Raw genomic sequence first — 55,014 nt, 5'->3', positions numbered from 1 at the left:
ATCATCTCGCTGGCGCCGGAGGTGCTCTGATGGCCGCTAAACTGAAAAAAGGTGACGAAGTCATCGTGCTTGCTGGCAAGGACAAGGGCAAGAAGGGCACTATCCAGTCCGTCGACCCCAAAGCCGGCAAAGCCGTTGTGGAAGGCATCAACGTTGCCATCCGCGCCACCCGTCAAAGCCAGACCAGCCAGGGCGGTCGCATCCCCAAGGCGATGCCGATCCAGCTCTCGAACCTGTCGCTCGTTGACGCAAACGGCAAGCCGACCCGCGTTGGCTTCAAGATCGAAGGCGACAAGAAAGTGCGCTTTGCCAAAACCACGGGGGACGTGATCGATGCTTGATTCTGAAAACTACACCCCGCGTCTGCGTACGGTCTTCAACGACACCATCAAGGCGGCGATGAAGGAAGAGTTCGGTTACTCGAACGACATGATGATCCCGCGCCTGGACAAGATCGTCCTGAACATCGGCGCTGGCGCCGAAGCTGTTCGCGACACCAAAAAGGTGAAATCGGCTCAGGAAGATCTGACCGCGATCGCCGGTCAGCAGGCCGTCGTCACCAAGGCAAAGAAATCGATCGCCGGTTTCCGCGTCCGTGAAGATATGCCGCTTGGCACCAAGGTGACCCTCCGTGGTGACCGGATGTACGAATTCCTCGATCGCCTGATCACCGTTGCAATGCCCCGTATCCGCGACTTCCGCGGCGTTTCGGGCAAGAGCTTCGATGGTCGCGGCAACTATGCCATGGGCATCAAGGAACATATCGTCTTCCCCGAAATCAACTTCGACAAGGTCGACGAAGTCTGGGGCATGGACGTCATCATCACCACCACGGCAAAGACCGACGCCGAAGCAAAGGCGCTGTTGAAGCATTTCAACATGCCCTTCAATTCGTAAGCGCGGGAAGGATTAGACATGGCTAAGAAAGCAATGATCGAACGCGAAAAGAAGCGCGAACGCCTGGTGGAGAAATATGCCGCCAAGCGCGCCGAGCTGAAAGCGATCGTGAACGACGAAAGCAAACCGATGGAAGAGCGTTTCCGCGCGTCCCTCAAGCTGGCGAAACTGCCGCGCAACAGCTCTGCTGTGCGTCTGCACAACCGCTGCCAGCTCACCGGCCGTCCGCACGCCTACTATCGCAAACTGAAAATCAGCCGTATCGCGCTTCGCGACCTCGGTTCGTCGGGGCAGATCCCCGGCCTCGTGAAATCGAGCTGGTAAGGGAGGGCATAAGATGAACGATCCTATCGCAGATATGCTCACCCGTATCCGGAACTCGCAGCTTCGCGGCAAGTCGACGGTTATGACACCGGCGTCCAAACTGCGCGCCTGGGTTCTGGACGTGCTGAAAGACGAAGGCTACATCCGCGGCTACGAAGAGACGACCGGCAAAGACGGTCATCCGGCGCTGGAAATCAGCCTCAAGTATTACGAAGGCATCCCTGTCATTCGCGAGCTCAAGCGGGTTTCGACCCCCGGCCGCCGCGTTTACATGGGCGTCAAGGACATCCCGCAGGTTCGTCAGGGCCTTGGTGTGTCGATTGTCTCCACACCCAAAGGTGTGATGTCGGATGCAGCCGCACGCGAAGCCAATGTTGGCGGCGAAGTGCTCTGCACCGTATTCTAAGGAGGTCTGAATGTCTCGTATTGGTAAAAAACCGGTCGAGCTCCCCAGCGGCGTAACTGCTTCTGTTTCGGGCCAGACCGTCGAAGTGAAAGGCCCCAAGGGCGCCCGGACCTTCAAGGCAACCGACGATATCGCGATTTCGGTCGAAGATAACGTCATCACCGTGACTCCGCGCGGCAAATCCAAGCGCGCGCGTCAGCAGTGGGGCATGTCCCGCACGATGATCGCCAACCTGGTGACCGGCGTCACCAACGGCTTCAAGCGCGAGCTTGAAATCAACGGTGTTGGTTATCGTGCCCAGATGCAGGGAAATACCCTCAAGCTGAACCTCGGCCTGTCGCATGACGTGGACTTCACGGCGCCCGATGGCGTGACCGTGACCGCGCCCAAGCAGACCGAGATCGTGGTCGAAGGTATCGATGAGCAGCTCGTTGGTCAGGTCGCAGCGAATATCCGCGCCTGGCGTGCTCCCGAGCCCTACAAGGGCAAAGGGATCAAGTACAAGGACGAGTATATCTTCCGCAAGGAAGGCAAGAAGAAGTAAGGACCAGTCAGATGGCAAACAGCAAAAGACAACTGTTTCTGAAGCGCCGCCTGCGCGTCCGGAACAAGCTTCGCAAAGTGAACGCAGGACGTCTTCGTCTTTCTGTTCACCGTTCGAGCAAGAACATCAGCGTCCAGCTGATCGACGATGTGAAAGGTGTCACGCTCGCGTCGGCATCCACGTTGGAAAAAGATCTGGGCGTTGTGGGCAAGAACAACGTGGAAGCGGCCGCCAAGGTCGGTTCTGCAATCGCCGAGCGCGCCAAAAAGGCGGGCGTGGAAGAAGCCTATTTCGACCGTGGCGGTTTCCTCTTTCATGGCAAGGTGAAGGCTCTGGCCGACGCTGCGCGTGAAGGCGGGCTGAAGATCTAAGTGCAGACGGTCCTTCGGGGCCGTCTCGATGATCCGGGAGAGGGGCGCATGGCGCCCCAATCTCACCAGGATTGAATGCATATGGCGCGCAGGCAGCGGGCCGAATGAAAGGAAGCCTTATGGCAAGAGATGACAACCGTGGCGGTAACCGCCGCAACCAGCGTGAGGAAGCCCCTGAATTCGCGGACCGCCTCGTCGCGATCAACCGCGTGTCCAAGACCGTCAAGGGTGGTAAGCGCTTTGGCTTCGCCGCACTCGTCGTTGTAGGCGATCAGAAAGGCCGTGTCGGCTTTGGCAAAGGCAAGGCGAAAGAGGTCCCCGAGGCCATTCGCAAGGCAACCGAGCAGGCCAAGCGCCAGATGATCCGCGTGCAGCTGCGCGAAGGCCGCACCCTGCACCACGACATGGAAGGCCGTCATGGCGCCGGTAAGGTCGTCATGCGCACCGCACCGGAAGGTACCGGTATCATCGCCGGTGGTCCGATGCGTGCCGTGTTCGAGATGCTGGGCGTCAAGGACGTTGTGTCCAAGTCGATCGGTTCGCAGAACCCCTATAACATGATCCGCGCCACCATGGACGGTCTGCAGAAAGAAGCGAGCCCGCGCTCGGTTGCGCAGCGTCGTGGGAAGAAAGTGTCCGACATCCTGCCCAAGCGTGATGACGCGCCGCAGGCGTCGGCACAGGTCGCTGAGGAGGCTTGAGAAACATGGCTAAGACCATCGTCGTAAAACAGATCGGTTCGCCGATCCGCCGTCCCGCCAAGCAGCGCCAGACGCTGATCGGGCTGGGCCTGAACAAGATGCACAAGACCCGCGAACTCGAAGACACCCCTGCCGTGCGCGGCATGGTGAACTCGATCCCGCACATGGTCGAAATCATCGAAGAGCGCGACTAAGCCTTTTCGCTCCGTGTAAGTATCTAAACGCCCCCGGAAATCTCCGGGGGCGTTTTTCGTTGTCAGGTGGGGGCCGCGGGGCAGGGGGCATGAACCATGCTGCAGGTGCATAACGGGCCTTCGCTTCTGTCAGTTGTTAGCGCAACCAAATCTCCTTATCTCACGGTCAAGACAAGGAACCAAAGCTGACAAGAGCCGCGGAAAACCGTCCCGGCTAGAGACAAGGACAAGGACAAAGACACATGGCACACGCACTGACCGCCAACACGATCACCTTTCCCATCATCGCCCGCCTGCGCGGCACCATCGAAAACTTCCGTGCTGACCGCGCGCTGCGTCGCGAGTATGACGCCACCTGCGCCCAGCTCATGGCGATGAGCGATCGCGATCTGAAAGATATAAACATACGCCGCGGCGATATCGCCGACATCGTGCGCAAGCACGTCTACGGCGCCTGATCCATCCAAATTGCCCGGCTTCCAACTCCTCCCTCCCTGGAATGCCGGTGCTTCGGGAATGTCCTCGCTCCTAATCTCCTCCCTCAAGGGGGCAGGGGCATCTCCCTCCCAAAATCAGACAGTATCGCTGACCCATTCATGCAGGACGCGCATAGCGGCCAGACCGAAACGGAAATTGTTAGCGCGCCCACCGCAGCCTATGCTGCATCGCAGAATTTATCGACGGCCCGGTGCGACAGGTAAGACGCCGGTGCCCAGACAGACAGGAACAAGATCATGACCACCATTACCCGCACCGCCATCGCCGCCCCGTCCTTTGCTGACCGTTTCCGGGCGCTCGTCGACACGTTCAAAGTCGCTCAGGCGCGTCGCGCCATTTACAAGCGGACGCTGAACGAGCTGCACAGCCTCAGCGCGCGCGATCTTGGCGATCTGGGGATCTCGCGCAACAACCTGCGCGCCATCGCCTACCAGGCTGCCTATGAGGGCGAGACCCGCCTGAACGGCCGCGCCTGATCCCTCCGCCCGCAAGGGCGGTACTCTTCCTTGTTAACCAGTGAGACCTCCTGTCCCCGGCAGGGGGGCTTGTTTTTGGAGGTGTCCGCATACCGTGTTGGTCGGCTATGCGGAACGAAGTGGGCTTTGAAACTTACGCAGTAAGCTTCCTTTGAAGTCGACGCAGCATATTTCTAACAATGAACTTGTGAGCTATTCCCACGGGTATCATGTACGCCGTGCCAAACAAGTTATGCACGGTCACCGAGGACGTGATGGAGATCTCGTTCCCTTGTGCCGACACGCAGGTCATCACATCAAGATGCCGATCTCGTTCCGTTAGAACCAACGTCTTGTCGTCGCTGTGTTCGACCAAGAAGAAGTCCAGATAGTCTCCTGCGCGGACAGTATCTTTTGAAGTGCCGGAGAACCCGCCAATGGACTTCACGCCAAACCTTCTCGAAACAATATCGCGTAGTTTTGAATGCCAGTTTCAATAGAGGCTGCGGGTCTTCCATGATCAGATTCCACGCCTGCAAAGGCGAGATTTCGCGCAACAAGCTCACGGTTTGGCTGTCAAAATAGTCAAGTGTGTCCAAAGGAGCCAGAATGAGGATGTTATTGTTTGCCACGCTAATCATCAGACCAGCTTAGCCGCGTTGCAGCATTTTGCAACATGGACTACAAGCTGACGTTCGCCGCTCGAAACACAGAGTCCACCCGTGTCCAGGCTCGCGAAGGTCGGCTATGCGGACGAATCGGGCTTTCGCTGCAAAGGCTCGATGTGTGCCGCGATTGCGAGGGGTCTTGCCAGAAGGGCGGGGAGCTGACGTTCGCTGCGGAGACAATCCGATTGATCGGCAATGATGTAAGCCGCCATTCAGAACTGACCGCGCTAGGTGGTTCAGTAACACTGCATGACGGCATCATGCCCCATTCTTGAAATATGGCATGGTGCGCGTCAGTCGGCTTCGACCTCATAGGTGCGAGTGCAGCAGGAGTTCGATTTGGATCGACACCCCGGTCGCTTCGGAGCTCTGAAACCTAGTATAGATGCTGTTGCAGCGATCAACCAGTTCGCCAGCCCGCGCCCGGGTACTCGTACTTGACGACAGCGACCTGTTTCGGCAAGGCTATTTCCCTGCATGCGTCTATCAACGTGGATTGTCTTGGGGGACCTCAAGCACCGTGTCGGCATGCATTTGTATCACTCAGTCTTGCACGAGGCCTGCGCAATCTGAAATATAGTTGTCAAGTCCCTTCCCGGGCATGTAGGGAAGGAGAGACGAGGGAGACGAAATGGCACGTGGCGAACTGATGAAAAAGCTCCTAACGAGCTACGGTCGGGATGACAAATTCCGCACCGTAGTCGAGCAGATCATCGGTGAAGAGGAGCGCAAAGGCAATCGAGTGCTCGCGGGCTCCTTGCGCAAGTCTCTCGAACGCCTCGGTGAAGGTGCGAGCCAAAAGGCTCCTACGAATAAACTCCTGCCCTTCCCCGACGAAGCCCGCGATTTCATCCAACGAGTGGAGCCACAGCGCACACCTTCTGAGCTTCACCTGTCGCTGGAAAATACTGAACTTTTCGCCGGTATCATCCGCGAATTCCGGCAGGCCGACCGGCTTCGCCGCCATGGGCTCGAAGTGCGCTCTAAGCTTCTTTTCTGCGGCCCGCCTGGCACGGGCAAGACCATGTGCGCAGAGGTGTTCGCCGGTGAGTTGGGACTACCCTTCTTTCATGTGCGTCTCGACAGCCTCGTGTCGTCATACCTAGGTGAGACCGCCACCAACATCCGCAAGACCTTCGAATTCGCACGGCGCCAACCGTGTGTCCTCTTTTTCGATGAGTTTGACGCACTGGCGCGCTCGCGGGAAGAGGCGTCCGAGACCGGCGAGTTGCGCCGTGTGGTTAACAGTCTTCTGATGTTCATTGAGCAGATCGAACCCGGTGGATTTCTCATCGCGGCGACGAACCTTGCGGGCCAGCTTGATCAAGCGATTTGGCGAAGGTTCGATGAGGTAGTCTGGTTCGACCTACCCGACGCGCGGATGATCGAAGCATATCTGCGCCATGCGTTCCGCAACGTGGCAACATCCATCGAACCGGCTTCCTATGTCGACCGCCTGGCGGGTAGTTCCTACGCGGAGCTGGCTCGAATTACCCAACAAGCGATTAAGCTGTCGATACTTGATGGCAACACGGGCCTGACAGACGGCCACTTGCGCTCGGCCCTTCGCAATTCCGAGCGCCGACGCGCAAGGAATTGCCTAGGCAGTGCGAGCGCCACTTCCGTGTAGGGATGCGGAGATGGCCCAGCTCGACCACCTGCAACTGATCCGTGCCCGTGTGCCGATCGCACGCCGTAAAACTGGCGGCGGTAGCGCCCCGCCCGGACGGGGGGACGGTCATGGCGGCACCCTCCAAACGGAGACCAGAACTGCGGTGGCGGAGCAACAAGCTGCAAAGCCAGCCGCTTTCGTCGACCCTTCTCTACTACTTCGCGTACGCGTTGATGGGCACATCGCCGAAAGCGATTGGGAAAGGCTTGGCCTCGCGGTGGTCTCCAGCGATGCGGATCGCACAGTGCTGCTATTCTCTTCGACAGGCGACCTAACTGAGTTCATCAACCGCCTTAGCAAGTTCGACGAACCGCCAGCCAACCCGGATCAGAAAAATCCGAACTACGCTGGCCTCGTAGGGCGAATTGATAGTGTTGGAGGGCTCTCCCCGCGGGATCGCCTCGGGCCGAAGATAAAGGCGGACGGGTTTACCGAAGCGGAAGACCTTCAAGATGATGCTCAGCACATAGTCGACATCGAACTCTGGGAGTTCGGGACGCGGGCGCAGCGCGAAGCGAAGGTAGCGGAGATTGAGCGCTTCCTGATCGCCCAAGGCGGGGCCGTTCACGACAACTATATCGGACCTTCCATCACCGTAATGCGCGTGGAAGCGACCGGGCGCGGGCTCAGACCTCTTCTCGGCGTGCCCGAGATCGCTTTACTTGACCTCCCCCCGCAGCCGGATCTTGAAGCCCCGCCACTGGTGGCTATGGATGCGGGCGCAGTGCCCCCTGTCCTCGAACCGCCGGAGGGTACGCCAGTTATCGGCGTCCTCGATAGTGGCGTGAATGACCATCCCCTTCTGAATGGGCTTGTCGTTGGTCGTCACGTCGGCGAGGGCATTACGGGCGTTGCTGACGTTTGGGGGCACGGCACATCTGTAGCAGGAGCTGCGCTCTTCGGCGACCTACGCGACGCGATTCCGTCGGGTTCCTTGGAGCCTGTTGGACGGCTGGCTGTGGCTAAGGTAGTGGGCGACGACGGCCGATTCCCGGAACGCCGCACGGTGCCACGGGTAATGGATACTGCAATTCGCACGTTACATGCGGACCTGGGCTGTAGGCTGTTCGTACTATCTCTTGGCGATGCCAATGCGAACCTTGCCCAGGGTCGCGTTGGCCCTTGGGCCGCCACACTCGACGCGCTCGCTCGCGAACTCGACGTATTAATTGTCGTCTCGGCTGGTAATCGGGGGCGGCCAAGACCCTTCATGGCGGCCACATCCGAGGAATTAGTAACAGTATATCCGACCTACCTGCTCGAGCCTGAAAACCGGTTGGCCGAACCTGCGGGTGCCGCAAACGTCATTACGGTAGGCTCTGTGGCGGGAGGGACAGGCCTCGACCATCGGCATACACACGATGTAAATGTACGACCTATTACGCACGAATGGGGCGAACCATCGCCCTTCACACGCGTCGGTCCTGGGGCAGGCGGCGTTCGAAAGCCTGACCTCGTCGATCTCGGCGGCACAGCGGTCTTCGATGTGCCCTCGGTCAGCTTGGCAGGCGCACCGCGCCTGCCCGCAGCCGGGGTGATCACTCTAAATCATCGCTACACGGAACAGTTCCTCACCGCCGCCGCGGGCACATCCTTCGCGGCGCCGCTGTTGATCCACAAAGCCGCGCGCCTGTTGCGTCGCATGCCCGATGCGTCTGCCAACCTCTTGCGAGCGCTCCTCGTGGGCGCGGCGCGCTCGCCCGATGCCTTTGACCGACGGTTGGCCGCGATGACCTCTGTCGAACGCGTCAGGATCGGAGGCAATGGGGTTGTTGATCCCAGCCGCGCTGCCTACTCGGATGATCACCGTGTTGTTCTCTACGCCGAGGACGCCTTGGAGATGGATCAATTTGCGGTATACCGCCTACCCATCCCACCTGAGTTTGCAACCGGCGGTGACCGTACGATCCGGGTCTCCCTTGCATACGACCCGCCAGTCCGCCGTACCCGTAATGACTATCTCGGTACCAAGATGGATTTCCGCCTACTGCGCGGCATCGATGAGGCACAGCTCTTTGAGCATTTCCGCGATAGAGACAAGGCTTCGGAGGGGGCTGCGCCAGCTGTGCCAGGGAGGTTTCAGTGTAAGCTACAACCCGGGTCGGACGAGCGCGCAAACAATACGCTTCAGACGGCATCCATAACCTTCAAACGTGATACGGATGAGTATGGAGAGATATACTATCTCGTCGTGCGGTGCCTGTCACACTGGGCGGTGGACCAAGTTTTTGACCAGCGGTTCGCTGTTGTCGTGGAACTTGAGCATCAACCGGAGGTCAGAATTTACAACCGTGTTCGTGAGCGTGTTCAGGTGCGAGTCTAAGGTTCGACGCCCTTGCTATTCGAAGGTGGGATGGTTTCATCGATTTCGCAGAATGCACTCGGACCTCACGCCATAGCGCAGCCAAGGTTAATCGCACCGTTTTCGCTGACCTTCGACGGGCGCACCGTGCCACTCGAGGTGTAGATTACCGGATTCTAAAAGCCGCACCGCAGCGTTGTGCGCGACACGGCGAAGGTCCGGTGTGGGCCGAGCATACATCAGTAGGCTCCACTGAAGCTGGTCTGAAGGACATCATCCTCCTTAAGCACTTGATCAACCAAATAGAGTGCTGCCCGGATTAGATCTGCATTGCGGTCGCCGTCAGGATCGCCGCTCTTTCCTCCATGAAAGAGGTTGTTCCGCACACCGTTTAGCGCGGCGATCAGCTCTTGCACGGATACAACTTCGCTACGATCCAGCCAGATCAAGTTACCTACTTCATCGACAATTTGCTTCTTCGGCGGGGCGTGTATCAGCACCTGAACTTCGTCAACAATTTTGATCCTCTGCCAGAAATCGGCACCTAGTTGATCGTTAGCGAAACGAACCCAATCCACCTCTGCTACTGTCCTTCGACCTGGAACAAAGAATCCTACGTCTTTGAGGGCGAATTCTAGACGCATCATAACCTTAAACAGGCGAGTGGCCTCCTCAGAGACATCATCTATTTTGGAGTAGTCCACCTCAGAAACAGTCATTCCATACAGCCTCGCAAGAAATCTGCCCCGGATCGAATTTGAAGCGGGTTCAGGATTTTGAAAACTAACTGGATCACGAATGACAGCTTTGCGAAAGCTGCAATGTGGCAATAGCAACTGTAGTGAACGTCTGCTTGGGGCCGGAATTAACTGCCCATTCCCGCTGCGCCTGCGAGATGCTGCATTTGCGGCATACTGCAATATGGGCTCAAACCCGACCTTTGTCGCACAGCAGCAAAGCGTCCAACTATCCTTAGGCTCGCGAAGGTCGGCTCAGCGGACTTTCCCGATATTTGTACCGCCAGAAAGTATCGAAGCAAACGGCCCAGAGCCGACCTTGGCCGCGCCATCAAGATGCTGCGTCGCGGCCCGCCATAGGGGACATTTGCTGCAGCTGCGCAATTGCGGCACAGCACAAGGTCAGCTATGCGGACGAAGCGGACATTGAAGAAGGTGGCGCGCACGCTTATTGCCCTCTTGGTTTAAAATGCTAGCGGCGGGATTGACGTGCCAAGAATATACCTGATCGGAGCATCATGCTCGGGCGTCTCGACGCTTGGCGCGACACTGTCCGCGCAGATGGGCGTTCCACTGCTGGACGTAGACGACTTCTATTGGATGCCAACAGACCCACCATTCACGACAAAGCGCCTGCCAGAAGACCGGGTCCGTTTGCTCCAACAGCGACAATCCCAGACGGACGGCTGGGTTCTGTCAGGCTCCTTTATGGGTTGGGGGGATATCCTGATTGAACATGTCGAGATAATCGCCTTCCTATATACACCTACCGCGATACGGCTGCAGCGTCTGGATAGCCGAGAGGCACAGAGGCACGGTGATCGTATCCTGCCGGGCGGCGACATGTATGAAGGCCACCTGGCATTCCGTGACTGGGCATCTCGCTATGATGACTCCTCGTTCACAGGACGCAATCTCGCGCAGCATGAACGCTGGCTCAAAGCACAAACTGCTCCGGTTCTGAGGCTTGACGGCACACAGCCTGCTGAAGTGTTAGCTGAGAAAGTCACGGCCGCGCTGGAACGGCTCTGAAAGGCCACAAAGGGGTCGCCCCCCTATCTTCGCGAAGGTGGTCTAGCAGGGAAAAGACCTGCCAGACCCGTTTTCAGGTCTCTATACGGAGTGCCGCATTCGGGAACGGGAAGCCGAAGTCATCGACCGCGCGCCGGAACACCTCCTGAAATCCGAGTCTCTTGTAAAAGCGGACGGCCTGTTCGTTTTCGGTATAGACCTCAAGGGACAGTTCGCCCTTCCGGGCCAGGGCATCGGCGATAAGCGTGCGCCCGATCCCGTGACCCTGCCAGCCCGGCGCGATGAAGATCCCGCCGATGAAACAGTCCAGAAGGCTGATGAAGCCAACAGCTTCTCGGTCAAGGCAAGCCACGGAAGTCTCCGCCTTCGGCAGATACGCCTCCTCGGTCAGCTTGCGCTGTTCAGTCAGCCTTTTCTTACCGATGAAGGAGTGCGCCTCCAGCGAGGCTTCGATCCAGATGGTCGACAGTATTTTCAGATCCGTTGCCGCGTCAAAGGGCCGGATCACCACGTTTGCGTTTTTCATGAGAACTCCACAGAAATAATGCAAAAAGGGTCGGCATCCATAATGCCGAGCGATGCCGCTACGTGCGGGTCAATCGAAGCCTCTAAGCATAAATCTCCGTCTGTGGCGGGCCTAACATAAGCCGCTCCGCCACCAGTTTCAATGACGGCGGAGGGCTCGGAGCGGACCTTCGCTGTGGCATGTCTCAATGGCCGGCTTGCGGACAGAGCGGGCTTTCGCAGCGCCCGTGTCAATGTCGGCTTTTGGTGGCTTGTCCAGAACAGATTGATTGTGACGCCTGATGATATTGCAACCGGCAAGGCACGTATCCTTTAAGCGTTATTGGCCGACATACGGCAATACTACCCTTCCCAAAAGGCTTGCTTTTTCCACTTTTCACTGCAGCTTCTTGGAAGGCTAGCAAATCTCGGAGACGCATATGTGCCTGTCATGCATCCAACCCGACCCAGAGACAGGCGCGTTGATCGACATGTGCCTGTGTGGCGCACCACTCACCAAAGCTGCATTTGAACGTATCTCGGCGGATCTTGACCGCCGCCAGATGCTGGGCGGATCGGCGGCCGTGCTCGGTCTGTTCGCGGGCTTTGGCCTGAGCCCAAGGCGCGCAAGCGTGCAAGAAGCCGGACGCCCGATCCTGCTGACTAATCTCCGCTATTTCGATGGTACGACGCTGCAGATGCAACGCGGCCGTGATATTCTGATCGAAGGCCCGCGGATCTCGGCGCTTGTGCCGATGGGTGATGGGCCGGAGGATGCCAATCGGATTGATTGCGGAGGCCGCGCGGTGATCCCCGGCCTGATCGATGCACATTGGCATTCCACGCTGGCCGCCGTCACGCAAACCCAGGCGCTGGCCGCCGATATCGGCTTTATTCACTTGATGGCGGGACGCGAGGCCGGTGCAACTCTGATGCGCGGCTTCACCACTGTGCGTGACACGGGCGGGCCGGCGTTTGGCTTGCAACTCGCCGTCAACAAGGGGGTACTGCCTGGCCCTCGCATTTTCCCCTCGGGAGCGATGATTTCGCAAACCTCAGGTCATGGTGACTTTCGCCTCTTGAACGAGGTGCCCCGCACAGGCGAGGATCTGAGCCATTCCGAACTTGCGGGCGTCGCGGCCATAGCCGACGGCCGGGATGACGTGCTGCGCCGCACCCGTGAGCAGCTGATGAGGGGTGCCAGCCAGATCAAGATCATGGCAGGTGGCGGTGTCTCGTCGCTATATGACCCGCTGGATACCGTGCAGTATCTAGAGGAAGAGATGCGCGCCGCAGTCGAGGCGGCGACCGATTGGGGCACCTATGTCTGCGCCCATGTTTACACGCCTGGTGGCATTCAGCGTGCCCTGAGGGCCGGTGTGAAATCCATCGAGCACGGCCAGCTTGCCGACAGTGAAACCATAGCCATGATGCGCGACGAGGGTGCCTGGTGGTCGATCCAGCCGTTCCTCGCCGACGAAGACGCGAATCCCAAGAGCGATTTGCGCCAGCAAGCCAAACAGATGGAAGTTGCCGAAGGGACGGTCAGGGCCTTCGAAGAGGGGCGCGACATGGGCGTGCAGATGGCGTTCGGCACCGATATCCTGATGAACCCGCGCGGCACGATTGGCCAGGGCCGGCAGCTTGCGAAACTGACACGCTTCATGCAGCCTCTCGACGCGCTCCGCATGGCAACAGGCGCGGCGGGTGAGTTGCTTGCCCTGTCTGGAGAGCGCACACCTTACCAAGGCCGTCTCGGTGTGATCGCCGAAGGAGCGCTCGCGGATCTTCTAGTCGTTGAAGGCGATCCCGAGAAGAGTCTGGACTGGTTGGGCGATCCGGACACAAACCTCTCCCTTATCGTGAAGAATGGCACAGTCGTGAAGGATTATCTTGGATGACGGATGTCTCTCTTGGCTGGGCCCAGTTGCATCAAATTGAGATAAGCTTTTGTTGATCTAGAAGCTCCCGCACAACCATCAGGTATATTTGGAAAGTCTATACCATTGCTGCAAAGCTGACATACGTGCGCGCCGCAGCATCTGCTAACAGGGCTCCTTATGGACCTTCGCTGCGCCGCAGGGCCAAGCGCCTGGGCGCCCGCTTCCGGCCCTGAGCGGTCGCTCGGCACATAGCCCGAATGCTGCGGCGCAGCTTCACCAGATCGGCCATTCGTCAATCACGCAGCATTTTTGAAGGGTGGAGATCGGTTGAGCGGACACTGCAGACGTTGCGACGCTGCTAGGGTTTGCAAGCGCGGCGAACAGCAGCTTTGACGGGTTGCGCTGGAGCATTCTGATCCAGGGCTGAAGGTCGGCGCTGGGTCGGTAGCGAAGCGCGAGCCCATGCTTCGACTGCCACGTTACACGAGAACGGCGTGGTCAGTTCGGGCTCGAAGCCGACCTGTGGCGGCGCAGCACGCGGCGCACATGATGCGCCGCAACGACCGTCGCTACCGGGCCTGTGCCGGCATCGCGCCTAGGGCCCGGGCTGTCAAAGCGACGGTTTGCAAGCCTGCGGGGGGGTTGGCTGCTCGGTGAAGGTCAACCGTGCGACGGCTAGTGCCGCCCGGACCATGTGCCCGGGCAGTTTTAAGCAGCTGCGATCACTCAAGAGGGCTCTGCACCCATGCGTTCCGTGCAGCGGATGACCCAGTCCCGGATCTTCGGATCTTCCGGCATGAGATCGGGGAACCAAACGAAGGGCGAACTGCACAACATGTCGGCTGCGCTGAAACGCTCTCCCAGCAGCCACGTACCGCGTGCCAGCCCGTCTTTCAACCTGTCGTGCATCGTGTCGAGATCGCGCAGCGATGCCGTCACCGCGGGATGGTTGAGCCCGGCCCAGTGCAGGACGATCAGCGGTTCCATGATTCCCTGATAGTAGAACAGCCAAGAGAGGTACGCGCCCCGGCCGGTCTCGCCGGGGCGCGGTCCCAGCTTCGCCTCGGGATAGGCATCCGTCAGGTAGGCGATGATGGCACCGCGTTCGCGCACGGTGTCCTCGCCGTCGACCAGATAGGGCACCTTCTTTTCGGGATGCGGGTTGTCGGGATCCGGCGCGCCCGTCCCGTCGGGGGGGGGATCGTGACCTCGCGGATCGTGACGTCGGCGTTCAGCATGCGGACCAGCGTCGTGACTGTATCGGACCGGGATCGGGGGGAATGGTAGAGAATGGGCATCGATAACTCCTTTCGATATTCGCCGGATCGGCCTACACCTCGCTTACTGACAGAAGGAGGCAGCAGGGTATGGCCCGCCAAGACCGATTGATGCGCTTGATGGATGTTCTGCGTCGCCTGCCTGCGCCGGTGACGGCAGAGCGTCTTGCCACCGAGACCGAGATCTCGCGCCGCCAGCTCTATCGCGACATCGCGACCCTGCGCGCCGGCGGCGTGCTGATCGACGGCGCCGCTGGCTATGGCTACACGCTGACGGAAGACCCTGCCCTGCCGCCGCAAAGCTTCTCCCGCATCGAGATCGAGGCCCTGGCGCTGGGAATCGGCAGCCTCGACGCCTTGGGCGACGCAGATCTGGCCTGCGCCGGGCGCGACGCGATGGCCCGTATCATCGCCACGCTTCCCGACGGCCAGGCCCGTCAGGCCATGCATACGATCCTGCGATCCTGGCGCCCGCCCGACACCCGCCCGATTGTGGAGGTCGACATGGAGCTGGTCAGACGCGCCTGCTGGGAAGAGACGAGCCTCTGGATTTCCTACCGCGATCTGAGCGAGCGCCGGACCGAACGGGAAATCTGGCCGCTTGGCCTATCCTACGGGCCGAACGCGCTGACCCTTCTGGGCTTGTGCCAGTTGAGACAGGACTATCGCCTGTTCCACGTGTCCCGAATCGGGAAGGTGCGCCCGGGCGGAACAAGTTTCCGCCCGCGCCGTGTCGAGCTGCTGCGAGAGTACATTGCCAGCCGGTTTGCGGGCGCGGAGAGGTGAGCGGTGGCGACTGACGTGCTGGAGGAAAAACTGGAGGACCGCGCGGTCTTGAGCCGAGATTCCCACGAAGCAATCACGCGGCGTCGGCTTCGTGCCGTTTCTTTTTACCAATATAGCCTGTCGTTCTCGGCCCGAAGCCGACCTTCGCAACAGGCGGATGGTATGATCGGTCCATGGCCCAATGCTGATGCTTCGACGGCCATGGCCCTCCGACGGCTTTCTTCGGGACAGGCAGCCCCACGCACCATCACACGGACTTATCGTCCAATAGAAGCTGACGGGCGATCAGCTTCGCCTCATGCAAGTGCTCGGTCACGGCCGCGAGCGCAGCGTCGGGATCGCGACCGATAATCGCCGTATAGATCGCCTGCATATGCGCAGGCCCCGGCAGTTCCCGATTGTCACTGGTCAGGGTCAGGATACGCAGACGAGAGATACGACTATTCAGCCTCTGCACAATTTCCCATGCGATGTTATGCTGAGCGCCCTCGAAGATCAGCGCATAGAATTGCGTTGCGGCCTTGAATAGCGCGCCCGGGGCCTGATCTTGCCCGGCGCTCTGCAGATCGGCCAAGGCCGCATTCAGCCGCCGTTCCAGATCCGGCGTAATGTTGCGTGCGCAAGCCATGGCGGCATCCGTTTCAAGCTTCAGACGGATATCATAAATTTGCTGCGCATCCTCCCAACTCATCTCCGCAACCATCGGCCCACGGTTCGGGACATGGGTCACCAGGCCCTCGGCATCGAGGTAGCGCAATGTCTCGCGCACCACCGTCCGAGAGACACCAAGTTTCTCGCACAGCACCCTTTCGACCAGGCGGTCACCCGGCTTGAAGACCCCACCAATGATGGCGTCCCGGAGCCTCTCCAAGACAACATCCCGCAGCGTGGTCGGCTGCTGCTCAATTCTGCTTAGCCCAATATCTGACATGCGCACTGCATATCAGTCTCTGCTGCGCCCAACAAGATTGTTTGTATGATTGTATTACGGTATTCCATCTTACAGACAGACGATTCGTCATGAACTGGAGACCTGAGTGCCTGCTGAAATCCGAAAGACCCTGCTGCATGTCGAAACGACACGGATCGAAGGCGGAAAGGCCGCGCCCGTGCCCCTGAAGATGATCGCCGCCGTGGCGGTGATCCGTAATCCATGGGCAGGTCAGGGTTTTGTCGAAAATCTGCGGCCTGCCATTCTCGATGCTGCGCCCGACCTTGGCGCATTGCTGACGGAAATGGTGCTTCAGGCCGCCGGGGGCGGCGACAAGGTGGAAGGCTATGGCAAGGCGGCCATCGTCGGCGTCAACGGCGAGGTCGAGCACGCCTCTGGCCTGATCCATACCCTGCGCTTCGGCAACCACTACCGCGAAGCGGTCGGAGCCAAGTCCTACCTGGCCTTCACCAACACCCGCGGCCCGGCCAATGCATCTTTGCAGATCCCGCTGATGGACAAGAACGACGGTGGCCGGCGCAGCCACTACCTGACCATCCAGCTTTCGGTGGCAGATGCTCCCGGCCCCGACGAGATTGTCGTCGCCCTCGGCGCCTCCATCGGGGGCCGCCCGCATCACCGTATCGGCGACCGCTACCAGGACCTAAAGGAACTCGGGCATGACCTTGAAAACCCTGCCTCTGTCTGAGGACGGCACCCGGCTGTCCTACCGCGAGGCGGGAGAGGGCGCGCCGCTGGTCCTGATACATGGCGTCGGCATGCAGTCCGCAGCCTGGGCACCGCAGCTTCCCGCCCTGTCGCGGCGCTGCCGAGTACTGGCGCTTGACATGCCCGGCCATGGCGGCAGCAGCCCGCTGCCCGTCGATGCCGAACTGCCCGACTTCGTGGCCTGGCTGGACCGCGCGCTCGGCGCGCTGGATCTCGGCCTGGTCAGCCTGGCCGGCCATTCGATGGGTGCTCTGATCGCCGGCGGCTATGCCGTCACCCACTCCAAAAAGATCGCCCGCGTGGCCTTGCTGAACGGCGTCTTCCGGCGCAGCCCGGAGGCCCGTGCCGCCGTCGAGGCCCGTGCCGCCGAACTGCATTCAGGTGATGTCGACATCGCAGCACCACTGCTGCGCTGGTTCGGTGAGGACCGCGGCCACCTTACCGCCCGCGAAAGCGTCGCGGGCTGGCTGGCCGAGGTCTCGCCCCGGGGTTATGCCACCGCCTATGGTGCCTTCTCGCGCGGCGACGACATCTATGCCGACCGCTTCGCCGCGATCCGCTGCCCGCTGCTGGCCCTGACCGGTGACCAAGACCCGAACTCAACCCCCGCCATGGCGCGCGCCATGGCCGATGCCGCCCCAGAGGGACGCGCGCTGGTCATCGAGGGGCACCGCCACATGGTGAATCTGACCGCCCCGGATCGCGTCAGCCAAGCACTGATCGACTGGATGGAAACCCCCAGCTCCGTCGAGGTCATCTCATGAGCACACTGCCTGCCTTCCAGCTCTATATCGACGGCAGCTTCCGCGATGCCGCCGCCAATTTCGACAGCCTCGACCCTGCGACCGGACAGCCCTGGGCGCGGATGCCCGAGGCCCGCGCCGCCGAGGTCAACGAGGCCGTCGCAGCCGCCCGCCGCGCCTTTCATGGTGCCGAATGGGCCAAACTGACTGCCGGCCAGCGCGGCACGCTGCTGCTGCGCCTCGCAGATCTGATCGAACAGAACGCCGCCCGCTTGGCCGAGTTAGAAACCCGTGACACCGGCAAGATCATCCGCGAGACTCGCGCCCAGATCGCCTATGTCGCCGAGTATTACCGCTACTACGCTGGCCTTGCCGACAAGATCGAGGGTGCGCATCTTCCCATCGACAAGCCTGACATGGAGGTCTGGCTGCGCCGCGAGCCGCTTGGCGTCGTGGCTGCTGTTGTGCCGTGGAACTCTCAGCTGTTCCTGTCGGCAGTGAAGATCGGGCCCGCCCTAGCTGCAGGATGCACCATGGTGTTGAAGGCCTCGGAAGATGGCCCAGCACCGATGCTGGAATTCGCCCGGATCTTCGATCAGGCAGGCTTCCCGGCGGGCGTGCTGAACGTGATCACCGGCTTCGGCCCCGATTGCGGCGCCATTCTTACCAGTCACCCCGACATTGACCACGTCGCCTTCACCGGCGGACCCGAGGCGGGGCGCCAAATCTTGCGCAACTCGGCCCAGAACCTGGCCTCGACTTCGCTTGAGCTGGGGGGCAAATCGCCCTTCATCGTCTTCGACGATGCCGATCTGGACAGCGCCGTGAACGCTCAAATCTCAGGCATCTTCGCCGCCAGCGGTCAAAGTTGCGTCGCGGGCTCCCGGCTGCTGGTGCAGAACTCGATCCTTGCCGAGTTCCTGGACCGGCTGCGCCAGAAGGCGGAGAAGATTGTCATCGGCGGCCCGCAGGACATGGCGACCGAGGTCGGACCGCTCTGCACCGCACGCCAGCGCGACAACGCCGCCGCGCTCTGCGACCGCTCGGTCGCGGCCGGGGCGACACTGGTCACGGGCGGCAAGCCGATCGACGGCACCGGCTACTACTTCCCGCCCACCGTCCTGGATTGCACCGAGGCCCCCGAAGCCCCCTGCCTGACCGAGGAATTCTTCGCTCCTGTCCTGTCCGCACAGGGTTTCGACACCGAGCCCGACGCGCTTCACCTGGCCAATGACACGGACTACGGCTTGGCTTCGGGCGTCTTCACGCGGGACCTGACGCGGGCGCACCGTATGATCCGCGGCATCCGCGCCGGCGTGGTCTGGGTGAACACCTACCGCGCTGTCAGCCCCATGGTCCCCTTTGGCGGGCACGGCCTGTCGGGACACGGCCGCGAGGGCGGGCTGGCTGCCGCGCTCGACTACACCAAGATCAAGGCCGTCTGGCTGCGCACCAGCGACGACCCCATCCCCGACCCCTTCGTGATGCGTTGAGCTTACCGAAGAAGTCTGACCGCCTAGAAAAGGAGATTACTAACCGGAAACACCTCCTTCCGAAACGAACAGAGTTCACCAGAAGAATAAGAACCAGCTTCAAACCAACAGGAATATGACAATGACCCGAACTCCCCGTACCCTTGCCCTCGCCGTGCTGACCACGATGGGCCTTGCCGCCGCCGCTGGCGCACAGGAATGCGAATCAACCATCGACGCCTCCCTGCTGACCGAGGAAGGCAAGCTGACAATGGCGGTCAGCCCGACCCTCCCGCCGATGGCCTACGCTGAATCCGACGGCACGCTGAAAGGGTTGCGCGTCGAACTGGGCGTCGAAGTCGCCAAGCGTCTCTGCCTTGAGCCCGACTTCATCTCGACTGAATACGCGACCATGGTGCCCGGCCTCCAGGGCGGCCGCTGGGACGTGATCGATGCCGGCCTCTTCGTCACCCCGGCCCGCCTTGAGATCATGTACATGATCCCCTACGAGAATCTCGCCATCTCGATCTCGACCGCAACGGGCGACAACTCGATCAAGACCGTCGAGGACCTGGCCGGCAAGCGCGTCAGCACCGACATCGGCGGCTACGCGGAAGCCAAGATGCGTGAACTGAACAAGGACTTCGCCGAGAAGGGCCTAGAGCAGATCGACATCGCACTCTTCGACAATTACGCGACGGTCTACCAGGCACTACGCGCCGGTCAGGTCGAAGCGGCTGTCTCGATCGACCCGGTTGCCAAGCTCTACAGCGAAAGCGGCGAATTCGCCCATGCGCTGGCAGGCCTCTACGCCACGCCCGGTTCGCTGGCCTTCGGCAGCACCGACATCGCCGCTCCCGTGACCAAGGTCATGCAGGAGATGAACGCCGACGGCTGGCTGCCCGAGCTGATGGCCCGCTACGGCGTCGGCCAGGCCGGTGACGGCAGCATTGAGCTGAAGGGCCCAGGCCTCTGATCGGCCGCGTCTGACACATGTGAATCGGCGCCGCTACCTCTGCGGCGGCGCCTGCCCTCTCCGGCGCAGCAAGCGCATCAGCTCACGAGGAGACGATCGTGAAAGGTTGGAATTGGGACGGGTTCTTCGAGTACCTGACCAACACATACATTCTTGAAGGCGCAGCCGTGACGCTGGGTCTGACCATTGCAGCAATGACGCTTGGCGTCGTCGCCGGCTGTGTCGTGGCGCTGATGCGGATGAGCCCGTTCCGGATTCTCAGCAACATCGCCTACTTCTACACATGGCTGATCCGCGGCACGCCTCTGCTGGTGCAGCTGATCATCATATATACTGGCCTGCCCCAGATAGGCATCAAGTTCAGCGTGCTCGAAGCCACCTTGATCGGCCTGGTGATGAACGAGGCCGCTTACCTCTCCGAAATCATCCGTTCAGGCATCAGCTCGGTTCCCAAGGGCCAGAGCAACGCCGCCCGCGCCGTCGGCATGACCGATGTGCAGATGATGCGCTACATCATAGCCCCGCAGGCCGCCCGGATCATCATCCCGCCACTCGGCAACTCGGTGAACGGCTGCCTTAAGACCACCTCCATCGCCTCCATCATCTCAATGGAAGAGCTGCTGCGCCGCACCCAGGTCCTGATCCAGGAGAAATTCATGGTTCTGGAACTCTTCGTTGTCGCCGCCCTCTACTACTTGCTGATGACCACCGCCTGGGACCTGATCCAGCGCCGGATCGAACGGCACTTCGGTCGTGGTTACGACATCAAGGCCGATGCGGCCGAACAACGCTGAGGAGAGACCATGAAACCGATGATCATTCTCGAAGATGTCGACAAATGGTACGGCAAGAACTTCCAGGTCCTCAAGTCCTGCTCGCTGATCGTCTCGCCCGGTGAGGTGGTGGTGATCTGCGGCCCCTCGGGCTCGGGCAAGTCGACACTGATCAAATGCGTCAACGGGCTAGAGCCGGTCCAGGGCGGTCGCATCTCCGTCAAGGACATGGAGGTGACCGGACCAAGGACCAAGCTGCCCAAGCTGCGCTCTCATGTGGGGATGGTTTTCCAGCACTTTGACCTGTTCCCGCACATGACGGTGACGGAGAACATCTGCATCGGCCAGACCCGTGTTCTGGGCCGCACCCAGACCGAGGCCGAAGCCAAGACCGCAGCCCTGCTGGAGCGCGTCGGCATGTCCGACCATGCCCGCAAGTACCCGATCCAGCTGTCAGGCGGCCAGCAGCAGCGTATCGCCATCGCCCGCGCCCTTGCCATGGATCCGATCGCCATGCTCTTCGACGAGCCCACTTCGGCCCTTGATCCCGAGATGATCACCGAGGTTCTGGACGTTATGGTCGAGCTGGCCAATGAAGGCATGACCATGATGGTCGTGACCCACGAGATGGGCTTTGCCCGTAAGGTCGCCGACCGCGTTGTCTTCATGGACGGCGGCGAGGTGGTCGAGGACACCCCCAAGGACGAGTTTTTTGCCTCCCCCAAGAGCCAGCGCGCCGTCGAATTCCTCTCTAAGATCCTGGACCACTGACATGATGCGTATCCTGACAACCGGCGATATCCGAATGGCTCCCGGCATCAGCGCCGAGGCCGGCCCCATCCTCGCCGACCTCGGCACCAAGCGCCCGCTGGTGGTAGTCGACCCCGTCGTTCACCAATTGGGTCTTGCGGACAAGATGCTGTCCGCGCTCGGCGACTCGGGCATGACGCCGCAGATATTCTCGGCCTTCTCAACCGATCCGACCGATGCCGAAGCCATGGACGCGGTCCAGATCGCCCGCTCGGTCGACGCGGATTGCGTCGTGGGCATCGGTGGCGGCAGCGCCATGGATGTCGCCAAGGCCGTGGCACTGCTCAGCGTTCAGACGGACAGCCTCCGCGCGCTCTCGGTGCCCCGCATCGTTGACCTGCCCGCGCTGCCTATCCTCTGCGTGCCGACCACTGCCGGCACAGGATCCGAGGTGACACGGGCGGCGGTGATCACCGACGCCACGACCCATGAAAAGCTGTTGCTGCTTGGTTCGTCGCTGCAACCGAAAGTGGCCCTTCTCGATGTCGAGCTGACGCTGAGCTGCCCCTACCGGGTCACGGTAGACAGCGGTCTCGATGCGCTCTCACATGCGCTGGAAGCGCTGGTCAATCGCAATGCCACACCCTACTCCGACGGGCTGGCAACGCAGGCCATGAAGCTGATCGGCAAGAGCCTGGAAACTGCCGCCCGCGTCCCCGGCGATCATGCGGCGCGCTCCGACATGCTACTGGGTGCCTGCCTTGCCGGCATGGCCGTTTCGCACACCTCTACGGCACTGATCCACGGCATGAGCCGTCCCATCGGGGCTGCTTTCCACGTGCCCCACGGCATGTCCAATGCGATGCTCATGCCACTGGTGACCGAGTGGTCCGCCGTGTCCGGTCCCCAAGCCTACGGCCGCGCTGCCAAGGCGATGGGTCTGGCCGAGGACCCGGCTGCGCTGATTGACGCGTTGAAAGTCCTAAACGCTCGCCTGGAAGTACCAAGCCTAGCGTCACTGGGGATTTCACAGGAAACCTTCAGAGCCGCCATCCCCGAAATGGCGCGTCAGGCAATCGCTTCTGGGACACCAGACAACAATCTCCGCCAAGCCGATCAAGCCCAAATTTCCGATCTCTACCTCACATTCCTCAAGAATGACGCAATCTCCTGATAAAAAGTCTATGATCCGTACGCACTGAATACCGGCCGCCTTCACACATAATCTAGACCCTCAGCTCGGCTGCTTTTGCACGTTCAGATTTAAACCATTGGTGAAGCAGAGAACCGCTGGCCAGGCCCCAACTGCTAGGGCGTGTTGACAAAAGGGATTCACCCTGCGCGGTAAGCGTGATTCAAGCTGATATCTGCGATGGAGACCTGCTTGGCACGAGACCTGATGTCGAACGAGGCTATGACGCTGACAGAATTCGGGAGACCATAAACAAACGAGATGTCCCGCCGGTCATTCCGATGCGCAAGTCCCGCAAAAAGTGCGTTGGCGTGGACCGATCACTCTACCGGGTGCGCAACTTGGTCGAACGGCGCTTCAACGAGTTAAAGAACGCCCGCCGCGTCGCCACCCGTTACGACAAGACTGTGGAGAGCTTCTTGGACTTCATCGACATCACGTCGATACATCTTTGGGTGCGCCATTTGTCAACATGCCTACGACAAGGGCTGCGACTATGGCAAGCTCGGCGAGTGGTCGGACCAGTGACTTTGGGCTAGACCGGTCATTCCGGGCCCTTGAACTAAAGGGCAGTTTGCACCGTTCGCGCCCTTGGTCTGCCGGTTAGACTACGACGTTGCAAAGGTCACTTTCTGCGCATTGCGGCCTTTAATGATCGGGGCGGCATTGATATTCAGGTCACACGGGCTGTGAGTGGCGGCTTTTCACAATTCCTACCAAGGACTGCGCACCTGCAGAGCATGACCGCTTCCCGCCCTTCGGGTCAAATGCTGCTCGGCACATCAATGTCGTGGACGGGCTCGAAGCCGTCTTTCGATGATCGAGGCCCAAGATGACTTGCGGACACCGACTTGTTTTTCGATGCCATGAAGGGGGCGTTGCCCCCATCGGCCATGGGCCGATTCCCCCAGAGTATTTTCGGCAAGAGGAAAAGACTGGAGCGGGGCGGCGATTTCGCGCGTAATCCGACGTCAGGACAGGATGCCGCGCGCGGGTTTTCGGGCCTTGAAACGAGGGCGGGCTGGGCGTATACGCCCGTGGTGGCCTCGATCGGGGCGACTCGTCTATGGCGATCCGGCGCACCGGGCGCCTTTTATCAAGAAACGCCGAGGTCGGCCGCTCCCGTCGCTGGGGGCCGCATCCGGCAAAGGAGAAGCGACAATGAAACTGCACGAACTTCACGACAATCCGGGCGCAACCAAGCGTCGTCAGCGCGTTGCCCGTGGTCCCGGCTCTGGCAAGGGCAAGATGGGTGGCCGTGGTATCAAGGGTCAGAAATCCCGTTCGGGTGTGGCGATCAACGGCTACGAAGGTGGCCAGATGCCGCTTTACCAGCGTCTGCCCAAGCGAGGCTTTAACAAGCCGAACCGCAAGGAATATGCGGTTGTGAACCTGGGCCTGATCCAGAAATTTATCGAAGCCGGCAAGCTGGACGCGAAATCCGCGATCACCGAGGATGCGCTTATTGCCTCCGGTCTGGTGCGCCGCAAGCGTGACGGTATCCGCGTTCTGGCCAAGGGTGACTTTACCTCCAAGGCCACGATCGAAGTGACCGGTGCTTCCAAATCCGCTGTCGAGCTCGTCGAAAAAGCCGGTGGCTCGCTCACCGTCACATCCGCAGCTGCGGCAGAGTAATGGGTTGTGAGCGGCGCCCGCGCCGCTTACATAGACCCATGTTTTCCCTTGACGCCGCCCGGACCGGAAAACGGTTTAGGGCGGCGTTCTAGCAAAAGAGACCTGTTTCATGGTATCAGCAGCAGAACAGATGGCGGCCAATACAAGCTGGGCAGCGCTCGGCAAGGCCACCGATCTGCGCAACCGCATCCTGTTTACGCTTGGGCTATTGGTCGTCTACCGGCTGGGCACCTTCCTGCCCGTTCCCGGTATCGACGGCGCCGCCCTGCGCGAGTTCATGGAATCGGCGGGGCAGGGCATTGGCGGCATGGTTTCCATGTTCACCGGCGGTGCGCTGGGGCGGATGGGCATTTTTGCCCTTGGTATCATGCCCTATATCTCGGCCTCGATCATCGTTCAGCTGTTGACCGCGATGGTTCCCCAGCTCGAGCAGCTCAAGAAAGAGGGCGAGCAGGGGCGCAAGAAGATCAACCAGTACACCCGCTATGGCACGGTGGTGCTGGCGACGGCGCAGGCCTATGGTCTGGCGGTTTCGCTGGAATCCGGTGACCTTGCGACCGATCCGGGCATGTACTTCCGCATCGCCTGCATGATCACCCTTGTCGGCGGTACCATGTTCCTGATGTGGCTGGGTGAGCAGATCACCGCGCGCGGCATCGGCAACGGTATCTCTCTCATCATCTTTGTCGGAATCATCGCCGAGGTTCCCGCCGCGCTGGCGCAGTTCTTTGCCTCTGGCCGGTCGGGGGCGGTAAGCCCGGGTGTGATCGTCGGTGTCATATTGATGATCATCGTCACCATCACCTTCGTGGTCTTCATGGAACGCGCCCTGCGCAAGATCCACATCCAGTATCCGCGCCGTCAGGTCGGGATGAAGGTCTATGACGGCGGTTCCTCGCACCTGCCGGTCAAGGTCAACCCCGCCGGCGTGATCCCCGCGATCTTTGCTTCCTCGCTGCTGCTTTTGCCGACGACCATCGCCACCTTTAGCCAAGGTGCGGCGCAGGGGTCGGTGATGAGCTGGCTGCTTGCGAACTTCGGTCCCGGACAGCCGCTTTATCTGCTGTTCTTCGTGTCGATGATCGTGTTTTTTGCGTATTTCTACACGTTCAACGTCTCGTTCAAACCCGATGACGTGGCCGACAATCTCAAGAACCAGAACGGTTTTGTGCCGGGGATCCGTCCGGGCAAGCGCACCGCCGATTACCTTGAATACGTGGTCAACCGTATCCTCGTGCTCGGCTCGGCCTATCTGGCGCTGGTCTGCCTGCTGCCGGAAATCCTGCGCGGCCAGTTCTCGATCCCGTTCTACTTTGGCGGCACCTCGGTGCTGATCGTCGTGTCGGTGACGATGGATACGATCCAGCAGGTTCAGAGCCATCTTCTGGCACATCAATACGAAGGGCTGATCGAAAAGTCGCAACTGCGCGGCCGGTCCAAGAAAAAAGGCAAGCGGAGTCCGACGCGTCGATGAATATCATTCTTTTGGGGCCTCCGGGCGCAGGTAAGGGTACGCAGGCGCGTACATTGGTGGAAAAGCGCGGGATGGTGCAGCTCAGCACCGGCGACATGCTCCGCGAAGCCAAGGACTCGGGCACCGAGATGGGCAATATCGTCGCCGACGTAATGGCCCGCGGCGGTCTGGTCACCGATGAGATCGTGATCGGCCTGATCCGTGAAAAGCTTGCGACAGTGAAGGCGAACGGGTTCATCTTTGACGGCTTCCCCCGCACGTTGGGGCAGGCCGATGCGCTGGACAAGTTGCTGGCCGACGAAGGCCAGAAGCTGGATCAGGTGATAGAGATGCGCGTCGATGACGCCGCGCTTGTTGCCCGGATCACGGCCAGGTCGACCTGTGCCAATTGCGGTGAGGTCTATAATGACAACACCAAGCCGATCCCGGCAGATGGCAAATGCGCCAATTGCGGTGGCACAGAATTCAAGCGCCGCGCAGACGATAACGAGGAAAGTCTCAAGACCCGTCTGATGGAGTATTACAAGCAGACCTCGCCGCTGATCGGTTACTACTACGTCAAGAAGATCATCTGCCGCGTCGACGGGCTTGCCGATATCAAGACGGTCGAAGCCGAAATCGCCGAAGTTCTGGACCGCGTCGCCAAGGTCGACGCCTGAGGTCAATCTTTCTGCAAGGGGCCCGTGCGGCCCTTTGCCCGCGAGACGATGTTTCCGATTTCGTTTGCGCAAACAGTTCCGGAGATGCTCAAAACGCATCCTGTGTCAACTGGCTCTTGACGCTTCGGCGAAAACCCCATATCGACCCACATCTCGCAAGAGAATCAATTTGTGCGCGATTCTTTAACAGACCGCACGCAGACCACCTCATACTGCTGGGCCCTCTGGCGACACTGCCAGGGTCAAGCGTTGTGAAAAAAGGTTCTGGAGCTACGGAACCGCAACGAAAGGAAAGTGACACGTGGCACGTATTGCCGGCGTAAATATCCCGACTGCCAAACGGGTACCGATCGCGCTCACCTATATCACCGGAATCGGCCAGGCATCCGCCAAAGCCATCTGCGATGCCGTCGGTATCGACCAGACCCGCCGTGTGAACGAGCTGAGCGACAGCGAAGTCCTGTCGATCCGCGAACATATCGACGCTAACTTCACCGTCGAAGGTGATCTGCGTCGTGAAACCCAGATGAACATCAAGCGTCTGATGGACCTGGGCTGCTATCGCGGTCTGCGCCACCGCCGGAATCTGCCGGTTCGTGGTCAGCGCACCCATACCAACGCACGTACCCGCAAAGGCCCCGCAAAGGCCATTGCCGGCAAGAAGAAGTAAGGGGACGCACAGATGGCTCGCGAAAAGACACGCACCAAGCGTAAGGTTTCCAAGAACATCGCCGCTGGCGTTGCTCATGTGAACTCGTCATTCAACAACACCAAAATCCTGATCTCTGATGTGCAGGGCAACGCGATCTCTTGGTCGTCCGCCGGCACCATGGGCTTCAAAGGCTCGCGGAAATCGACACCCTACGCAGCTCAGATGGCTGCCGAGGATGCAGGCCGCAAAGCTCAGGAACATGGCGTCAAGACGCTCGAAGTCGAAGTTCAGGGCCCCGGTTCGGGTCGTGAATCGGCGCTTCGTGCCCTGGCCGCTGTCGGTTTCAACATCACGTCGATTCGTGACGTGACGCCGATGGCCCACAACGGCTGCCGCCCGCCAAAGCGTCGCCGCGTCTGATACCAGATTTATAAACTGGGGCTGCGCAGCTTTTTGCGCGGCCCCATTACGTCATTTTAAACCTCGGGCGTCGGCACCTTCGTGGACATGGGGCGCGGACAGGAATGGAGGGACACATGATCCATAAGAATTGGGCAGAACTTATCAAGCCGACCCAGCTTGACGTCAAGCCGGGTAACGATCCCGCACGTCTCGCGACGGTCGTGGCTGAACCGCTCGAGCGCGGCTTTGGTCTGACACTGGGCAACGCGCTGCGTCGCATCCTGATGTCGTCGCTTCAGGGCGCCGCCATCACCTCGGTCCAGATCGACAACGTGCTGCACGAATTTTCGTCCGTTGCCGGTGTACGCGAAGACGTAACCGACATCATCCTGAACCTCAAGCAGGTTGCCCTGCGCATGGAAGTCGAAGGCCCCAAGCGCCTCTCGATCAATGCCAAAGGCCCGGCAGTCGTCACCGCCGGTGACATCAGCGAAAGCGCCGGGATCGAGATCCTGAACCGCGACCACGTGATCTGCCACCTCGACGACGGCGCCGACCTGTTCATGGAACTGACCGTCAACACCGGCAAAGGTTATGTCGCGGCTGACAAGAACAAGCCCGAAGACGCCCCCATCGGTCTGATTCCGATCGATGCGATCTATTCGCCGGTCAAGAAAGTGTCCTATGACGTGCAGCCGACCCGTGAAGGTCAGGTGCTCGACTATGACAAACTGACCATGAAGGTCGAAACCGATGGCTCGATCACCCCGGACGATGCCGTGGCCTTCGCTGCGCGTATCCTTCAGGACCAGCTGTCGATCTTCGTGAACTTCGACGAACCCGAATCCGCAGGCCGTCAGGACGACGACGACGGGCTCGAGTTCAACCCGCTCCTGCTCAAGAAAGTCGACGAGCTGGAACTGTCTGTACGTTCGGCCAACTGCCTCAAGAACGACAACATCGTTTACATTGGCGATCTGATCCAGAAGACCGAAGCCGAGATGCTCCGCACCCCGAACTTTGGCCGCAAGTCGCTGAACGAGATCAAGGAAGTCCTGTCCGGCATGGGTCTGCACCTTGGCATGGACGTCGAGGACTGGCCGCCCGACAACATCGAAGATCTGGCGAAAAAGTTCGAAGACGCCTTTTAATTGATGCACGCCCCGATGTACGGGGGGTGTACAGGGGGTGCACAGATGTCACCCCCTGAAAAATGCCCGGAATAGGCCGGGGAAAAGATGGGCAATCCCGCCCCAACAGAACCGCTGACACGCATCGGCGGTCGTACAAAGCATAAGCTGAGAAGGAACTAGAAAATGCGTCACGCACGTGGTTACCGCCGCCTCAACCGCACCCATGAACACCGCAAGGCGCTGTTCGCGAACATGGCTGGCTCGCTCATCGAACATGAGCAGATCAAGACAACCCTGCCCAAGGCAAAAGAACTTCGCCCGATCATCGAAAAGATGATTACGCTCGCCAAGCGCGGCGACCTGCACGCCCGTCGTCAGGCTGCGTCCAAGCTGAAAGAAGATCAGTACGTCGCGAAACTCTTTGACGTTCTGGGCCCGCGCTACAAGGACCGTCAGGGCGGCTACGTCCGCGTCCTCAAAGCCGGTTTCCGCTATGGCGACATGGCTCCGATGGCGATCATCGAATTCGTTGACCGCGACCGCGACGCTAAAGGCGCCGCAGACAAGGCGCGCGTCGCTGAAATGGCAGACGCCGACGAATAAATTCTTCGGGATCAGGAATAAGAAAAGGCGCCCGAAAGAGGGCGCCTTTTTTTGTTCTATCCAACGTATGTCAGGTCAACTCGCTTTCACGTTCGTCGAGTTCCTTTTTGACAAGCTCCTCGATCTTGTTGATCGGGTGGTTGGTCAGTGTCTTTGGAATTTCCGCCACGATCTTGTCGGTCACTTCCTTGTGCATATCGTCACGCAGGTTGCCCAATACCTGAGGCGAAGCCACGATGATCAGCCTTTCGAATTCGCCCTTATGGGCTTTTTCGTACAGGATATCGGACAAGTGGCTTGCAAAGCGTTCCTTTTGAAGCTCGTGCCAATCGGTGTCGTCCATCGAAGACCGCTGCTGCACGCCAGTGTCGTTCATCCGTCCCGGCCGGTTTGCCGACTGTTCCCGATCCGAAGGGTTTTCCTGCTCTTCGCTCTCCATCATGTCGAGATTGGGGTTCTCGTGATCGGTGAGGTTGCGCAGGAACAGTGCCTTTTCGCTATCGGTTACCACAACCCAAGTGTTTTCTTTTATTTTGGCCATGATTGCCTCCATTAATGTCGCGTCTGGTCGAAACGGGGTGAGTTAGCTGCCGGTTCCGTGGTGACCGCCAAGATTGCCTTGGCCTTTCTCATCGGATTTGTGCACACGAGTGGCCCCTGCGTCGTCGCCTTTTTCGGCGCGTTTCAGCAGGTCTCTGGTGCCGACCTTGCGTTCCAGATTGCCGCCTGCGCGGCCGCCTTGATCCGGCGTCTCGGTATCGTCGATGAATTTTTCGGTTTCGCGGGTTCCATCCTTCGAACGGTGTCTCTCAGCCATGTCGAGCCTCCTTTGGTGGTTCAAGGAAACAACCACTCGGCGCGGCGATTGTTCCACTGCTGATGGCTTGCAAACCCGGTCGGGCTGCGCATATCAGGGGCTATCTCGGAGGGTTACGAATGCGAAATATTCTGCTTGCCACCTTGCTTTTGGTCACACCGGCGCTGATCGCGCAGCCGGTCACGGCGGAAACCCGGATACCGCAGAGCGAGGCCGAAATCGCGATTGGCTTTGCGCCGCTGGTCCGACGTGCCGCTCCGGCGGTGGTCAACATCTACGCGCGCCGCGTGGTCGAGGCGCAGGCCAGCCCCTTTGCGGGCGATCCGTTTTTCGAACAGTTCTTTCAGGGCTTTGGCAAGCCGCAACCGCGGGTCCAGAACTCGCTTGGGTCCGGCGTGATCCTTTCCGCGGATGGTATCGTCGTGTCGAATTTTCACGTGGTAGGACAGGCAACAGACATCCGCGTCGTGATGACCGACCGTCGTGAATATTCGGCCCATGTTGTGTTGGCCGATCAGGAATCCGATCTGGCGATCCTGCAACTCGACGGCGCGACCGATCTGCCGCATCTGGAGTTGCGCGATTCCGATCACGTCGAGGTCGGCGAATTGGCGCTTGCCATCGGCAACCCCTTTGGGGTCGGGCAGACCGTGACCAGCGGGATCGTTTCGGGTTTGGCGAGATCCGGCATGGCAACCGGGAACGCGCGCGGCTATTTCCTGCAGACAGACGCGCCGATCAACCCGGGCAACTCGGGCGGGGCGTTGATCGACGTGAACGGTGCGCTGATCGGAATCAATACTTCGATCCTCAGCCGCTCGGGCGGGTCCAACGGGATCGGGTTCGCCATCCCGTCAAACCTTGTCGCGGAATTCGTCAAGCAGGCCCGCGATGGCGAGGAGGATTTCCAGCGGCCCTGGGCTGGCATGGCCGGTCAGCCGGTGGACAGCGACCTTGCCGCGTCGCTGGGGCTGAGCGTACCGGATGGAATCATCATCTCGGACCTCCACGCCGACAGCCCCTTTGCCGCCGCCGGTTTCGAAGTTGGCGACGTGATCACCTATGTGGCCGGGCAGCCTGTCAATTCGCCGTCCGAAATGATCTTTCGCATGACCGTCACCGGGATCGGCAATACCGCCATGGTGACCCGCGTCCGCGATGGTCGCGCCGCCGAGATCGAAGTCGCGATGGGACCCGCGCCCGACACGCCCCCGTCGCAGGAACTTACGCTGAGCGACGATACGGTGTTGCCGCAGTTGCAGGTCGCGCGGATCAATCCGGCGTTGATCGCGCGTTATGGTCTGCCGCTCGACATCAACGGTGTCCTGATCACCGACACCGGCCCCTATGGCGCGCGGGCCGGCTTGAAACGGCTCGACATCATCCGCGCGATCAACGGCGACCCGGTCGAGACGACCGTCGAGGTCGAAGAGGTACTCGGCGATCCGGGCCGCTGGGTGCAGCTTGATCTGGAAAGGGCCGGGCGGCTGCTGTCGCTCCGGTTCCGGCTGTAACCGGTGGCGGATCTGTTCGACAAGGGAGACGCGCCCGCCGAGCCTGAACGCAACCGTCCGCTGGCCGACCGGCTGCGGCCGCAGTCGCTGGGCGAGGTGATCGGACAGGAGCAGGTGCTGGGGCCGGATGCGCCGCTGGGCGCGATGCTGGCGGCGGGCAGTCTGGGCAGCCTGATCCTCTGGGGGCCCCCGGGCGTTGGAAAAACCACCATCGCCCGCCTGCTGGCCGACGCGAGCGATCTGCATTTCGTCCAGATCAGCGCGATTTTCACCGGTGTGGCAGATCTCAAGAAAGTCTTCGAGTCAGCCAAAATACGCCGGGGCAACGGGCAGGGGACGCTTTTGTTCGTTGATGAGATCCACCGCTTCAACAAGGCGCAGCAGGATGGCTTCCTGCCCTATATGGAAGACGGCACCATCATGCTGATCGGCGCCACGACCGAGAACCCCTCTTTCGAGCTGAACGCCGCCTTGCTGAGCCGGGCGCAGGTGCTGGTTCTCGAACGGTTGTCCCCGACCGATCTTGAACGGCTGACCCAGCGGGCGGAGAAAGAACTTGGCCGTCCGCTGCCCCTGACCGGCGCGGCTCGGGATACACTGCACGAGATGGCCGATGGCGACGGTCGGGCGCTCTTGAACCTGATTGAGCAGGTTACCGCATGGAAAATCGACACACCCCTTGATCCGACGGCGCTTGGCGCGCGGCTGATGCGGCGGGCCAGCAAGTACGACAAGTCGGGGGATGAGCATTACAACCTGATCTCGGCCCTGCACAAATCGGTGCGGGGGTCCGATCCGGATGCGGCACTTTACTGGTTCGCTAGGATGCTGACGGGCGGCGAGGACCCGCGCTATCTGGCGCGGCGCATCCTGCGCATGGCGATCGAGGATATCGGTCTTGCCGATCCGCAGGCCCAGACCGTCTGCCAGCACGCGTGGGAAACCTATGAACGCCTCGGCAGCCCCGAGGGCGAGCTGGCGCTGGCGCAGGCGGTTGCCTATCTCGCGCTCGCGCCGAAATCGAACGCGGGATACGTGGCCTACAAAGCGGCGATGCAACTGGCGAAAAAGACCGGATCGGCCCCGCCGCCCAAGCATATCCTGAACGCGCCCACCTCGATGATGAAGGATCAGGGCTATGGCGCGGGCTATGCCTATGACCACGATGCAGAGGATGCGTTTTCCGGACAGAACTATTTCCCGGATGACGTCAAGCGCCCGGTGCTCTATGCCCCGGTCGAGCGTGGATTCGAGCGCGAATTGAAAAAGCGGGTGGACTGGTTCGCAAAAAAGCGCGCCGAACGCCAGCGACAGGACAAGGAATGACCCCATGATCGAACGTTTCGACACCAACCAGCGGATGAGCCAGATCGTCAAGCATAACGACACCGTCTATCTCGCCGGTCAGGTCTCCAAGGGCGACAGCGTCGCGGCTCAGACCCAAGGCTGCCTCGACCAGATCGACGCGCTTCTGGCGCGTGTCGGCTCGGACAAGACCAAGATCCTGCAGGCGGTGATCTGGATGGCCGACATGGCCGATTTCGCCGAAATGAACGACGTCTGGGACGCGTGGGTACCCGAAGGCAACGCCCCCGCACGTGCCGCCGGTGAATCCAAGCTCGCGACCGAGGAGTTCCGCGTCGAAATCATCATCACGGCCGCCTGCGACTGACCCACGGGCAGGGCCGCTTGACATCCGGCCCCGCAGGGGCGAGGGAGCGCGATCATGATCCAGACCGTATCTCTTGTCGCCCTTGGCGGGGCCATCGGCGCCTCGCTTCGCTATCTTGCTGGCGTGGCGATCCTGCGGCTGATCGGCCAGCAGGCGATGCCGCTGGGCGTGATTACGGTCAATATCGTCGGGTCTTTCCTGATGGGCGTTTTCGTGACCGCCGCCGCGGAAAAAGGCCTAACCCATTACGCGCCCTTCGTGATGACGGGCATACTGGGCGGGTTCACGACGTTTTCCTCCTTTTCCCTTGAAACAATTACCTTGTTCGAACGGGGCGAAACCGGTTTGGCCGCCCTATATGTACTGTTGTCGGTGGCCGTTTCGATCGGTGCACTGGCGTTTGGGATGTTTCTGACGAAAGGGCTCTGGGCATGAGCGGCGTACAGATGATCACGGTAGCGGATGATGACGGCGATCAGCGGCTTGACCGCTGGCTGCGCCGCATGTTCCCCCATGTCAGCCAGGGGCGCATCGAAAAGATGTGCCGGAAGGGCGAGCTTCGCGTCGATGGCGGGCGGGTCAAGGGCGCAACGCGGTTGATGCCCGGCCAGCAGGTACGCATCCCGCCGCTGCCCGACAGCGACAACCGTCCGGCCCCAGCGCCGACCCGAGTTTCCGAGGCGGATGCCAAGATGATCCGGTCTTGCGTGATCTATCGCGACGATCACGTAATGGCGCTGAACAAGCCGCCCGGTCTGGCCGTGCAGGGTGGATCGGGCCAGACGCGTCACGTGGACGGGCTGGCCGAGGCGCTGATGTTTGACCTCGATGAGAAACCGCGTCTTGTACACCGGATCGACAAGGATACTTCGGGCGTTCTGCTGCTGGCGCGGACCCGTTCGGTCGCGGCGGATCTGACCGCCAGCTTCCGGCATCGCGAAACGCGCAAGATCTACTGGGCCGTGGTGGGGGGCGTGCCGCATCCCAAGGCCGGAACGATCAAGACTGGTCTGGTCAAGGCGCCGGGCCACGGGACGAAAGGCGAGGGGGAGAAGATGGTCAACGTCCATCCCCGCGACATCGACGACACGCCGGGCGCAAAACGCGCGGTCAGCGAATACATGGTGCTCGAAGCGGCGGCGAAACGGGCCGCCTGGATGGCCCTAACGCCGATCACGGGGCGGACCCACCAGTTGCGCGCGCATATGGCCGAGCTGGGCCACCCGATCATTGGGGATGGCAAATATGGTGGCTCGGCGCAGGAAAACCTTGGCGATGGCTGGGGCGCGCAGCTGGGCGGTGACATTTCCAAAAAACTCCACCTGCATGCACGCTCGCTGACGATTGAACATCCCGTCTCCAAGGCAAAGCTGCATATCACCGCGCCTCTGCCCGATCACATGCAGCATACATGGGACACGTTCCAGTGGGACACCCGCGAAGTGCCAGAAGACCCGTTTGACGACGAAGCGTGGGAGCAATGGTGAAACTGGTCATTTTCGATGTGGACGGCACGCTGGTCGACAGCCAGGCCACGATCCTTGGCGCGATGACGGCGGCATTCGCCAGCCTCGACATGCCCGCGCCGGACCGGGCCGCGATCCTGTCGATTGTTGGCCTGTCGCTGGATCAGGCCATGTTCCGGCTGGTGCCCGAGCGCCCGCTGGAAGAGCGCGATGCGCTTGTCGCAGGTTATCGCAACGCCTATTCAACGCACCGCGCGCAGACCGGCGCGGCGGCGGGCTCGCCGCTTTATCCCGGTGCGCTCGAGGTGATTGAAAGACTTGCCGCTCGCGATGACGTGTTGCTGGGTATCGCCACTGGCAAATCGCGGCGGGGTCTTACCGCGTTACTCGACGATCACGGGTTGGCAAAACATTTCGTGACGACGCAGGTGGCGGATGACCACCCGTCCAAACCGCATCCGTCTATGATCCTGACCGCGCTGGCCGAGTCCGGCTGCGAGGCCGGGGATGCCGTAATGATCGGCGATACGAGTTATGACATGGAAATGGCCCGCAATGCCGGTGTCACCGGGATCGGTGTCGGCTGGGGCTATCACGCACCCGGAGAGCTTTCCAAGGCGACGCCGCATGTGCTGGACGATTTCGCCGGTTTGCCGGGGGTGCTCGAACAGATCTGGAAGGTTACCGCATGAGCGAATGGAAAGCACGCCGGTTCTGGAAGGCAGCGGAGGTTGCCGAGGCCGAGGGCGGGTACACGGTTCTCCTTGACGGTCGTTCGGTGAAAACGCCGAACAAGACGTTATTGGTTGTTCCCGGTGCAGACATGGCGGCGGAAATCGCCCGGGAATGGGACGAACAGGAAGGCGTGATCAACCCGCTTTCCATGCCCTTTACACGGTCCGCGAATTCGGCGCTCGACAAGGTCGCACCGCAAAAGGCCGAGGTCGCAGATATGCTAACGGGCTACGGCGACAGCGATCTGCTTTGTTATCGCGCGGACGCGCCCGACGAGTTGGTCGCTCGGGAAAGCGCTGCTTGGGATCCATTGCTCGACTGGGTTGCTGAAAATTTAGGCGTACGACTCAAGCCGCGCGTTGGCGTCATGCACGCCCCGCAGGATGAAGCGGCCATGGCTCGCCTGTCCGCCCTTGTGCATGAAATGTCCCATTTCGAACTGACCGGGTTTCACGATCTTGTCAGCCTCTCCGGCTCGCTGGTGATCGGTTTTGCGGCGGCGCGAAATGAGCGCGGAATCGACGAACTCTGGAACTTGTCGCGTCTGGACGAGCTCTGGCAAGAGGAACAATGGGGCGCGGATGACGAGGCCGCCGAGATGGCTGAGATCAAGCATCAGGCCTTTGTTCACGCCAAACGATTCTACGATTTGTCGCGTCCCGACGAAGAGTGAGCCACGCGCGGGTGACGTAAGGACAGGTGTGATCGGGGCCGTAACTCCTGCACAAACAGGTGATTTTGCCGGGCTCGTGAAATCGTTTTGTTTGATCAGTCCCTTGACGTTTGTTGATGAATCCGCCCAAACTTGGGCGCACTAAGGGGGGAGTGAACGCCCTTAGATATTTCGTTCGGCATATAAAATGCCAACTAGTCGCCCGCTACGAGGCGGAAAAATCAGGAAGAGGTAAAAATGAAGAAATCCGTATTCTTAGGCGCGCTAACCGTTGCCGGCCTGGCAGCAGGTGCAGCGGCCGCAACGACGCTGGAAGACGTCAAGGCGCGCGGTAAGCTGAACTGCGGCGTGACGACCGGTCTCGTTGGCTTTGCGGCGCCTGACGCCAATGGTGAGTGGAACGGTTTTGACGTTGCCGTCTGCCGTGCCGTCGCCGCTGCCGTTCTGGGTGACGCTTCCGCCGTCGAATTCGTTCCGACCACCGGCAAGACACGCTTCACCGCTCTTGCTTCCGGCGAGATCGACATGCTGGCGCGTAACACCACCTGGACCTTCTCGCGCGATGTCGACCTCAAGTTCGAATTCGTCGGCGTGAACTACTACGACGGTCAGGGCTTCATGATCCCGAAAGAGCTGGGCGTGTCCTCGGCCAAGGATCTCGACGGCGCCACCGTTTGCATCCAGACCGGTACCACCACCGAGCTGAACCTCGCGGACTTCTTCCGCGCCAACAACATCAGCTACGAGCCGGTTCCGATCGAAACCAACGCCGAAGCGCAGCAGCAGTACCTTGCCGGTGCCTGCGACGTTTACACCACGGACGCATCCGGTCTGGCCGCAACCCGCGCCACCTTCGAAGATCCGACTGCGCACGTCCTGCTGCCGGAAATCATCTCCAAAGAGCCGCTCGGCCCGCTTGTCCGCCACGGCGACAACGAATGGGGTGATATCGTTCGCTGGACCCTGAACGCGCTGATCGCCGCTGAAGAATACGGTGTTTCCTCGGCCAACATCGGTGAGCTGGCAAGCGGCACCGACAACCCGGAAATCAACCGTCTGCTCGGCACCGAGGGTACCCTTGGCGAGATGCTCGGCCTTGACCTCGAATGGGCCAAGCGCGCGATCATGGCAAACGGCAACTACGGCGAAATCTTCGCGAAGAACATCGGTGAAACCACTCCGATCGGTCTGGCCCGCGGCCTGAACGCTCAGTGGACCGATGGCGGCCTGCTCTACTCGCCGCCCTTCCGCTAAGAACTCTTCGGGAAAGGCGCAGGATAACACCTGCGCCTTTTTCGCAATAAGACCAAGAAGATAAACAAAACACGATCTTCATTGAGCCGGGATATACCTGGCCGGCAGAAAAGATCGCAGAGCCAGACAGGGACGTCACATGACGACAATTACTGACCCTCCCAAGGGCGAATTCCGGCTATCTATGCTCTTGTACGATACTCGCTATCGGTCGATGACCCTGCAGGTCATCGCGGCGCTCGTGCTTGCACTCGCATTGGCCTATCTCTACCGCAACCTCGCCTTCAACCTGCGCGAAGCCGGTCTGAACATCTCGTTCGAGTTTCTGGGCAGCCCTGCAGGCTATGACATCAACCAGACACTGATCGAGTATGACAGCCAGTCCAGCAACTTCCGTGCCGCCATGGTCGGCATTCTCAACACGTTGCTGGTCGCCTTCCTCGCCTGTGTGACGGCGACGGTGTTCGGCGTCCTCGCCGGTGTGCTGCGCCTCTCCAACAACTGGCTCGTGCGCAAGCTGATGGCAGTCTATGTCGAGGTCTTCCGGAACATCCCGGTACTGATCTGGATCATCATCATCTTCACGATCATGACGGCGGTCATGCCCAGCCCCAGCGCTTTCCGCGGCGACGATCCCGACAGTTCGATGCTGTTCAATCTTTTCGCTTTCACCAACCGTGGCGTTTATGTGCCCGGACCCTATTTCACGCACGGCATCGGCGGCGAGGAAGGCAGTATCTTCAACTGGCTGCTGGCGATCGCAGTTCTGGTCGGGTCCTTCTTTGCGACCCGCGCCGTGACGCATCGTGCGAACAACATTCAGGAAAAGACCGGCGTCCGACCCAAGACGCTCTGGATCAATCTCGCCATCTGGTTCGTGCCGATCATCCTGCTTTGCCTTCTGCTTGGGCTGTCATGGGATGTGCCCGTCCTCAAAGGCTTCAACTTTGGCGGTGGCCTCAAGGTCGGTGGTCCGCTGATCGCCCTCTGGTTCGCGCTGTCGATCTATACCGGCGCCTTCATCGCGGAAAACGTCCGCGCGGGTATCCTGTCGGTCTCCAAAGGTCAGACCGAAGCCGCTTCGGCGCTTGGCATCCGTCCGCGCCGCGTGATGAGCCTCGTGGTGCTGCCGCAGGCGCTTCGGGTGATCATCCCGCCGCTGATCTCGCAATATCTCAACATCACCAAGAACTCGTCCCTCGCCATCGCGGTGGGCTATGCCGACATCACGGCAACGCTGGGCGGGATCACCCTGAACCAGACCGGACGCGCCATTGAATGCGTGCTGTTGCTGATGCTGTTCTACCTCGTCATCTCGCTGCTGATCTCGGCAGGGATGAACGTTTACAACAACACCATTAAGCTGAAGGAGCGCTGAGATGTCCGATACACATGCACAGTCCGTTGCCTTCGTCCGCGACACGGCAATTCCCGCCGCTCCCGCGCCGGCCAATGAAACCGGCCCGGTCAAATGGCTGCGTGAAAACCTCTTTGCCACATGGGCCAATGCGCTGCTGACCATCGCCGCGCTGTTCGTCATCTACCTTATCCTGTCCGCAACCTTGCCGTGGATTCTGGGTGGTGTCTGGACCACCTCCTCGCTGTCGGAATGCCGCGAGGTTCTGGCCGGCGAAACAGGCGCCTGTTTCTCGGTGCTGTCCGAACGCTGGAACCAGCTCCTCTTCGGGTTCAAATATCCAAGCGAGCTGTACTGGCGGCCAACGCTGGCCCTGGTAATGCTTTTCGTCGCCGCAGCACCGGTGCTGTTCTTCGATCTGCCGCGCAAGCTGCTGATCTTCACCGCGCTCTACCCGTTCATCGCCTTCTGGCTGATCTGGGGCGGCAGCATCCTTGTTCCCATCGTGGCCCTCCTTGGCGTGGTCGGCGGCTATCTCGTCTACAGCCGTTTCGTTACGCAAAGCTTTGCAACCGGGTTCTTCGGCGGCATCGTCGCCGCGCTGATCGTCTGGTATATCGGCGGTTTCATCACGGAGGCGCTTGCTCCTGCCAACCCGATGCTGGCGGCCGTACCTTCGCGCGATCTGGGCGGCTTCATGCTGAACCTGATGCTGGGCGTGACCTGCGTGTCCCTGTCGATCCCCCTCGGGATCGCCCTCGCGCTGGGCCGGCAGAGTTCGATGCCGCTGATCAAGGGAATCTGCGTCATCTTCATCGAGTTCATCCGCGGCGTGCCGCTGATCACGCTGCTCTTCGTGGCCTCGGTGATGCTGGCCTATTTCTTCCCGCCCGAAGCCAATGTCGACCTGTTCCTCCGGGTGGTGATCATGATCACCATGTTTTCCTCCGCCTATATCGCCGAGGTGATCCGGGGTGGCCTCGCCGCCCTGCCCAAGGGTCAGTACGAGGCGGCCGACAGTCTTGGTCTGGAATATGCCCAGGCCATGCGGCTGATTATCCTGCCGCAGGCGCTCAAGATCTCGATCCCCGGTATCGTCAACATCGCCGTGGGCCTGTTCAAGGACACGACACTGGTCTCGGTGATCTCCATGTTCGACCTCGTCGGCATGATACGCGGCCCGATCCTCGCCTCGACCGAATGGAACGGCGTCTACTGGGAACTCCTCGGCTTTGCAGCCCTGCTGTTCTTCGTCGTCTGCTACGGCATCTCTCAATATTCGCAGTGGCTTGAACGCCGTCTCGCGACAGATCATCGCTAAGGAGTCCCCTCATGGCTGACACCGCTGAAACCCAGAAAATCGAGACCCCCAAGATGGAGGTCTCCGACGAGGTCGCGATCTCGATCCAGAAGATGAACAAGTGGTATGGGGCTTTCCACGTGCTGCGCGACATCGACCTGACCGTCTACCGGGGCGAGCGCATCGTGATCTGCGGGCCTTCGGGCTCGGGGAAATCGACCCTCATCCGTTGCATCAACGCGCTCGAGGAACACCAGAAAGGCTCGATCACGGTCGATGGTACGCTCTTGTCCTCGGATCTCAAGAACATCGACAAGATCCGCTCCGAGGTGGGCATGTGCTTCCAGCACTTCAACCTCTTCCCGCATCTGACCATTCTCGAAAACTGCACGCTGGCCCCAATCTGGGTGCGCAAGACGCCCCGGAAAGAGGCGGAAGCGACAGCGATGCACTTCCTCGAAAAGGTCAAGATCCCGGATCAGGCGCATAAATACCCCGGCATGCTCTCGGGCGGTCAGCAGCAGCGCGTGGCGATCGCCCGTTCGCTCTGCATGCGCCCGCGTATCATGCTCTTCGACGAACCCACCTCCGCGCTCGACCCGGAGATGATCAAGGAAGTGCTCGACACGATGATCGAGCTCGCCGAAGAGGGCATGACCATGCTCTGCGTGACCCATGAAATGGGCTTCGCACGGCAGGTCGCCAACCGGGTGATCTTCATGGACCAAGGGCAGATCGTCGAACAGAACGAACCGGAAGAGTTCTTCAAGAACCCGCAAAGTCCGCGGACCCAGCTCTTCCTGAGCCAGATTCTCGGCCACTGAGCTCTGAGCCCTCTAACTCCTAACGCCCCGGCACCGCGTCGGGGCGTTTTGCGTTTCGCACACCCGGGCGCACAACCCCAAACGCCCGCAAAGCGCCGCCCTTTTCCTCTTGCAGAAAATACTCCGGGGGAGTCGGCCATCGGCCGACGGGGGCAGCGCCCCCGGCCGCCGCTTCAGCCCGTCTCGCCCATCAACTCGCGCGGCACGGTGAAATCCACCGCTTCGCCACTGCCAAAGGTCACCGAGGCCCAGAAGTCATCCGGGAAATCGGCAACCAGCGTCGCGCCGGTGGGGTAGTCGTCGAACCGGGGGTGATCCACCGGATCTGACAGGATCATTTCGGCAAAACCGGCAATCCCCGGGTTGTGCCCGATCATCAGCACCGTATCGCCCTTGGCCTTGCGCAGAGACGACAGCATGGTCTCGATCCCGGCATGGTATAGCGAGTCCATCACCCGCGGCGCGATTTCGAGGTTCAGCCCGTCACAGGTCTGCTGCGTCCGCACCGCCGAGGAACACAGGATTTCATCCGGCAGGTAGTCGTTCGCCCGCAGCCAGTCGCCCAGCAGCCGGGCCGAGATCACGCCACGGTCGTTCAGCGGGCGCTTGTGGTCATCCATGTCCGGTGTGGCCCAGCTTGACTTGGCGTGGCGCATCAGGATCAGGGTCTTGGTCATCGGCGGTGAAAAGCCTCCATATGAAGGGCGGATTGCGCCGCCTTGCGTCCGGCCCCGGCGCTGACCGGGCAAGCCAGCCGCACGGCGCAGCCGCGTGTCATGCAGAATTGCCGCCCTGGCCTGGTATCCAGATAGGCGTGGCAGGCATCCAGACGATATCCGTGCATATCACTCAGCGCGCCAACGGGACAGGCCGATACACAAGGACGTGATTCACAGGAAAGGCAGGGGTTGTCGGACACCGGCGCGGGCAGGGGGATCGAACAGGGCAGATGCAGCGCTCCACGATAGGAAATCATCATCCCCACCCGGTCATGAACAAGCATCCCCACCGGGCTCTGCCAGGCGCGCCCGGAATCGACCGCCCAGCGGATGAACGGCGCATAGGGCGGACCTCCAAAGGGAAAGATCGCTTCGGCGTCCAGCCGGGCCGCAAGCTCGCCGACAACGCGCTCTGACCAGCGATCCACCGGATCCGCTCCGCCGTCTTTTGCCTCGGGCGCCGTGCTGAACACGTCCCAGAACCCCGGACCGGCGCCAAGCAGGATCAGGCTGCGGCCCTCCTCTTCCAGCGCACCCATCACGATCAGCCCGGCCGCCTCGGCCAGAGCTGAAATCTCATCGTATTCCGGCTGACGGCTCACTTAGTCCGGTCGGATCAGCGATCCGGCGCCGTGCTCGGTGAACAACTCGAGCAGGCAGGCATTGGGCGCACGACCGTCAAGGATGACAACAGCGCGCACACCACCGTCAATCGCGTCCAGCGCGGTTTCCGTCTTGGGGATCATCCCACCGGCAATCGTGCCATCCTCGGTCATTTCGCGGATGTGGTGGGCCTTGAGCTCGGTCATGACCTCTCCGGCGGCATTCTTGACACCGGCCACATCGGTCAACAGCAGCAGCCGGTCCGCCTTGAGCGCGGCGGCAATCGCACCGGCGGCGGTGTCGCCGTTGATGTTGAAGGTCTCGCCGTTACGCCCCATGCCCAGCGGCGCGATCACCGGAATGATCTCTTTCTCGGCGAAATCGCGCAGCAGGGCCGGGTTCACTTCGGTCGGTTTGCCAACCAACCCAAGCTCCGGGTCCTCGTGGTCGCAGACGATCAGACCGCCATCCTTGCCGGAAACGCCAACCGCCCGGCCACCCTGTTCGGTGATGGCCTGCACGATCTGCGAATTCACGATACCGCTCAGGACCATCTCGACCACTTCCATGGTCGCCGCATCGGTCACACGCTTGCCGTTCTTGAACTCGGACTTGATCTGAAGCCGCTCGAGCATCTTGTTGATCATCGGGCCGCCGCCATGCACGATCACCGGATTGACCCCGACCTGTCGCATCAGCACCACGTCGCGGGCGAACTCGTCCATCGCCTCGTCGCTGCCCATGGCATGGCCACCCAGCTTGATGACCACGGTGGCGTCGTTATAGCGCTGCATATAGGGCAGGGCCTGGCTAAGTGTCCGGGCTGTATTGCCCAAGTCGCGGGTCATATCCTGAGATCTCATTTTAGCTCCCTTTGTCGCGTTATCCGAAAAGGCAGCATGCGGCGCAAGGCCCATGTCGGGCGCGATGCCGGGAATGGGCCGGAACGCGCTATTCGAGCGTTGCGATGATCGAGCGCAAGGTCGGGATGCCCCAGCCCTTTTCGGACGAGGTCATGACAATCTCCGGGTAGGCGGCAGGGTGCTTGGATAGCGCCTCGCGGACCTGAGACAGAACCTTGTCGCGTTCCTTGTCCTTGACCTTGTCGGCCTTGGTCATCACGCATTGAAAGGTCACCGCGGAGCTGTCGAGCAGCTTAAGGATCTCCTGATCCACGGCCTTGATCCCGTGGCGCGTGTCGATCAGCACAAAGGCACGGCGCAGCGTCGGACGCCCCGAAAGATACTGTTTCAGCAGGCGCTGCCATTTCTCGACCTTGTCCAGTGGCGCGTTGGCATAGCCATAGCCCGGCAGGTCAACGAGATAGAGTTCGGGCCCTTGGGTGAAAAAGTTGATCTCCTGCGTCCGTCCCGGCGTGTTCGAGGCACGCGCCAGCGCCTTGGTGCCGGTCAGCGCGTTGATCAGGCTGGATTTGCCGACGTTCGAGCGACCGGCAAAGCAGACCTCAAGCCGGTCCGCAGGCGGCAGGCCTGACATCGCGACCACGCCTTTGACGAATTCCGACTGCCCAGCAAAGAGCTTGCGGGCATGTTCAAGTGTGGCATCGTCGGGCGCTTCGGCCAGCGGAAAGGGCAGTTGCATCAGATAACCTCCACCCGGTCGCCCGGGCGGATCGTACCTGGGGTAATGACTTCGGCGCGCACGCTGAAATCCTGATGTCCAAAGGCGTTCAGCGCGGCCAGCGTATCAACATCGTGTTTGCCGGTATCCGGGTTCGATTTGGTCGATGGGCATCTTTCGGTCCGCTCATGTACCCGCAGTACCGCTTCACCTATGCGTACATCCCGGTCCACCCAGGCAAGCTCTTCCCACGCGTCGATGCCATCGAACCAGATATTACCGCGCCAGCGCAGGATCGAAAGCTCGTGACCGACCTGCTTTTCCACCTCACGGTGCGAGGCCATGTTGCACAGGGTCACCGAGGCAAGCTTGGTATCGGTCATGCCGCGTCCCGGGACACGTACGATCCGCGCCGGTGCGGCGCGCCCCTCTGGCACCAGCGGCGAAACCCAGTCAAGAAAGGCCTGCGCCTCTGTGTCAGGATCGAAATTCAGATCGCTCAGCTCGGGGTGAAACAGCGTGACCTTGTTATTCGCGTCGTCCAGCTGCGCCGAAATTGCCATCAGCGCCGGATTGCGGGACACGATGCTGAAACTTTGCGGGCGGGCCCAGGCTGTATTGTCGGCCTCGGAATTTTCGTGGGCAACGGCCCATACCCGGTCGCCGGGCATGGTCATCCCGGCGGCCAATGTCACCTCGCTCAGCTCTTCGCGCCCGTGACTCTTGATCGGGTGTCGCCAGATCGAGGTGACAGTTCCGGTCATTTCTTTTCCGCCTTGGGTTTGCGTTTGAAGCCCGACTTGATGTTGCCGAAAACGTCCGGCTTATAGCCCTGGCTGCGCATGATCAGGTACTGCTGGGTAAAGGTGATCGTGTTGTTCGCGATCCAGTACACCACCAGCCCGCTCGCAAATCCGCCCAGCATGAACATGAACACCCAAGGCATCCACGCAAAGATCATCTGCTGCGTCGGATCGGTCGGCGCCGGGTTCAGCTTTTGCTGCAGGAACATCGAGATCCCCAGCAAGAGCGGCAGTATGCCGATAAAGATCAGCGCCATCATCGATCCGGGATCCGGTGCACCCCAGGGCAGCAGGCCAAAGAAGTTGAAGATCGAGGTCGGGTCAGGCGAGGACAGATCCTGAAACGGGCCAAAGAAGGGCTCGTGGCGCAATTCGATGGTGACAAAGATCACCTTGTAGAGCGAGAAGAAGATCGGGATCTGCAGCAGGATGGGCAGACAGCCCGCCGCCGGGTTCACCTTTTCCTTCTTGTAAAGCTCCATCATGCCCTGCTGAAGCTTTTGCCGGTCGTCGCCCGCATTTTCCTTCAGCTTTTCCATCTGCGGCTGCAATTCCTTCATCTTCGCCATCGAGACGTAGGACTTGTAGGCCAGCGGGAACAGGACCGCCTTGATGATCAATGTCAGGCCGATGATCGACCAGCCCATGTTGCCGATCAGTTCATGGATATGGTGCAGCAGCCAGAAGATCGGCTTGGTCAGGAAAAAGAACCAGCCCCAGTCGATGCTGTCGATGAAACCGACAACGCCGCGGTTTTCGTACTTGCGGATGGTTTCCCATTCCTTGGCACCGGCGAAAAGCTGGGTGGTGACAATCGCCGAGTCGCCATCGGTCACGGTCTGCGTCGGCAGCACGGCCTCGGTCTGGTAGATATCGCGGCGCTCGTCATATTTGGCGACCGATTTGAACGCGGTGCCGGGGGCGGGGATCAGCGTCGACATCCAGTAATGGTCGGTGAACCCGATCCAGCCGTTCTCGGCAACCTGCTCGACTTCGGCGCGCGCGCCTTCGTTCGCGTTCATCTCGAAATCGGGGATATTCTTGTAGGTCACTTCTTCGAGCGTGCCGTCGGACATGCGAACGATGCCTTCGTGCAGGATGAAGAATTTCTTCAGGTCCGCCGGTTCACCGTGACGGGCCAGCACGCCATAGGGGGCAAGACCGACGGTCCCGCCAGAGGCGTTTTCGACCGACTGGGTGACAGTGAACATGAAATCTTCGTCGACTTCGATGGTGCGTCGGAAGGTCAGCCCGTTATCGTTGGACCAGCGCAGCGTGACAGGGCTGTCGGTGCTCAGTGTCTCGCCGCTTTCGATGGTCCATTCAGTCTTGGGTGAAGGCACGTCGTCCGGAGACAACCCGGCACCGGGTGCCCAGCCGTAAAGCGCGTAATAGGCGTTGGGTGTGCCGGCGGGGGCCAGAACCTGAACGATGGGCGAGGCCGGGTCGACCTCGACATGGTAGTCCTTGAGGAACAGCTCGTCGATGCGCCCCCCGATCAGAGAGATGCTGCCGCGCAGACGTGGCGTGTCGATGGCGATGCGCGGGGCGTTCGCAACGGCCTGCTCAGTCTCGCCCACGATCGCCGTCGTGCCCTGCTCGGTCGTGGCGGTGGCGGGAACGCTTGCGGTCGATCCGGTCTCGGCGGTCTGGCTGGTCTCCGTCTCGCTCGGGATCTGCTGCGGCGGTTCAGGTGGGAACAAAAACAGCCAGACCAGGATCACCAGCCCGGAAAGTACAGTTGCGAGGATTAGATTCTTGTTCTGATCGTCCATTGGGGACCGGCACCTTCGTCCATGTATGACACCGGTGGGTTCAACAGAGTGCGGCCAGAAAGGTCAAGCCGAATCCGGGCGACATAGGGCCGCGAGGGCCAATTGCAGGGCATAAAACAAGGGAGACGGCGATTCTTGCGAAATCCTGCCGGTCGGACGACGGGGTGGCAGGTTCCGTTGTGGAACGTGGTTCGCAATGTGACGGACCGGTGCAGTCATCCCCGTTCGGGTGCCGAGGGCGAAGATTCCCACCAGATAACGCGGGGAGTCCAGCGGACGTTGAGCCAATCTGCCTTGAAGTCTTATTCGGCGTTTAGCCGGTGTCGCGGCGCAGGATCGGGGTGTCGATCAGCGTCACCCGATGAGCAGTCAACCAAGAGAGTGTTTTTTCAAACGGCATGGGCCGCGCGATACCAAAGCCCTGTACGTGATCGCAGCCAAGCTGTGCCAGTATCACATGTTCACCGGCGGTCTCGACACCTTCCGCAAGCGTTTCGATCCCCAGCCGTTCCGCCATGGTGAGGATGGCCCCGATCATGCGCTGTTGTTCCGGGTCGAGATCTGCGCGCAGGACAAAGGATCTGTCGATCTTGATCCGGCTGATCGCAAAGCGGCGGATCGAGGCTATCGAGGCATGACCGGTGCCGAAATCGTCGAGGTCGATGTGACAGCCCAGCTTGCCCAGCCCCAGCACATTGCGCGTGACCATGTCGTCAGAGCAACTGGTCACCACGGTTTCGAGTATTTCGACGCAAAGCCGCTCGGGCGTCAGATCGAACCGGTCGACTTCCCATTTGATGCGATCCACCAGCGTCGGGTTGCGCAATTCATCCGTGGCAAAGTTCACGCCGACCATGGGAACATCGAACCCGGCCTCGTCCCAGGCCTTCACCGCGCCAAGCGCATGCTGCAACATGATCTGGCCAAGCCGTTCCCCCAACCCGGCCTCTTCGAGGATCGGCAGGAATTCGTTGGGAGGGATCATGCCGTGTTCAGGGTGGTTCCAGCGGGCAAGTGCCTCGAATCCGGTCACCTTTCCCGTGTCCGACGATACCTGAGGTTGATACCAGGCGACGATCTGGCCGTTTTCGAGGGCATCTGCGGCTTCGTCATGCAGCGCGCGCCGGGTCCGTACCCGGCGATGCAGTTCCAGCGAGAAGGCCCGGATAGCGGAGGGCCCGTTCAGCTGGGCGTCGGCGAGTGCGGTCGCGGCTGCGGCGATCCAGTCATCGGAAGTCTTTCCAGGCGCACGGCTGCGCTGGCAAAACCCAATGGAGCAGGAGAGATAGAGTGACATGCCGTCCAGTTGAATCGGGTCTTCAAGCGCGGCCTGTATGCGTCCCGCCAGGCTGATGCAGGTTTCAAGATCAAGCTGCTGGATCGGGCTGGTACAGACGCCAAAACGGTTGTCGCCGAGCCTGGCCAGCGTATCGCTGGCCCGCAGAAACCCTTGGATTCGCTGGCCGCATTGCACGATTACCTGATCCGCTGCCGCCTGACCGTGCAGATCGACGAGATCACGATAATGGTCGATATCTATCAGGATGCAGACCGATTTGAGCCGTGTTGCGCCGGTTCTTGCGAAGATATCCGCCGCGATTCGTTCAAACCCGTCCCGCATGATCAACTCGGTGATGCGGTCGCGCCCGCTCGCGCCGCCGATCCCGTGCCGGGAATAAAGCCCGGTCGCGGCAAAGAGCAGGGGCAGCCCAAGCGCGGTCAAAAGGAGCGCGATTTCTCCACCGAACCAGAAGGCGGCAAGCGAGATGGCCGGGAGAAAGGCAATCGACGATGGCCCCGAGATCATCGGTGCAATCCAGTCCCGCAGTTTTACCAGGCTGTCGGGAATTCGCATGTCCTACCCTTCTTGATGCAGCTTGCACCAAGTGACACTAGGCAGGCCCGATCACCGCCCGGTTAACGTCTTGGGGATTTTTGCGACGAATTAGTCGGGAATTTTTGCTGTATCCCTCATCAGCCCTGCGAAATCGAAAAGCTGCGGGTCGAGCAGGTGCGAGGGCCGGGCATTCATCAGCGCCCGGAACATGACCTGACGGCGGCCGGGGCTGTTGGCTTCCCATGTATCGAGGATCTGCTTGACCTGCTGGCGTTGCAGCCCGTCCTGGCTGCCACAGAGATCGCAGGGAATGATCGGATAGTTCATATCGCGGGAAAACCGCTCGCAATCCGCCTCGGCCACGTGGGCGAGGGGGCGATATACGAACAGATCACCCTCTTCGTTCAAGAGCTTGGGCGGCATGGTCGCAAGACGTCCGCCGTGGAACAGGTTCATGAAGAAGGTTTCGAGGATGTCGTCTCGATGATGGCCAAGCACCACGGCAGAGCAGCCTTCCTCGCGTGCGATCCGGTAGAGATTGCCGCGCCGCAGCCGCGAGCAGAGCGCGCAAAAGGTCCGGCCCTGCGGGATCTTGTCCATCACGATCGAATAGGTGTCCTGATATTCGATCCGATGGGGGACGCCCATTTTTTCGAGGAATTCGGGCAGCACGGTTGCCGGAAAACCCGGCTGACCCTGATCTAGATTGCAGGCGAGGATGTCGACCGGCAGCAACCCGCGCCATTGCAGTTCATGCAGGACGGCAAGCAGGGTGTAGCTGTCTTTGCCGCCGGAGAGGCAGACGAGCCAGCGCGCGCCCCGTTCGATCATGCCATATTGTTCGATGGCTTCGCGCGCCTGCCGCACGATGCGTTTGCGCAGCTTTTTGAACGCGGTGCTCGACGGCGCCCCGGTAAAAAGTGGATGTATATCGTCGTTATCGTCCAGCATGTGCGAGCTTTAGTCGAGCGCCCCGGTCCGGGCAAGGGCGCGTGATGATTGTCAGGGCACGTTATCGATGCCGGACCCGCCCAGAGGGTGACAGCGTCCGATCCGGCGCAGAGCAAGCCAGCCACCTTTCAGCCCGCCATGCTTTTCAATCGCTTCCAGCGCATAGGCCGAGCAAGTCGGCTGGTAGCGGCAATTGTAGCCGACCCAGGGCGAGAATATCAGCCGATAGGCTCGTACGGGCAGGGCGACGATATGGCCAAGCGGGGTCATGGGCGGGCATGCAGCTTGCGCAGCGCATAGCGCAGGTCGTTCTGAAGATCGGTGAAATCGCGTTCGGCCGTTGCACCGGCCCGTCCGATCAGCACGTAATCCCAACCACTTTGTCCCGCATCTGGCAGGACCAGCCGCGCCGCTTCGCGCAACCGGCGCTTGGCACGGTTGCGGGCCACGGCATTGCCGACCTTCTTGGAGCAGGTGAACCCGACACGAATGCCGTCGTCATCCTCGGGCCGCTTGCGGGCCTGTACCATCATCGAGGACGTCCCCTGACGCCGCGCACGGGCGGCGGCGAGGAAGTCGGTCCGTTTCTTGAGGATGGCAAGTCCGGAACTCATCGCACAGCCCCCTGTATGCGGACAGAATCCGCATTCAGACGGTGAGCGTGCCGGGTTCCGGACAATAAAAGAGGCACCGCCGGAGGCCGTTTCCCTGTGCTGGTTGGTCCAGCGCGGAAAACCTCCGGCGGTGCCACGTCAATCCGTTCCCGAGGCGCGTTGTTTACGCGCTCAGTTCCTTGCGGCCGCGGGCGCGACGTGCGTTCAGGATCTTGCGACCGGCTTTGGTAGCCATGCGCGCACGAAAGCCGTGCCGCCGCTTGCGGACAAGATTAGAAGGTTGAAAGGTGCGTTTCATGGCGCTCTCTCCAGTTTCGGGCGGGATGTGGCGCGGATTCGCCGGACCCCGGGTATAAGAAGCCCGGTCTCTACTGTGGGTTTCACGGCAAGTCAAACCCTTCGGCAGAGAAATCGACAGCGCGTGAAACATTTCGCCGTTTCAGAGGCGACAATTCCCCTTATTCCTCAAGTTATTCGGGAAATTTCGCTTCGCAAACCCATATTTGATCAAAGAAACGTCAATCCCCTGTTCCAGCCCCGGCGATTGCAGCATGAAGAATCCGGGCGGACAGAAGCGAGGCAAGGGCAGATCAATGGCAGAATCGATGCAGTCTCCGGGGTGGCGGCGGTACATACCCATCGCCATCATCGCCGCGGTCGCGCTGATCGGTGCCTTTACCCTGCGCGATTACCTGAGTTTCGAGACCCTGCGCGACAACCGGGAATCGCTGCTGCAGTTCCAGCGCGACAATCCGCTGCTTCTGGGTGCGGTTTTCGTGGCGATCTACGTGACCATCGTTTCCTTTTCCCTGCCCGGTGCGGCGGTTGCATCGGTGACGGGTGGCTTTTTGTTCGGACTGCCGCTGGGCACGGCGCTGAACGTCCTATCCGCCACCATAGGGGCGTCGGTCATATTTCTTGCCGCGCGCTGGGGTCTGGGTGCGGCGCTGAGCGCCAAGATCGACGCCTCCGAAGGGCGGCTGCACCGGTTGCGCAAAGGGCTGCGCGAAAACGAGATCAGTGTGATGCTCTTGTTGCGGCTGGTGCCTGCCGTTCCCTTTTTCGTGGCCAATCTGCTGCCAGCGCTGGTCGGGGTGCGGTTCGCGAATTTCTTCTGGACTACTGCGCTGGGCATCATCCCCGGCGCGCTGGTCTTCACCTCCATTGGCGGCGGCCTTGGCGCGGTTTTCGACCGAGGGGAGACACCCGATCTTTCCCTGTTGTGGGAGCCGCGGATCATCGGTCCGATCCTTGGTCTTTGCGCCCTTGCGGCGCTGCCAATGGTGATCAAGGCATTTAGGGGCGGCAAAGGGGTTTGAAAATGGAACGGATCAAGACGGATATCCTCGTGATCGGTGCCGGTTCCGCCGGGCTTTCGGTTGCATCCGGTGCGGTGCAGATGGGGGCCAAAGTGGTCCTGCTTGAAGGCCACAAGATGGGCGGCGATTGTCTGAACTATGGCTGCGTCCCGTCCAAAGCCCTGATTGCCAGCGCCAAGGTCGCCCATCAGCAAGCGCATTCGGCTCCCTTCGGTGTGGCCAACGTAAAACCCGATGTCGACTACAAAGCTGTCATGGAACATGTCGCCGGGGTGATCGACACCATCGCGCCTGTCGACAGCGAAGAGCGGTTCGAGGGGCTGGGCGTAAAGGTCACCCGCGAATTCGGCCATTTCATCTCGGAAACCGAGGTGCAGGCCGGGGATACGATCATTTCAGCCAGACGCATCGTCATCGCCACCGGCTCGCGCCCGATGGTGCCGCCGATCAAAGGCCTGGACAGTGTCGACTACCTGACGAACGAGACGCTGTTCGATTTGCGCGAAAAGCCGGAACATCTGCTGATCATCGGCGGCGGCCCGATCGGAATGGAAATGGCGCAGGCGCATCGCCGTCTGGGCGCACGGGTCACGGTGATCGAAGGCAGCAAGGTGCTGGGGAGGGGAGACCCGGAACTGGTGCGTTACGTCACAGATGCGCTCACCGAGGAAGGCGTAGATATCGTCGAAGAGGCCAAGGTCTCCTCTGTTCAGCAGGTCGACGAGGGCATTCAGGTCAGCTGCGAAGACGGCCGGGCGTTCACCGGCTCACACCTGCTGGTCGCAGTGGGGCGCGTTTCGAACACGGAAAAGCTGAACCTCGGGGCGGCCGGAGTCGAGACGACCGACAAGGGCATCCGCACCGATGACGGCCTGCGCGCCACGAACCGCCGCGTCTATGCTATCGGCGACGTGGCGGGAGGTATGCAATTCACCCATGTGGCGGGTTATCACGCCGGAGTCGTGATCCGGTCGCTGCTCTTTGCGCTGCCGTCCAAGGTCAAGACCGATCACATCCCGCAGGTGACCTATTGCGACCCGGAACTGGCGCAGATTGGCCTTACCGAAGAGGGTGCACGCGCGATGTACGGAGATCAGACAGAATGTGTACGGTTTTCATACGCCGAAAATGACCGTGCCCAGGCCGAGCGCAAAACAGAAGGGATGATCAAGGTGATAGTGGTCAAGGGGCGCCCGGTGGGGGCTTCTATCGTCGGAAAACAGGCTGGCGAGCATATCAACCTTTGGGCGCTGGTTCTGGCGAACAAGATGAAGATGTCGCAGATCGCGGGCATGGTTTCGCCCTATCCGATCATCGGTGAAATCAGCAAACGTGCCGCCGGGGCCTATTTCTCACCTAAACTGTTTGATAACAAAACGGTAAAACTCGTGGTTGGGGCTATTCAGAGATGGCTGCCCTGAAGATGGAACTGGCTTGATGCTGAACACGCTGTCCGGGCGCATTCTGGTTTTGACCACGCTGTTCGTGATGCTGGCCGAGATTTTCATTCTCGTGCCTTCGGTATCGCGATACCGCGAAGTCTACCTGAGCGACCGGCTCGAACGCGCACAGATCGCATCGCTGGCGCTGCTGGCCGACGATATGATCGACATGGATCTGGAGGCCGAGCTTCTGGAAAACGCCGAGGTGTTCAACGTCGTTCTCCGGCGGGATGAAATGCGGCAACTGGTGCTGTCCTCGCCAATCCCGGATTCAATCTCCGAAACCTTCGACATGCGCGAGTCCAGCGCGCTGGGCCTGATGAAGGACGCGTTGAAACGGCTGGTGACACCGGGGAACCAGATCATTCGGGTTATCGGCGCACCGGTCCGCGATGCCGGGCTTCTTATTGAAATAACGATGGAATCCGGCCCCTTGCGGCAGGGCATGATCGATTACGGCATTCGCGTTCTGACCCTCTCTGTCATCATCTCGCTGATTGCCGCGATACTGCTGTTCCTTGCGGTGCGCATGTTGCTGGTCAAGCCGATCAAGCGCGTGATCGGCAATATGAAACGCTATGCGGCGGACCCCGAAGATTCGCGGGGGATCATCGAGCCCGGCGCAGGTATCCGGGAATTGCGCGAAGCCGAAGAGGCGCTTTACGGTCTCCAGACCGAATTGACCCATGCGCTGCGGCAAAAGGAACGGCTTGCGCAACTGGGTGGCGCCGTCGCCCGCGTGAGCCATGACCTGCGCAATATCCTCGCTTCGGCACAGCTCTTCACCGACCGGATCGAGACCAGCGAGGATCCGCTTGTGCGTCGCATGGCGCCCAAGCTCGTGAATTCGATTGCCCGGGCGATTTCGCTCTGCGAAAGTACGCTGGCTTTCGGCCGGGCCGAAGAGCCCGGGCCGACCTTGTCAATGGTGCGTCTGGGGTCGGTCGTGGATGACGTGATCGCCAGCGAAAGCATCGCCGTCGAAGACAGCGGCAGCACCCTGACACGGGATGTGCCGGGCGACATGATGCTGCGTGCCGATCCCGAGCAGTTGTTCAGGGTGATTCTGAATCTCGTACGCAACGCGCATCAGGCGTTGATCTCCGCTCGCCGCAGCGGCGTCGTGACAATCTCGGCGCGGGATACCGAAGAGGCATGGTATATCACCGTTTCCGACACCGGTCCCGGGCTACCCGCCAAAGCCCGCGAACATCTTTTCCAGCCTTTTCAGGGTGGTGCACGCAAGGGCGGGTCCGGATTGGGCCTTGCCATCGCATCCGAACTGGTGCGCGGTCACGGCGGCGCGTTGCGGCTGGTCACATCGACGGATGAAGGCACAAGCTTCGAGATCCGGCTGCCCAAAGGGCAAGACATCATTTAACTTCAAATCGGGGGTTGCAAACCCCCCGCGCCTTGTCTACATCCCGCCCTCAGTGGACCGATAGCTCAGCTGGATAGAGTACTTGACTACGAATCAAGGGGTCGGGGGTTCGAATCCTCCTCGGTCCGCCACTAATTCTTGAAAATATTGATTAAATTGACTGGGCCTTTAACGTACCCGCCAAAAAAAGCCCGCCAACTTATTTTCGCTTGGATGCGACGCGCTGCGACATCTATCGTCGCTGCCGTAGGTAGCGAGTTCTGGGTCAAGTTGCCTTTTTCACTCGCGTAGGATTGCCATCGTTGTGTATCAAAGTCTCTGTGCGTTCCATGCTGGGTCGGATCTAAAAAGAGCGTCATGATATTGACCCAGAGAGGCTTATTGCAGGCAGCGCCTATGGGACAGGGCCGATGCTGGGATGGCTGGTTGCTCGTGGAATCAATCCCCGCATTCCTGTGCTGGACAAAGCAGGCCGTACAGATGGCACATGGAGCCGCACTGAGTTTAATTAGGCCCCTGAGAACAAACAGTACATCTGCCCTGAAGGCGAGCCACTCAAGCAGTTTCGGCGCAACTACTCGGCCCCGAACCGTGATCCGCCTGGCAAAGCTTTCGCCAAATATCAGGCGTTGAAGCACATCTGCCAAGCCTGCCCATCGAAAATGAAATGCTGCCCATAAGCCGATGCCCGCAAAATTACGCGCGAAGAGCACGAAGACGCCGGTCATGTTGCCCGCGACATCGCAAAGACGAAACAAATGCGATCTCAATGCGGCTCCACCAAAAGGTCGAGATGCTCTTTGCCCACCTCAAAACGCTTCCCCAGGTTGCACAGGCTACGACTAGCGTCAGGATGCATTGATTTCGCGCGCACAGCATGATTCACCGCTCGGAAAATGGAGCAGTGATATGAGCGACCTTTTCTGGCTGACCGACGCGCAGATGGCCCGTCTGGCTCCCTTCTTTCCCAAGTCACACGGGAATCCCCGGGTAGATGACAAG

At 60.6% G+C, this 55,014-nt stretch carries 62 protein-coding genes, 1 tRNA gene and 3 pseudogenes (1 of these 66 only partly in view); 48 read left to right on the top strand and 18 right to left on the bottom strand.

The window, feature by feature from the left end:
• The 11 genes from rplN to MF268_RS22530 all read left to right on the top strand — a co-directional run.
• A protein-coding gene (gene rplN / locus MF268_RS22580) for a 50S ribosomal protein L14 (protein WP_088635293.1) crosses the window boundary here: on the top strand, nt 1–30 show its final stretch. It extends 339 nt beyond the left edge of the window; the window shows 30 of its 369 coding nt (coding positions 340–369); the start codon falls outside the window, past its left edge; its stop codon occupies nt 28–30.
• Nucleotides 30–341, top strand: a complete 312-nt coding sequence (gene rplX, locus MF268_RS22575) for a 50S ribosomal protein L24 (RefSeq protein WP_238373044.1) — start codon at nt 30–32, stop codon at nt 339–341. Before rplN ends, rplX begins: the two co-directional genes overlap by 1 nt.
• Nucleotides 334–897 (top strand): 50S ribosomal protein L5, encoded by a 564-nt coding sequence (gene rplE / locus MF268_RS22570; protein ID WP_088635295.1) that lies wholly within the window; start codon nt 334–336, stop codon nt 895–897. The genes rplX and rplE overlap by 8 nt, the downstream gene beginning before the upstream one ends.
• A gap of 18 nt (nt 898–915) precedes the next feature.
• Nucleotides 916–1,221: a 30S ribosomal protein S14 gene (rpsN, locus tag MF268_RS22565; protein WP_238373043.1), complete on the top strand. Its 306-nt coding sequence runs from the start codon at nt 916–918 to the stop codon at nt 1,219–1,221.
• A gap of 13 nt (nt 1,222–1,234) precedes the next feature.
• Nucleotides 1,235–1,627 carry a 30S ribosomal protein S8 gene (gene rpsH / locus MF268_RS22560; protein ID WP_238373042.1) on the top strand — a complete coding sequence of 131 codons (393 nt, stop codon included), beginning with the start codon at nt 1,235–1,237 and terminating at the stop codon, nt 1,625–1,627.
• 10 nt (nt 1,628–1,637) lie between these two features.
• Nucleotides 1,638–2,171 (top strand): 50S ribosomal protein L6, encoded by a 534-nt coding sequence (rplF, locus tag MF268_RS22555; protein ID WP_238373041.1) that lies wholly within the window; start codon nt 1,638–1,640, stop codon nt 2,169–2,171.
• Between the two features lie 11 nt (nt 2,172–2,182).
• Nucleotides 2,183–2,542: a 50S ribosomal protein L18 gene (gene rplR / locus MF268_RS22550; protein ID WP_088635299.1), complete on the top strand. Its 360-nt coding sequence runs from the start codon at nt 2,183–2,185 to the stop codon at nt 2,540–2,542.
• Between the two features lie 119 nt (nt 2,543–2,661).
• Nucleotides 2,662–3,243 (top strand): 30S ribosomal protein S5, encoded by a 582-nt coding sequence (gene rpsE / locus MF268_RS22545; protein WP_088635300.1) that lies wholly within the window; start codon nt 2,662–2,664, stop codon nt 3,241–3,243.
• Nucleotides 3,244–3,248: 5 nt separating this feature from the next.
• Nucleotides 3,249–3,437, top strand: a complete 189-nt coding sequence (rpmD, locus tag MF268_RS22540) for a 50S ribosomal protein L30 (protein WP_088635301.1) — start codon at nt 3,249–3,251, stop codon at nt 3,435–3,437.
• 242 nt (nt 3,438–3,679) lie between these two features.
• Nucleotides 3,680–3,895: a DUF1127 domain-containing protein gene (locus MF268_RS22535; RefSeq protein ID WP_238373040.1), complete on the top strand. Its 216-nt coding sequence runs from the start codon at nt 3,680–3,682 to the stop codon at nt 3,893–3,895.
• A 276-nt stretch (nt 3,896–4,171) separates the two neighbouring features.
• Nucleotides 4,172–4,411: a YjiS-like domain-containing protein gene (locus tag MF268_RS22530; RefSeq protein ID WP_238373039.1), complete on the top strand. Its 240-nt coding sequence runs from the start codon at nt 4,172–4,174 to the stop codon at nt 4,409–4,411.
• Nucleotides 4,412–4,544: 133 nt separating this feature from the next.
• Here MF268_RS22530 and MF268_RS22525 read toward each other — a convergent pair whose 3' ends face one another.
• Entirely contained in the window at nt 4,545–4,838 is a 294-nt protein-coding gene (locus MF268_RS22525; protein WP_238373038.1) for a DUF2867 domain-containing protein, read from the bottom strand.
• Between the two features lie 851 nt (nt 4,839–5,689).
• Here MF268_RS22525 and MF268_RS22520 point away from each other — a divergent pair.
• Together MF268_RS22520 and MF268_RS22515 are read left to right on the top strand one after the other, a co-directional pair.
• Nucleotides 5,690–6,688 (top strand): AAA family ATPase, encoded by a 999-nt coding sequence (locus MF268_RS22520; RefSeq protein ID WP_238373037.1) that lies wholly within the window; start codon nt 5,690–5,692, stop codon nt 6,686–6,688.
• A 10-nt stretch (nt 6,689–6,698) separates the two neighbouring features.
• Nucleotides 6,699–9,053, top strand: a complete 2,355-nt coding sequence (locus MF268_RS22515) for a S8 family peptidase (protein WP_238373036.1) — start codon at nt 6,699–6,701, stop codon at nt 9,051–9,053.
• Between the two features lie 218 nt (nt 9,054–9,271).
• Here MF268_RS22515 and MF268_RS22510 read toward each other — a convergent pair whose 3' ends face one another.
• Nucleotides 9,272–9,751: a hypothetical protein gene (locus MF268_RS22510; RefSeq protein ID WP_238373035.1), complete on the bottom strand. Its 480-nt coding sequence runs from the start codon at nt 9,749–9,751 to the stop codon at nt 9,272–9,274.
• A gap of 507 nt (nt 9,752–10,258) precedes the next feature.
• On the opposite strand from MF268_RS22510, the gene MF268_RS22505 reads away from it, so the two are divergent.
• Nucleotides 10,259–10,801, top strand: a complete 543-nt coding sequence (locus tag MF268_RS22505) for an ATP-binding protein (RefSeq protein WP_238373034.1) — start codon at nt 10,259–10,261, stop codon at nt 10,799–10,801.
• 73 nt (nt 10,802–10,874) lie between these two features.
• On the opposite strand, the gene MF268_RS22500 is transcribed toward MF268_RS22505, so the two are convergent.
• Complete coding sequence (locus MF268_RS22500) at nt 10,875–11,327, bottom strand: GNAT family N-acetyltransferase (RefSeq protein WP_238373033.1); 453 nt, start codon at nt 11,325–11,327, stop codon at nt 10,875–10,877.
• Between the two features lie 418 nt (nt 11,328–11,745).
• On the opposite strand from MF268_RS22500, the gene MF268_RS22495 reads away from it, so the two are divergent.
• Nucleotides 11,746–13,206 (top strand): metal-dependent hydrolase family protein, encoded by a 1,461-nt coding sequence (locus MF268_RS22495; protein WP_238373032.1) that lies wholly within the window; start codon nt 11,746–11,748, stop codon nt 13,204–13,206.
• 708 nt (nt 13,207–13,914) lie between these two features.
• On the opposite strand, the gene MF268_RS22490 is transcribed toward MF268_RS22495, so the two are convergent.
• Nucleotides 13,915–14,331, bottom strand: coding sequence for a glutathione S-transferase family protein (locus MF268_RS22490; protein ID WP_238373031.1), 417 nt, complete (start codon nt 14,329–14,331; stop codon nt 13,915–13,917).
• 224 nt (nt 14,332–14,555) lie between these two features.
• Here MF268_RS22490 and MF268_RS22485 point away from each other — a divergent pair, with 224 nt between their 5' ends.
• Nucleotides 14,556–15,251 (top strand): helix-turn-helix transcriptional regulator, encoded by a 696-nt coding sequence (locus tag MF268_RS22485; protein WP_238373030.1) that lies wholly within the window; start codon nt 14,556–14,558, stop codon nt 15,249–15,251.
• A 247-nt stretch (nt 15,252–15,498) separates the two neighbouring features.
• On the opposite strand, the gene MF268_RS22480 is transcribed toward MF268_RS22485, so the two are convergent.
• Entirely contained in the window at nt 15,499–16,182 is a 684-nt protein-coding gene (locus MF268_RS22480) for a GntR family transcriptional regulator (RefSeq protein ID WP_238373029.1), read from the bottom strand.
• A 106-nt stretch (nt 16,183–16,288) separates the two neighbouring features.
• Here MF268_RS22480 and MF268_RS22475 point away from each other — a divergent pair, with 106 nt between their 5' ends.
• The 15 genes and pseudogenes from MF268_RS22475 to rplQ all read left to right on the top strand — a co-directional run bounded on the left by MF268_RS22475 (nt 16,289) and on the right by rplQ (nt 29,375).
• Nucleotides 16,289–16,891 (top strand): amino acid synthesis family protein, encoded by a 603-nt coding sequence (locus tag MF268_RS22475; RefSeq protein ID WP_238373028.1) that lies wholly within the window; start codon nt 16,289–16,291, stop codon nt 16,889–16,891.
• A complete protein-coding gene (locus MF268_RS22470) occupies nt 16,863–17,675 on the top strand; it encodes an alpha/beta fold hydrolase (RefSeq protein ID WP_238373027.1) in 813 nt (270 codons plus the stop codon). The genes MF268_RS22475 and MF268_RS22470 overlap by 29 nt, the downstream gene beginning before the upstream one ends.
• Entirely contained in the window at nt 17,672–19,147 is a 1,476-nt protein-coding gene (locus MF268_RS22465; protein ID WP_238373026.1) for an aldehyde dehydrogenase, read from the top strand. Before MF268_RS22470 ends, MF268_RS22465 begins: the two co-directional genes overlap by 4 nt.
• Nucleotides 19,148–19,268: 121 nt before the next feature.
• A complete protein-coding gene (locus MF268_RS22460; protein WP_238373025.1) occupies nt 19,269–20,102 on the top strand; it encodes a transporter substrate-binding domain-containing protein in 834 nt (277 codons plus the stop codon).
• Between the two features lie 98 nt (nt 20,103–20,200).
• The gene (locus MF268_RS22455; RefSeq protein ID WP_238373024.1) at nt 20,201–20,896 is read left to right on the top strand and encodes an amino acid ABC transporter permease; all 696 of its coding nucleotides are present in this window, start codon (nt 20,201–20,203) and stop codon (nt 20,894–20,896) included.
• 18 nt (nt 20,897–20,914) lie between these two features.
• Complete coding sequence (locus MF268_RS22450) at nt 20,915–21,646, top strand: amino acid ABC transporter ATP-binding protein (RefSeq protein WP_238373053.1); 732 nt, start codon at nt 20,915–20,917, stop codon at nt 21,644–21,646.
• Nucleotide 21,647: 1 nt separating this feature from the next.
• The gene (locus tag MF268_RS22445) at nt 21,648–22,799 is read left to right on the top strand and encodes an iron-containing alcohol dehydrogenase (RefSeq protein WP_238373023.1); all 1,152 of its coding nucleotides are present in this window, start codon (nt 21,648–21,650) and stop codon (nt 22,797–22,799) included.
• A 230-nt stretch (nt 22,800–23,029) separates the two neighbouring features.
• A pseudogene (locus MF268_RS22440) lies at nt 23,030–23,290 on the top strand (transposase); the annotation flags it as partial.
• Nucleotides 23,291–23,978: 688 nt separating this feature from the next.
• Complete coding sequence (gene rplO, locus MF268_RS22435; protein WP_238373022.1) at nt 23,979–24,452, top strand: 50S ribosomal protein L15; 474 nt, start codon at nt 23,979–23,981, stop codon at nt 24,450–24,452.
• Between the two features lie 109 nt (nt 24,453–24,561).
• Entirely contained in the window at nt 24,562–25,926 is a 1,365-nt protein-coding gene (gene secY, locus MF268_RS22430; RefSeq protein WP_238373021.1) for a preprotein translocase subunit SecY, read from the top strand.
• Nucleotides 25,923–26,585 carry an adenylate kinase gene (locus tag MF268_RS22425; protein ID WP_238373020.1) on the top strand — a complete coding sequence of 221 codons (663 nt, stop codon included), beginning with the start codon at nt 25,923–25,925 and terminating at the stop codon, nt 26,583–26,585. Before secY ends, MF268_RS22425 begins: the two co-directional genes overlap by 4 nt.
• A gap of 301 nt (nt 26,586–26,886) precedes the next feature.
• Nucleotides 26,887–27,255, top strand: coding sequence for a 30S ribosomal protein S13 (gene rpsM / locus MF268_RS22420; RefSeq protein ID WP_238373019.1), 369 nt, complete (start codon nt 26,887–26,889; stop codon nt 27,253–27,255).
• Between the two features lie 12 nt (nt 27,256–27,267).
• The gene (rpsK, locus tag MF268_RS22415) at nt 27,268–27,657 is read left to right on the top strand and encodes a 30S ribosomal protein S11 (RefSeq protein ID WP_088635308.1); all 390 of its coding nucleotides are present in this window, start codon (nt 27,268–27,270) and stop codon (nt 27,655–27,657) included.
• A gap of 116 nt (nt 27,658–27,773) precedes the next feature.
• Nucleotides 27,774–28,790: a DNA-directed RNA polymerase subunit alpha gene (locus MF268_RS22410; RefSeq protein ID WP_238373018.1), complete on the top strand. Its 1,017-nt coding sequence runs from the start codon at nt 27,774–27,776 to the stop codon at nt 28,788–28,790.
• A 165-nt stretch (nt 28,791–28,955) separates the two neighbouring features.
• Nucleotides 28,956–29,375 carry a 50S ribosomal protein L17 gene (gene rplQ, locus MF268_RS22405; RefSeq protein ID WP_238373017.1) on the top strand — a complete coding sequence of 140 codons (420 nt, stop codon included), beginning with the start codon at nt 28,956–28,958 and terminating at the stop codon, nt 29,373–29,375.
• 70 nt (nt 29,376–29,445) lie between these two features.
• Here the strand turns inward: rplQ and MF268_RS22400 are convergent, their stop codons facing one another.
• Both MF268_RS22400 and MF268_RS22395 read right to left on the bottom strand, forming a co-directional pair.
• Nucleotides 29,446–29,916, bottom strand: coding sequence for a host attachment family protein (locus MF268_RS22400; protein WP_238373016.1), 471 nt, complete (start codon nt 29,914–29,916; stop codon nt 29,446–29,448).
• 42 nt (nt 29,917–29,958) lie between these two features.
• Complete coding sequence (locus tag MF268_RS22395) at nt 29,959–30,192, bottom strand: hypothetical protein (RefSeq protein WP_238373015.1); 234 nt, start codon at nt 30,190–30,192, stop codon at nt 29,959–29,961.
• Nucleotides 30,193–30,311: 119 nt separating this feature from the next.
• Here MF268_RS22395 and MF268_RS22390 point away from each other — a divergent pair, with 119 nt between their 5' ends.
• The 11 genes from MF268_RS22390 (at nt 30,312) to MF268_RS22340 (ending at nt 40,987) form a co-directional block, all read left to right on the top strand.
• On the top strand, nt 30,312–31,706 hold the full coding sequence (locus MF268_RS22390) for a trypsin-like peptidase domain-containing protein (RefSeq protein ID WP_238373014.1): 1,395 nt from the start codon (nt 30,312–30,314) through the stop codon (nt 31,704–31,706).
• 3 nt (nt 31,707–31,709) lie between these two features.
• On the top strand, nt 31,710–33,032 hold the full coding sequence (locus MF268_RS22385; RefSeq protein ID WP_238373013.1) for a replication-associated recombination protein A: 1,323 nt from the start codon (nt 31,710–31,712) through the stop codon (nt 33,030–33,032).
• Nucleotides 33,033–33,036: 4 nt separating this feature from the next.
• Entirely contained in the window at nt 33,037–33,378 is a 342-nt protein-coding gene (locus tag MF268_RS22380; protein WP_238373012.1) for a RidA family protein, read from the top strand.
• A 54-nt stretch (nt 33,379–33,432) separates the two neighbouring features.
• A complete protein-coding gene (gene crcB, locus MF268_RS22375; RefSeq protein ID WP_238373011.1) occupies nt 33,433–33,813 on the top strand; it encodes a fluoride efflux transporter CrcB in 381 nt (126 codons plus the stop codon).
• Nucleotides 33,810–34,865 carry an RluA family pseudouridine synthase gene (locus tag MF268_RS22370; RefSeq protein WP_238373010.1) on the top strand — a complete coding sequence of 352 codons (1,056 nt, stop codon included), beginning with the start codon at nt 33,810–33,812 and terminating at the stop codon, nt 34,863–34,865. Before crcB ends, MF268_RS22370 begins: the two co-directional genes overlap by 4 nt.
• Nucleotides 34,859–35,536 carry an HAD-IA family hydrolase gene (locus tag MF268_RS22365; protein WP_238373009.1) on the top strand — a complete coding sequence of 226 codons (678 nt, stop codon included), beginning with the start codon at nt 34,859–34,861 and terminating at the stop codon, nt 35,534–35,536. Before MF268_RS22370 ends, MF268_RS22365 begins: the two co-directional genes overlap by 7 nt.
• Entirely contained in the window at nt 35,533–36,252 is a 720-nt protein-coding gene (locus tag MF268_RS22360) for an ATP12 family chaperone protein (protein WP_238373008.1), read from the top strand. The genes MF268_RS22365 and MF268_RS22360 overlap by 4 nt, the downstream gene beginning before the upstream one ends.
• Before the next feature lie 237 nt (nt 36,253–36,489).
• On the top strand, nt 36,490–37,506 hold the full coding sequence (locus tag MF268_RS22355; protein WP_238373007.1) for an amino acid ABC transporter substrate-binding protein: 1,017 nt from the start codon (nt 36,490–36,492) through the stop codon (nt 37,504–37,506).
• Between the two features lie 139 nt (nt 37,507–37,645).
• Nucleotides 37,646–38,884 (top strand): amino acid ABC transporter permease, encoded by a 1,239-nt coding sequence (locus MF268_RS22350; protein WP_238373006.1) that lies wholly within the window; start codon nt 37,646–37,648, stop codon nt 38,882–38,884.
• 1 nt (nt 38,885) lies between these two features.
• On the top strand, nt 38,886–40,184 hold the full coding sequence (locus MF268_RS22345; protein WP_238373005.1) for an amino acid ABC transporter permease: 1,299 nt from the start codon (nt 38,886–38,888) through the stop codon (nt 40,182–40,184).
• Between the two features lie 11 nt (nt 40,185–40,195).
• Nucleotides 40,196–40,987 (top strand): amino acid ABC transporter ATP-binding protein, encoded by a 792-nt coding sequence (locus MF268_RS22340; protein ID WP_273545143.1) that lies wholly within the window; start codon nt 40,196–40,198, stop codon nt 40,985–40,987.
• Nucleotides 40,988–41,160: 173 nt separating this feature from the next.
• On the opposite strand, the gene MF268_RS22335 is transcribed toward MF268_RS22340, so the two are convergent.
• The 11 genes from MF268_RS22335 to rpmH form a co-directional block, all read right to left on the bottom strand.
• The gene (locus tag MF268_RS22335) at nt 41,161–41,664 is read right to left on the bottom strand and encodes a SixA phosphatase family protein (protein WP_238373004.1); all 504 of its coding nucleotides are present in this window, start codon (nt 41,662–41,664) and stop codon (nt 41,161–41,163) included.
• Nucleotides 41,661–42,308, bottom strand: a complete 648-nt coding sequence (locus tag MF268_RS22330) for a ferredoxin (RefSeq protein ID WP_238373003.1) — start codon at nt 42,306–42,308, stop codon at nt 41,661–41,663. Before MF268_RS22330 ends, MF268_RS22335 begins: the two co-directional genes overlap by 4 nt.
• Nucleotides 42,309–43,172 carry an acetylglutamate kinase gene (gene argB / locus MF268_RS22325; protein WP_088635325.1) on the bottom strand — a complete coding sequence of 288 codons (864 nt, stop codon included), beginning with the start codon at nt 43,170–43,172 and terminating at the stop codon, nt 42,309–42,311.
• Between the two features lie 88 nt (nt 43,173–43,260).
• Nucleotides 43,261–43,911, bottom strand: coding sequence for a ribosome biogenesis GTP-binding protein YihA/YsxC (gene yihA / locus MF268_RS22320; protein WP_238373002.1), 651 nt, complete (start codon nt 43,909–43,911; stop codon nt 43,261–43,263).
• Complete coding sequence (locus tag MF268_RS22315) at nt 43,911–44,654, bottom strand: MOSC domain-containing protein (protein WP_238373001.1); 744 nt, start codon at nt 44,652–44,654, stop codon at nt 43,911–43,913. The genes yihA and MF268_RS22315 overlap by 1 nt, the downstream gene beginning before the upstream one ends.
• On the bottom strand, nt 44,651–46,468 hold the full coding sequence (yidC, locus tag MF268_RS22310) for a membrane protein insertase YidC (protein ID WP_238373000.1): 1,818 nt from the start codon (nt 46,466–46,468) through the stop codon (nt 44,651–44,653). The genes MF268_RS22315 and yidC overlap by 4 nt, the downstream gene beginning before the upstream one ends.
• Before the next feature lie 313 nt (nt 46,469–46,781).
• Nucleotides 46,782–48,323, bottom strand: coding sequence for a putative bifunctional diguanylate cyclase/phosphodiesterase (locus MF268_RS22305; protein WP_238372999.1), 1,542 nt, complete (start codon nt 48,321–48,323; stop codon nt 46,782–46,784).
• Between the two features lie 90 nt (nt 48,324–48,413).
• Nucleotides 48,414–49,256: a tRNA 2-thiocytidine(32) synthetase TtcA gene (gene ttcA / locus MF268_RS22300; RefSeq protein ID WP_238372998.1), complete on the bottom strand. Its 843-nt coding sequence runs from the start codon at nt 49,254–49,256 to the stop codon at nt 48,414–48,416.
• 51 nt (nt 49,257–49,307) lie between these two features.
• Nucleotides 49,308–49,526, bottom strand: coding sequence for a membrane protein insertion efficiency factor YidD (gene yidD / locus MF268_RS22295; RefSeq protein WP_088635330.1), 219 nt, complete (start codon nt 49,524–49,526; stop codon nt 49,308–49,310).
• Nucleotides 49,523–49,870, bottom strand: coding sequence for a ribonuclease P protein component (rnpA, locus tag MF268_RS22290; protein ID WP_238372997.1), 348 nt, complete (start codon nt 49,868–49,870; stop codon nt 49,523–49,525). Before rnpA ends, yidD begins: the two co-directional genes overlap by 4 nt.
• A 163-nt stretch (nt 49,871–50,033) precedes the next feature.
• A complete protein-coding gene (gene rpmH, locus MF268_RS22285; RefSeq protein WP_027241708.1) occupies nt 50,034–50,168 on the bottom strand; it encodes a 50S ribosomal protein L34 in 135 nt (44 codons plus the stop codon).
• Between the two features lie 295 nt (nt 50,169–50,463).
• On the opposite strand from rpmH, the gene MF268_RS22280 reads away from it, so the two are divergent.
• From MF268_RS22280 to MF268_RS22255, 6 genes and pseudogenes are all read left to right on the top strand, one after another.
• A complete protein-coding gene (locus MF268_RS22280) occupies nt 50,464–51,189 on the top strand; it encodes a TVP38/TMEM64 family protein (RefSeq protein WP_238372996.1) in 726 nt (241 codons plus the stop codon).
• 2 nt (nt 51,190–51,191) lie between these two features.
• Complete coding sequence (locus MF268_RS22275; protein WP_238372995.1) at nt 51,192–52,610, top strand: dihydrolipoyl dehydrogenase family protein; 1,419 nt, start codon at nt 51,192–51,194, stop codon at nt 52,608–52,610.
• Between the two features lie 16 nt (nt 52,611–52,626).
• Nucleotides 52,627–54,012 (top strand): sensor histidine kinase, encoded by a 1,386-nt coding sequence (locus MF268_RS22270; protein WP_238372994.1) that lies wholly within the window; start codon nt 52,627–52,629, stop codon nt 54,010–54,012.
• Between the two features lie 54 nt (nt 54,013–54,066).
• Nucleotides 54,067–54,143, top strand: a tRNA-Arg gene (locus MF268_RS22265).
• 216 nt (nt 54,144–54,359) lie between these two features.
• Nucleotides 54,360–54,869: pseudogene (locus MF268_RS22260) on the top strand (transposase); the annotation flags it as partial.
• A 52-nt stretch (nt 54,870–54,921) separates the two neighbouring features.
• A pseudogene (locus MF268_RS22255) lies at nt 54,922–55,014 on the top strand (IS5/IS1182 family transposase); the annotation flags it as partial.

Source organism: Heliomarina baculiformis, assembly GCF_019966545.1.
GTDB lineage: Bacteria > Pseudomonadota > Alphaproteobacteria > Rhodobacterales > Rhodobacteraceae > Heliomarina > Heliomarina baculiformis.
The sequence above is the reverse complement of the archived record's forward strand: the minus strand, read 5'-3'. Positions and strand labels throughout refer to the sequence as shown.

Bases quoted from the DNA above. Each gene is read 5' to 3' on its own strand.
- MF268_RS22515 (WP_238373036.1), top strand. From the start codon at position 6,699: ATGGCCCAGCTCGACCACCTGCAACTGATCCGTGCCCGTGTGCCGATC.
- rpmD (WP_088635301.1), top strand. From the start codon at position 3,249: ATGGCTAAGACCATCGTCGTAAAACAGATCGGTTCGCCGATCCGCCGT.
- MF268_RS22355 (WP_238373007.1), top strand. From the start codon at position 36,490: ATGAAGAAATCCGTATTCTTAGGCGCGCTAACCGTTGCCGGCCTGGCA.
- secY (WP_238373021.1), top strand. From the start codon at position 24,562: ATGGTATCAGCAGCAGAACAGATGGCGGCCAATACAAGCTGGGCAGCG.
- rplQ (WP_238373017.1), top strand. From the start codon at position 28,956: ATGCGTCACGCACGTGGTTACCGCCGCCTCAACCGCACCCATGAACAC.
- MF268_RS22340 (WP_273545143.1), top strand. From the start codon at position 40,196: ATGGCTGACACCGCTGAAACCCAGAAAATCGAGACCCCCAAGATGGAG.
- rplR (WP_088635299.1), top strand. From the start codon at position 2,183: ATGGCAAACAGCAAAAGACAACTGTTTCTGAAGCGCCGCCTGCGCGTC.
- MF268_RS22395 (WP_238373015.1), bottom strand. From the start codon at position 30,192: ATGGCTGAGAGACACCGTTCGAAGGATGGAACCCGCGAAACCGAAAAA.
- MF268_RS22425 (WP_238373020.1), top strand. From the start codon at position 25,923: ATGAATATCATTCTTTTGGGGCCTCCGGGCGCAGGTAAGGGTACGCAG.
- MF268_RS22520 (WP_238373037.1), top strand. From the start codon at position 5,690: ATGGCACGTGGCGAACTGATGAAAAAGCTCCTAACGAGCTACGGTCGG.
- MF268_RS22390 (WP_238373014.1), top strand. From the start codon at position 30,312: ATGCGAAATATTCTGCTTGCCACCTTGCTTTTGGTCACACCGGCGCTG.
- MF268_RS22460 (WP_238373025.1), top strand. From the start codon at position 19,269: ATGACCCGAACTCCCCGTACCCTTGCCCTCGCCGTGCTGACCACGATG.
- yihA (WP_238373002.1), bottom strand. From the start codon at position 43,911: ATGCAACTGCCCTTTCCGCTGGCCGAAGCGCCCGACGATGCCACACTT.
- rpsK (WP_088635308.1), top strand. From the start codon at position 27,268: ATGGCTCGCGAAAAGACACGCACCAAGCGTAAGGTTTCCAAGAACATC.
- MF268_RS22510 (WP_238373035.1), bottom strand. From the start codon at position 9,751: ATGACTGTTTCTGAGGTGGACTACTCCAAAATAGATGATGTCTCTGAG.
- rplO (WP_238373022.1), top strand. From the start codon at position 23,979: ATGAAACTGCACGAACTTCACGACAATCCGGGCGCAACCAAGCGTCGT.
- MF268_RS22480 (WP_238373029.1), bottom strand. From the start codon at position 16,182: ATGTCAGATATTGGGCTAAGCAGAATTGAGCAGCAGCCGACCACGCTG.
- rpsN (WP_238373043.1), top strand. From the start codon at position 916: ATGGCTAAGAAAGCAATGATCGAACGCGAAAAGAAGCGCGAACGCCTG.
- MF268_RS22400 (WP_238373016.1), bottom strand. From the start codon at position 29,916: ATGGCCAAAATAAAAGAAAACACTTGGGTTGTGGTAACCGATAGCGAA.
- MF268_RS22535 (WP_238373040.1), top strand. From the start codon at position 3,680: ATGGCACACGCACTGACCGCCAACACGATCACCTTTCCCATCATCGCC.
- rplE (WP_088635295.1), top strand. From the start codon at position 334: ATGCTTGATTCTGAAAACTACACCCCGCGTCTGCGTACGGTCTTCAAC.
- MF268_RS22345 (WP_238373005.1), top strand. From the start codon at position 38,886: ATGTCCGATACACATGCACAGTCCGTTGCCTTCGTCCGCGACACGGCA.
- MF268_RS22280 (WP_238372996.1), top strand. From the start codon at position 50,464: ATGGCAGAATCGATGCAGTCTCCGGGGTGGCGGCGGTACATACCCATC.
- rpsE (WP_088635300.1), top strand. From the start codon at position 2,662: ATGGCAAGAGATGACAACCGTGGCGGTAACCGCCGCAACCAGCGTGAG.
- MF268_RS22450 (WP_238373053.1), top strand. From the start codon at position 20,915: ATGATCATTCTCGAAGATGTCGACAAATGGTACGGCAAGAACTTCCAG.
- MF268_RS22380 (WP_238373012.1), top strand. From the start codon at position 33,037: ATGATCGAACGTTTCGACACCAACCAGCGGATGAGCCAGATCGTCAAG.
- rpsH (WP_238373042.1), top strand. From the start codon at position 1,235: ATGAACGATCCTATCGCAGATATGCTCACCCGTATCCGGAACTCGCAG.
- MF268_RS22360 (WP_238373008.1), top strand. From the start codon at position 35,533: ATGAGCGAATGGAAAGCACGCCGGTTCTGGAAGGCAGCGGAGGTTGCC.
- MF268_RS22370 (WP_238373010.1), top strand. From the start codon at position 33,810: ATGAGCGGCGTACAGATGATCACGGTAGCGGATGATGACGGCGATCAG.
- MF268_RS22275 (WP_238372995.1), top strand. From the start codon at position 51,192: ATGGAACGGATCAAGACGGATATCCTCGTGATCGGTGCCGGTTCCGCC.
- MF268_RS22485 (WP_238373030.1), top strand. From the start codon at position 14,556: ATGGCCCGCCAAGACCGATTGATGCGCTTGATGGATGTTCTGCGTCGC.
- MF268_RS22305 (WP_238372999.1), bottom strand. From the start codon at position 48,323: ATGCGAATTCCCGACAGCCTGGTAAAACTGCGGGACTGGATTGCACCG.
- MF268_RS22335 (WP_238373004.1), bottom strand. From the start codon at position 41,664: ATGACCAAGACCCTGATCCTGATGCGCCACGCCAAGTCAAGCTGGGCC.
- MF268_RS22315 (WP_238373001.1), bottom strand. From the start codon at position 44,654: ATGACCGGAACTGTCACCTCGATCTGGCGACACCCGATCAAGAGTCAC.
- MF268_RS22445 (WP_238373023.1), top strand. From the start codon at position 21,648: ATGATGCGTATCCTGACAACCGGCGATATCCGAATGGCTCCCGGCATC.
- rplF (WP_238373041.1), top strand. From the start codon at position 1,638: ATGTCTCGTATTGGTAAAAAACCGGTCGAGCTCCCCAGCGGCGTAACT.
- MF268_RS22365 (WP_238373009.1), top strand. From the start codon at position 34,859: ATGGTGAAACTGGTCATTTTCGATGTGGACGGCACGCTGGTCGACAGC.
- yidC (WP_238373000.1), bottom strand. From the start codon at position 46,468: ATGGACGATCAGAACAAGAATCTAATCCTCGCAACTGTACTTTCCGGG.
- yidD (WP_088635330.1), bottom strand. From the start codon at position 49,526: ATGACCCCGCTTGGCCATATCGTCGCCCTGCCCGTACGAGCCTATCGG.
- MF268_RS22530 (WP_238373039.1), top strand. From the start codon at position 4,172: ATGACCACCATTACCCGCACCGCCATCGCCGCCCCGTCCTTTGCTGAC.
- MF268_RS22350 (WP_238373006.1), top strand. From the start codon at position 37,646: ATGACGACAATTACTGACCCTCCCAAGGGCGAATTCCGGCTATCTATG.
- MF268_RS22465 (WP_238373026.1), top strand. From the start codon at position 17,672: ATGAGCACACTGCCTGCCTTCCAGCTCTATATCGACGGCAGCTTCCGC.
- argB (WP_088635325.1), bottom strand. From the start codon at position 43,172: ATGAGATCTCAGGATATGACCCGCGACTTGGGCAATACAGCCCGGACA.
- MF268_RS22270 (WP_238372994.1), top strand. From the start codon at position 52,627: ATGCTGAACACGCTGTCCGGGCGCATTCTGGTTTTGACCACGCTGTTC.
- MF268_RS22410 (WP_238373018.1), top strand. From the start codon at position 27,774: ATGATCCATAAGAATTGGGCAGAACTTATCAAGCCGACCCAGCTTGAC.
- MF268_RS22470 (WP_238373027.1), top strand. From the start codon at position 16,863: ATGACCTTGAAAACCCTGCCTCTGTCTGAGGACGGCACCCGGCTGTCC.
- MF268_RS22500 (WP_238373033.1), bottom strand. From the start codon at position 11,327: ATGAAAAACGCAAACGTGGTGATCCGGCCCTTTGACGCGGCAACGGAT.
- rpmH (WP_027241708.1), bottom strand. From the start codon at position 50,168: ATGAAACGCACCTTTCAACCTTCTAATCTTGTCCGCAAGCGGCGGCAC.
- rplX (WP_238373044.1), top strand. From the start codon at position 30: ATGGCCGCTAAACTGAAAAAAGGTGACGAAGTCATCGTGCTTGCTGGC.
- ttcA (WP_238372998.1), bottom strand. From the start codon at position 49,256: ATGCTGGACGATAACGACGATATACATCCACTTTTTACCGGGGCGCCG.
- rnpA (WP_238372997.1), bottom strand. From the start codon at position 49,870: ATGAGTTCCGGACTTGCCATCCTCAAGAAACGGACCGACTTCCTCGCC.
- MF268_RS22495 (WP_238373032.1), top strand. From the start codon at position 11,746: ATGTGCCTGTCATGCATCCAACCCGACCCAGAGACAGGCGCGTTGATC.
- crcB (WP_238373011.1), top strand. From the start codon at position 33,433: ATGATCCAGACCGTATCTCTTGTCGCCCTTGGCGGGGCCATCGGCGCC.